A 56,252-nucleotide genomic window follows, 5' to 3' on the forward strand; every position below is an offset into this window, starting at 1 on the left:
ATACATGTTGTCGGCAGATTTACCGATCGGTTTGCTGACAAACTGGCGTGTGGCGTCGTGATCGGCTTTGAGCGTATCGACCAGTTTACTGTCTTCCGCCGCGAGGGATTTTTTATTGGCGATATCGTAGATTGGGCGAGCCTTCGCTTTCGCCTGCGTCACCTGCCATTTCCCGCTGTCATTATTGAGTTGCAGATCGACCACGCCCAGATGATCGCCCCACATGCCAGGCATTACCGCCGGAACGCCGTTCAGCGTACCTTTGGCAATATCCGCGCCTTTAATATCGGCAAAATCTTTACTCGGGAAGACGGCGTGAGCATGGCCAAACATAATGGCGTCAACGCCCGGAATTTCACTGAGATAATAAACTGAGTTTTCCGCCATCACTTTACACGGATCGGCAGACAAACCAGAATGCGCCAGGACGACAACAACATCGGCCCCTTTCTCGCGCATTTCTGGTACGAACTTGCGCACCGTTTCAGTAATATCGTTAACGGTGACTTTGCCGGATAAATTGGCTTTATCCCAGCTCATAATCTGCGGTGGCACGACGCCAATGTAGCCAATTTTCAGCGTCTGTTTTTTCCCGTCTTTATCGACCACTTCGGTGTCTTTAATTAAATACGGCGTAAACATCGGCTGTTTGGTCTTAGCGTCAATGACGTTGGCGTTTATATAAGGGAATTTCGCCCCTGCCAGCGCATTTTTCAGGTAATCCAGACCGTAGTTAAATTCATGATTGCCGAGTGTGCCGACCGTATAATCCAGCGTATTCAGCGCCTTATAAACCGGATGAACATCACCTGCTTTTAATCCTTTCGCCGACATGTAATCTGCCAGCGGACTCCCCTGAATCAAATCGCCGTTATCGACCAGCACGCTGTTTTTCACTTCATTACGCGCGCCATTAATCAGACTCGCAGTACGAACCAGTCCGAATTTTTCTGTGGCGGAGTCTTTGTAATAATCGAAATCCATCATATTGCTATGCAAATCAGAGGTTTCCATTATGCGGAGATCGACTGTTGCCGCATTCACACTGGCGGCAATCAGCGTAGCAAGGAGCGTTGCACTAAACTTAACCATCTGGGCATCCTTTTATGAATGAGTAGATGAAACGTCTTTCATACAGAGCGTTGAAGGATGCCATAAATAATAAATCAGGAAACGATGACGCCATCACAGTTGGCGGATTCTTTAACGATAGGGTATAAGTAAAACAACGAGTTAACACCACTGAAACAAAAGAGGTGGAGAATGTTAGAACAAGTATGTCAACTCGCACGGATTGCGGGCGATGCCATTATGCAGGTCTACGACGGGACGAAACCGATGGACGTCGTCAGCAAAGCGGATAACTCACCGGTGACAGCGGCGGACATTGCCGCGCATACCGTAATCATGGACGGTTTACGTACGCTGACGCCGGATATTCCGGTTCTGTCTGAAGAAGATCCTCCCGGCTGGGAAGTCCGTCAGCACTGGCAGCGTTACTGGCTGGTGGACCCGCTGGATGGCACTAAAGAGTTTATTAAACGTAACGGCGAATTCACCGTTAATATTGCGCTCATCGACCACGGAAAACCGATTTTAGGTGTGGTGTATGCGCCAGTAATGAACGTAATGTACAGTGCGGCAGAAGGCAAAGCCTGGAAAGAAGAGTGCGGCGTGCGCAAGCAGATTCAGGTACGCGATGCGCGGCCGCCGCTGGTGGTCATTAGCCGATCCCATGCGGATGCAGAGCTGAAAGAGTATCTGCAACAGCTTGGCGAACATCAGACGACGTCCATTGGCTCTTCGCTGAAATTCTGTCTGGTGGCGGAAGGGCAGGCGCAGCTCTACCCACGTTTCGGACCAACCAATATTTGGGACACTGCCGCCGGCCACGCTGTTGCTGCTGCAGCCGGAGCGCACGTACACGATTGGCAGGGTAAACCGCTGGATTATACCCCGCGTGAATCGTTCCTGAACCCAGGATTCAGAGTTTCTATTTATTGAGCAACTTATGCAGCAGGTCCATCACTTGCTGCACCTCTTCCTGGGTGAGCGCTCCGTCCTTCGCCCATTGCACACGGCCGTCTTTATCGAGCACGGCAATGGCAGAACTCTCTTCATCCAACTGCCAGGCGCCGCGCGCGACGCCGTTGCTATCGACAATAAACTGCGACCACGGATAAAGCTTTTTATTACTTTCCAGACTGCTGCGCACAAACATGCCGGAACCCGGAATTGCGTCATCTGTGTTGACAATGGTGGTGGTCTGGTAGCGATCGTGCGGCAACTTCGCCGATTTAATCGCTTCTATCAGCGTCGCGTTTTTCTCTTTGGCTGACGTACGACCAGCTATATGTTGTAGCACTCGCACTTTTCCCGCTAACTGCGCGCTGTTCCAGGTTTTGTAGCTAAACTGATCTTTATCAAGCACCAACTCGCCACGATCGGTAATGCCAATCGGCGGTACTCGCTGGCCGGTTTCGAACTGATGTGCGGAGGCCATCATCGGCAGCAGCAGGCAGGTGAGGGCCAGAATCTTGCGTAGAGTCATGGTGTTTCCTTCTTATGATATGCAGGTGATCCGACCACTTGGGTCTGACTTTTAATCATATGTGCTATTTATCGAAAATCCCGCAAGTGTGATGCCAGTTTGCGGACAAGCGCACAAATCATATGAAAAATGAATGCTTATACTAAAGATTCTGATTAGGCGAAAAGATAATTCTGAATAATTGTAACGTTACGGTAAAAAAAATCATACAGGCTGGAAACATTACCGCAGTAGTCTATAGTCATTAGGCATTAAAATTTGCGCCTCATAATAGTTGGACCGATTGTGGTACCGCAAAGGCGTAATACTCAGCAGGAGACAACAATGAAAATTTTCCAACGGTACAACCCACTGCAAGTGGCGAAGTACGTGAAGATCCTGTTTCGTGGACGGTTATACATCAAGGATGTTGGCGCTTTTGAATTTGATAAGGGTAAAATTCTTATCCCAAAAGTGAAGGATAAACTGCATTTATCAGTGATGTCCGAAGTAAACCGTCAGGTTATGCGTCTGCAAACAGAGATGGCTTAACCAAAGAGCTATGCAGTAATAAGACGGCTCCTGATTCAGGAGCCGTTGATGTTTCTGAGGTTATGCGACGTTTTCTTCTTTATCTTTGTCTTTATCTTTAGCGTCAGTCAGTTTTGGCGAAAGGACGGTGGCTTTGCTGTCGATCCGCGTTACCAGCAGCTGGTCGATGCGGTAGTTATCGATATCCACCACTTCAAATTTGTAGCCGGCGAATTTCACCGAATCAGTGCGTTTGGGGATCTTACGCAGCATAAACATCATAAAGCCGCCAATGGTTTCGTAATTGCCTGACTGCGGGAACTCGTCAATATCCAGTACACGCATCACGTCATCAATCGGTGTTCCACCATCGATTAGCCATGAGTTCTCATCACGCGCCACAATCTGCTCTTCCAGACCCTGACCAACCAGATCGCCCATCAGTGTGGTCATCACGTCGTTGAGGGTGATTATCCCCACAACCAGCGCGTATTCATTCATGATTACTGCAAAGTCTTCGCCCGCAGTTTTAAAACTTTCCAGCGCCTCAGAAAGGGTCAGCGTGTCTGGCACGATCAGCGTGTTGCGAATTTGTACGCCACTGTTCAGCGCCAGGCTTTGATTGGCCAGCACGCGGTTAAGCAGATCTTTCGAATCCACATAGCCGATGATGTGGTCGATATCTTCAGTACAGACGAGGAATTTTGAGTGCGGATGTTCCGCCACTTTATTCTTCAGACTTTGCTCGTCTTCGTGGAGATCGAACCAGATGACGTTCTCACGCGGAGTCATAGACGACGGGACAGTACGGGATTCAAGCTCGAACACGTTTTCAATCAGTTCATGCTCTTGTTTACGTAATACCCCCGCCAGCGCCCCCGCTTCTACTACCGCGTAAATATCATCGGAAGTGATGTCATCCTTGCGCACCATCGGCAGTTTAAAGATACGGAAGATCATGTTCGCCAGGCCGTTGAAGAACCACACCAGCGGGGTGCAGACGTACAGGCAGAAGCGCATCGGGTTGATGATACGCAAAGCCACAGCTTCTGGCGCAATCATACCGATGCGTTTCGGGGTTAAATCCGCAAACAGGATAAACATGCCAGTCACTAACGAGAAAGAGAGAATAAAGCTCAGTTGCTCAGAGAGCTCTGCCGACATATAGCGGGAGAACAGGCTGTTAAAAGCCGGGGAGAACGCTGCATCACCGACGATACCGCCGAGAATCGCCACTGCGTTCAGACCGATTTGTACCACGGTAAAGAACATGCCGGGATTTTCCTGCATATTCATAACGCGTTGGGCATTTATATTGCCTTCATCAGCCAGCAGTTTAAGTTTGATTTTGCGTGAGGCGGCAAGCGAGATCTCGGACATCGAGAAGAACGCACTTACGGCGATCAAGCAGAGTATGACTAAAATACTGTTTAACATATCTTATCTAACCGTTCAGGTCAGATCCTCGGAAGGGGAAGTTGATTAATTTGTGTGAAATACACATTGAAAGCCGATTCGAAGAGAGTGAACCGGCATTTTCAGAGGCTAGTATAGCGTAAGGTACTGTAAAGTCGCCAGAGGGTTAAATTTTTGTCTCATTTCACTTTGGGGCCACCTTTTAATACTACACTTCAGGCGGCAGACAAACGCCTATTCCACCAATTCCGCAATAGCCATAAGGGTTTTTATGTAGATACTGTTGGTGGTCATCTTCGGCATAATAGAACGGTGTGGCGTTAGCAATCTCGGTGGTTATCTGGCGATTGTCATCGGCGGTGAGCATTGCGGCCTGAAAACGTTCCAGACTGGCGCGGGCGGCGGCATCCTGTTCTGGTGTCAGCGGGTAAATCGCGGAACGGTACTGCGTGCCGTGATCATTACCTTGACGCATCCCTTGTGCAGGATCGTGGTTTTCCCAGAAAACCTGCAACAGTTGTTCATAGCTGATTACCGACGGATCGTAAACCACTCGCACCGCTTCGGCGTGGCCGGTCTCACCGGAACACACTTCCCGATAAGTCGGGTTTGGCGTGTAACCGCCAGTGTAGCCTGCGGCAGTACTGTAAACACCGGGAAGTTGCCAGAAAAGGCGTTCAACGCCCCAGAAACAGCCCATCGCAAAAATGGCGATCTCCATTCCGTCAGGCACATTTGTCATTGAGTGACCGTTGACCGCATGCAGCGTAGCTACGGGCATCGGGGTATTCCGTCCAGGAAGGGCATCGGTGGGGGAAACCAGATGCTTTTTATCAAATAAACTCATGGTGTCGTTCTCCCGAAAGTCGGTCATAGGGGTTTAGGTTGTAACAAGGGACGTATTTGCACACAATAACCCCCGTGAATGGGTCTAAAGTAAAACATAAGTAATATTTTGGGTTTAGTCTGCTTTTTAATCCATATTGCTGGATTATTGTTAAGCCGTTTAACGGAGTTCCAGGGGCAGGAATAAAGGATATTCAGGAGAAAATGTGCGCTATATCCGACAGTTATGCTGTGTAAGCTTACTCTGCTTTAGTGGTTCTGCCATCGCCGCGAATGTCCGTCTACAGGTGGAAGGGTTATCGGGACAGCTGGAAAAAAACGTTCGTGCACAGCTTTCTACGATTCAAAGTGATGAAGTGACGCCAGACCGGCGCTTTCGCGCACGTGTTGATGATGCCATTCGGGAAGGTCTAAAAGCACTGGGCTATTACCAGCCAACAATTGAATTTGATCTCCAGCCACCGCCAAAGAAAGGACGGCAGGTGCTGGTTGCTAAAGTTACACCGGGTGTACCCGTGTTGATTGGCGGCACCGATGTAGTCTTGCGCGGCGGTGCGCGAACCGATAAAGACTATTTGAAGTTGCTGGATACTCGCCCGGCTATAGGTACGGTGCTAAACCAGGGCGATTATGAAAATTTCAAAAAGTCCTTAACCAGTATTGCGCTGCGTAAAGGCTATTTCGATAGCGAATTTACCAAAGCTCAGTTAGGCATAGCGCTTGGCCTGCATAAAGCTTACTGGGATATTGATTACAACAGTGGCGAACGTTACCGCTTTGGGCATGTCACTTTTGAAGGTTCGCAAATTCGCGACGAGTACCTGCAAAACCTGGTACCGTTCAAAGAAGGCGATGAATACGAGTCAAAAGATCTGGCGGAACTGAACCGTCGCCTTTCCGCGACTGGCTGGTTTAATTCGGTGGTAGTGGCACCGCAATTTGATAAAGCGCGCGAAACGAAAGTATTACCATTGACGGGCGTGGTTTCGCCGCGAACAGAAAACACCATCGAAACTGGGGTCGGTTACTCTACGGACGTGGGACCGCGCGTGAAAGCGACGTGGAAAAAGCCGTGGATGAACTCATACGGTCACAGTCTGACTACCAGTACCAGTATTTCCGCGCCGGAACAGACCCTCGACTTCAGCTATAAAATGCCGCTGCTGAAGAATCCACTGGAACAATATTATTTGGTGCAGGGCGGTTTTAAGCGTACTGACCTGAATGACACCGAATCCGATTCCACTACGCTGGTGGCTTCTCGCTACTGGGATCTCTCCAGCGGCTGGCAGCGCGCCATTAACCTACGCTGGAGTCTCGACCACTTTACTCAGGGTGAAATTACTAACACCACAATGCTGTTTTATCCAGGGGTGATGATTAGCCGGACGCGATCACGCGGCGGCCTGATGCCGACCTGGGGCGACTCGCAACGCTACTCTATCGACTATTCCAACACAGCCTGGGGATCGGATGTCGATTTCTCCGTTTTCCAGGCACAGAACGTCTGGATCCGCACACTGTACGATCGCCATCGCTTTGTTACGCGCGGCACGTTGGGCTGGATTGAAACCGGTGACTTCGACAAAGTACCGCCGGATCTGCGTTTCTTCGCCGGGGGCGACCGCAGTATTCGCGGCTATAAATACAAATCTATTGCGCCGAAATATGACAATGGTGACCTGAAAGGGGCATCAAAGCTAATTACCGGATCACTGGAGTACCAGTACAACGTGACCGGAAAATGGTGGGGCGCGGTGTTTGTCGATAGCGGTGAAGCGGTGAGTGATATCCGCCGCAGCGACTTCAAAACCGGCACCGGGGTTGGCGTTCGCTGGGAATCGCCGGTCGGGCCGATCAAGCTCGATTTCGCCGTACCGGTCGCGGATAAAGACGAGCACGGGTTACAGTTTTACATCGGTCTGGGGCCAGAATTATGAGTTTATGGAAAAAAATCAGCCTCGGCGCGGTTATCGTCATCTTACTACTGCTGGGCTCGGTGGCATTTCTGGTTGGCACCACTAGCGGCCTGCATCTGGTATTTAAAGCGGCGGACCGCTGGGTGCCTGGGCTGGACATCGGCAAGGTCACTGGCGGCTGGCGCGACCTTACCCTGTCTGACGTTCGTTATGAGCAGCCAGGCGTGGCGGTAAAAGCGGGCAATCTGCACCTGGCCGTTGGGCTGGATTGTCTGTGGAACAGCAGCGTTTGTGTTAACGATCTGGCGCTGAAAGATATTCAGGTCAACATCGACAGCAAAAAAATGCCTCCTTCTGAGCAGGTTGAAGAAGAGGAAGATAGCGGGCCGCTGGATCTCTCCACGCCGTATCCCATCACCCTGACGCGCGTGGCGCTGGATAACGTCAACATCAAGATTGATGACACTACGGTGTCGGTGATGGACTTCACCTCCGGCCTGAACTGGCAGGAGAAAACCCTGACCCTGAAACCGACGTCGCTGAAAGGCTTGCTGATTGCCTTGCCGAAAGTGGCGGACGTGGCGCAGGAAGAAGTGGTCGAACCGAAAATTGAAAATCCGCAGCCGGAGGAAAAGCCGCTCGGCGAAACGCTGAAAGATCTCTTTTCTCGCCCGGTATTGCCGGAAATGACCGACGTGCATTTGCCGCTTAACCTGAACATTGAAGAGTTTAAAGGCGAGCAACTGCGCGTGACAGGCGACACGGATATCACCGTGAGCACCATGCTGCTGAAAGTGAGCAGCATTGACGGCAATACCAAACTGGACGCGCTGGATATTGACTCTAACCAGGGGATTGTCAATGCCAGCGGTACGGCACAATTGTCCAACAACTGGCCAGTAGATATCACCCTCAACAGCACTTTGAATGTGGAGCCGTTGAAAGGTGAAAAGGTGAAGCTAAAAGTGGGCGGCGCGCTGCGCGAACAGCTGGAGATAGGCGTTAACCTTTCCGGCCCGGTGGATATGGATTTGCGCGCCCAGACGCGGCTGGCGGAAGCTGGATTACCGCTCAACGTGGAAGTGAACAGCAAACAACTTTACTGGCCGTTCACTGGTGAGAAGCAATATCAGGCGGATGACCTGAAACTGAAACTCACCGGCAAAATGACCGATTACACGCTGTCTATGCGTACGGCGGTGAAAGGGCAGGAGATCCCGCCAGCGACCATTACCCTTGATGCGAAAGGGAATGAACAGCAGGTCAATCTCGACAAACTCACCGTTGCGGCGCTGGAAGGAAAAACCGAGCTGAAGGCGCTGCTCGACTGGCAGCAGGCCATTAGTTGGCGCGGCGAATTGACGTTCAACGGCATTAATACGGCGAAAGAGTTCCCGGACTGGCCATCGAAACTCAATGGTTTGATCAAAACGCGCGGTAGCCTGTACGGCGGCACCTGGCAGATGGACGTGCCGGAGTTGAAGCTGACCGGCAACGTCAAACATAACAAAGTGAACGTTGAGGGAACGCTGAAAGGCAACAGTTATATGCAGTGGATGATCCCAGGTCTGCATCTGGAACTGGGGCCAAACAGTGCCGAAGTGAAAGGCGAGCTGGGGGTGAAAGATCTCAATCTTGACGCCACCATCAACGCGCCTGGTCTGGATAACGCGCTGCCAGGACTTGGCGGTACAGCGAAAGGGCTGGTGAAAGTTCGCGGTACGGTGGAAGCGCCGCAGTTGCTGGCGGATATCACCGCGCGCGGCTTGCGCTGGCAGGAACTTTCTGTGTCGCAGGTTCGCGTGGAAGGCGACATCAAATCCACCGATCAGATTGCGGGTAAACTCGACGTGCGCGTTGAGCAAATCTCGCAGCCGGATGTGAATATCAACCTTGTTACTCTGAATGCGAAAGGCAGCGAAAAGCAGCACGAGTTACAACTGAGGATTCAGGGCGAGCCGGTTTCCGGGCAGCTTAATCTGGCAGGTAGCTTTGATCGCAAAGAAGAACGCTGGAAGGGAACACTTAGCAATACGCGCTTCCAGACGCCGGTCGGACCGTGGTCGCTGACGCGTGATATCGCGCTGGACTATCGCAATCAGGAGCAAAAAATCAGCATTGGGCCACACTGCTGGCTTAACCCGAATGCGGAACTGTGCGTGCCGCAAACTATTGATGCCGGGGCTGAAGGGCGTGCGGTTGTGAATCTCAACCGCTTCGACCTGGCAATGCTGAAACCGTTTATGCCGGAAACTACTCAGGCAAGCGGTATCTTCACGGGTAAAGCGGACGTTGCCTGGGACACCACCAAAGAGGGGCTGCCACAGGGCAGTATCACTCTTTCGGGGCGTAACGTGCAGGTGACGCAAACCGTCAACGATGCGGCGCTACCGGTGGCGTTTCAGACGCTGAACCTATCGGCAGAGCTGCGGAATAATCGCGCTGAGCTGGGCTGGACCATCCGTCTGACCAATAACGGCCAGTTTGATGGTCAGGTGCAGGTGACCGATCCACAAGGCCGCCGGAATCTTGGTGGCAACGTCAACATCCGCAATTTTAACCTCGCAATGGTGAACCCCATCTTTACGCGTGGTGAAAAAGCCGCGGGGATGGTGAGTGCTAACCTATGTCTGGGCGGTGATGTGCAAAGCCCGCAGCTGTTTGGTCAGCTACAGGTCACAGGCGTGGATATCGACGGCAACTTTATGCCATTTGATATGCAGCCGAGCCAGCTTGCGGTCAATTTTAACGGTATGCGCTCGACGCTTGCGGGGACCGTGAGGACTCAGCAGGGTGACATCTACCTGAACGGTGATGCTGACTGGAGCCAGATTGAAAACTGGCGGGCGCGGGTAACGGCGAAAGGCAGTAAGGTACGGATCACCGTACCACCGATGGTGCGGATGGATGTGTCGCCTGACATCGTATTCGAAGCGACACCAAGCCTGTTTACCCTTGATGGTCGCGTGGATGTACCGTGGGCGCGCATTGTGGTGCACGATCTGCCGGAAAGTGCGGTGGGTGTCTCAAGCGATGTGGTGATGCTCAACGATAACCTGCAACCGGAGGAGACGAAAACCGCGTCAATTCCGATCAACAGCAACCTGATTGTCCACGTCGGCAATAACGTGCGCATTGATGCCTTTGGCCTGAAGGCGCGACTGACGGGCGATCTCAACGTCGTACAGGACAAACAAGGTCTGGGCCTGAACGGGCAAATTAACATCCCTGAAGGGCGCTTCCATGCATATGGCCAGGATCTGATTGTGCGCAAAGGCGAGCTGCTGTTCTCTGGTCCACCGGATCAACCGTATCTCAATATCGAAGCCATTCGTAACCCGGATGCTACAGAAGATGACGTAATCGCTGGTGTTCGTGTCACCGGGCTGGCGGATGAGCCGAAAGCGGAGATCTTCTCTGACCCGGCGATGTCACAACAGGCTGCATTGTCTTACTTATTGCGTGGACAAGGGCTGGAGAGCGATCAGAGCGACAGCGCGGCGATGACTTCGATGCTGATTGGTCTGGGGGTTGCGCAAAGTGGTCAGATTGTGGGTAAAATCGGCGAGACATTTGGTGTAAGTAATTTAGCGCTCGACACCGAGGGGGTAGGTGATTCTTCCCAGGTAGTGGTCAGCGGCTATGTATTACCAGGCTTACAAGTGAAATACGGCGTGGGGATATTTGACTCTATAGCAACACTCACGTTACGTTATCGCCTGATGCCGAAGCTATATCTGGAAGCCGTGTCTGGTGTAGATCAGGCACTGGATTTGCTCTATCAGTTCGAGTTTTAGCTATGCGAATATTTGTCTACGGCAGTTTACGTCACAAACAAGGCAACAGCCACTGGATGACAAATGCCCAGTTGCTGGGCGATTTCAGTATCGATAACTACCAGTTGTATAGCCTGGGCCACTATCCAGGCGCAGTTCCGGGAAACGGAACGGTACATGGTGAAGTTTATCGTATTGACAACGCCACGCTGGCCGAACTTGATGCCTTGCGCACCAGGGGCGGTGAATACGCGCGCCAGTTGATTCAGACGCCGTACGGGAGTGCATGGATGTACGTTTATCAACGACCCGTCGATGGATTAACGCTGATTGAAAGCGGCGACTGGTTAGACAGGGATCAGTCATAATATAAACACGCCACCTTCGGGTGGCGTTGTTTTTTGCGATGTATCTCGCGATTTTTTTGTAACTTTCACATCTTTTGCTTTTCTCTCCGAGCCGCTTTCCATATCTGCAATCGCATAAAAAACTCTGCTGGCGTTCACAAATGTGCAGGGGTAAAACGGGGGCACGCTTTGAACGGTGAGTATGAGTGAGGTCGGCTAACTTCCAGCAAGTGGCTATGAACAGCAAAATGGTGGTCGAGTTTAGCTTGTTCTTACCGTTCAAGCCTTTCAACTGCTGAAAATAATAATAGTGGAGTAGATAGTTTATAAATTGCGGGCATAAAAAAACCCTTACTAACCGAAGCCCGGCGTTCAGGGTTATTGCGCTATACTCGTCATACTTCAAGTTGCATGTGCTGCGACTGCGTTCATTCACCCCAGTCACTTACTTCTGTAAGCTCCAGAGGATTCACTCACTTGTCGCGTTACTCGGCCTTAGGCCTCGCCCTTTCAGGGCCAACGCAAGCGTTGTTCAAAACGCCGCTGGCGTTTTGTCCTGCAAGTTGAATTATTTAGAGTATCTAAGAACTTATTTATTCTTTGCGCGCTCGAAGGAAGCAACGATTTCAGCTTTAGCGGCTTCAGCGTTTTCCCAACCTTCAACTTTCACCCACTTGCCTTTTTCGAGGTCTTTGTAGTGCTCGAAGAAGTGAGCGATCTGAGCTTTCAGCAGCTCCGGCAGATCGTTAACGTCTTTGATGTGATCGTATTCTTTGCTCAGTTTGCTGTGCGGAACAGCAACCAGTTTCGCATCTTCACCAGCTTCGTCGGTCATTTTCAGAACGCCAACCGGACGGCAACGGATCACAGAACCCGGCTGCAGCGGGTACGGAGTCGGGACCAGAACGTCAACCGGGTCACCGTCCAGAGACAGAGTGTGGTTGATATAGCCGTAGTTGCACGGGTAGAACATCGCGGTGGACATGAAGCGGTCAACGAACAGTGCGCCGCTCTCTTTGTCGATTTCGTATTTGATCGGATCAGCGTTAGCCGGGATTTCGATAACAACGTAGATGTCTTCCGGCAGATCTTTACCCGCAGGGACGTTGAGTAAGCTCATGTCTGTTTCCTTTAGAATATGTGGCAAACAAGTGCCGAGTATTATAGCCAACTCGCGCCGAATGTCTTCGCTTGTTTTCGCTCTCATTTTCCTTTTTCGCCAGTTTTAAGACGGTTCGCAGAGCTGGAAAATCCATAACCGTAGCCGCATTTTTCATAGTGATATGAAAGCGATTACAAACTTGTGATTAACGATGTATTTACTTTTTTGAAGTGTGATGTAACGCAATCTGTTACAGAACCAATTGTCTATAGTTTTTTCGCGAACATCTTTTCACCAATAATAATCACCCCGACGAGGACAACCCTATGTGGAAACGCTTACTTGTAGTCTCTGCAGTCTCGGCAGCCATGTCGTCTATGGCGTTGGCCGCTCCGTTAACCGTAGGATTTTCGCAGGTTGGATCCGAATCCGGCTGGCGCGCAGCAGAAACTAATGTGGCGAAAAGTGAGGCCGAAAAACGCGGTATCACACTGAAAATTGCCGATGGTCAGCAAAAGCAGGAAAACCAGATTAAAGCAGTGCGTTCCTTTGTCGCGCAGGGGGTAGATGCCATCTTTATCGCCCCGGTGGTTGCAACGGGTTGGGAACCTGTTTTGAAAGAAGCAAAGGAAGCCGAAATTCCGGTCTTTTTGCTTGACCGTTCCATCGACGTGAAAGACAAATCTCTCTATATGACCACCGTCACCGCCGACAACATCCTCGAAGGCAAGTTGATTGGTGACTGGCTGGTTAAAGAGGTCAATGGCAAACCGTGTAACGTGGTTGAGTTACAGGGCACCGTTGGGGCCAGCGTCGCCATTGACCGTAAGAAAGGCTTTGCCGAAGCCATTAAGAATGCGCCAAATATCAAAATCATCCGCTCGCAGTCCGGTGACTTCACCCGTAGTAAAGGCAAAGAAGTCATGGAGAGCTTTATCAAAGCAGAAAACAACGGCAAAAACATCTGCATGGTTTACGCCCATAACGACGACATGGTGATTGGCGCAATTCAGGCAATTAAAGAAGCGGGCCTGAAACCGGGCAAAGATATCCTGACAGGCTCTATCGACGGCGTGCCGGACATCTACAAAGCGATGATTGATGGCGAAGCGAACGCCAGCGTTGAACTGACGCCAAACATGGCGGGACCCGCCTTTGACGCGCTGGAGAAATATAAAAAAGACGGCACCATGCCTGAAAAGCTGACGCTGACCAAGTCCACCCTTTACCTGCCTGATACCGCAAAAGAAGAGTTAGAGAAGAAGAAAAACATGGGGTATTGAGACGTATCAGGCATTAATGCCTGATACCGACTCGTAGGCCGGATAAGGCGTTTACGCCGCATCCGGCAGTTGTGCGCTGGTGCCTGATGCGACGCTGGCGCGTCTTATCAGGCCTGGCGGGAGCACGCTTTACTTCGGGGGAAACCATGACGACCGACCAACACCAGGAAATCCTCCGCACCGAAGGATTAAGCAAATTTTTCCCTGGCGTCAAAGCGTTAGATAACGTTGATTTCAGCCTGCGCCGTGGTGAAATCATGGCGCTGCTCGGTGAAAACGGAGCCGGTAAATCAACGTTAATCAAAGCACTTACCGGCGTTTACCATGCCGATCGCGGCACCATCTGGCTGGAAGGTCAGGTTATTTCACCGAAAAACACCGCCCACGCACAGCAGCTCGGCATCGGCACTGTCTATCAGGAAGTTAACTTGCTACCCAATATGTCGGTCGCTGATAATCTATTCATAGGCCGCGAACCTAAGCGTTTCGGCCTGCTACGACGTAAAGAGATGGAAAAGCGCGCCACCGAACTGATGGCATCTTACGGTTTCTCCCTCGACGTGCGGGAACCGCTCAACCGCTTTTCAGTTGCGATGCAGCAAATCGTCGCCATCTGTCGGGCCATCGATCTCTCCGCCAAAGTGCTGATCCTCGATGAACCCACCGCCAGCCTCGACACTCAGGAAGTGGAGTTATTATTTGGCCTGATGCGCCAGTTGCGCGATCGCGGCGTCAGCCTGATCTTTGTCACTCACTTTCTCGATCAGGTCTATCAGGTCAGTGATCGGATCACTGTCTTACGCAACGGCAGCTTTGTTGGTTGTCGGGAAACCCGCGAGCTACCGCAGATCGAACTGGTGAAAATGATGCTGGGGCGTGAGCTGGATACTCATGCGCTACAGCGTGCCGGAAGAACATTGCTTAGTGACAATCCTGTTGCAGCGTTTAAAGATTACGGCAAGAAAGGAACGATCGCGCCGTTTGATCTGGAAGTACGCCCCGGCGAGATCGTCGGTCTGGCAGGCTTGCTGGGATCAGGACGTACCGAAACCGCTGAAGTGATCTTCGGCATCAAACCAGCCGATAGCGGCACGGCGCTGATCAAAGGCAAACAGCAAACCCTGCGATCGCCACATCAGGCTTCGGTACTGGGCATCGGCTTTTGCCCGGAAGACAGGAAAACCGATGGCATCATCGCCGCCGCCTCGGTGCGGGAAAATATCATCCTCGCTCTCCAGGCCCAGCGCGGCTGGCTACGGCCGATTTCCCGTAAAGAACAGCAAGAGATTGCCGAACGCTTTATCCGTCAGCTGGGCATTCGTACTCCTTCCAGCGAACAACCGATTGAATTTCTCTCCGGTGGCAATCAGCAAAAAGTGTTGCTCTCACGCTGGCTGCTGACTCGTCCGCAATTTCTGATCCTCGATGAGCCAACGCGTGGCATTGACGTTGGCGCCCATGCCGAGATCATTCGCCTGATAGAAACGCTGTGCGCTGACGGTCTGGCGCTGCTGGTGATCTCCTCCGAACTGGAAGAACTGGTGGGCTATGCCGATCGGGTGATTATCATGCGCGATCGCAAACAGGTGGCGGAGATCCCGCTGGCAGAGCTTTCCGTTCCGGCGATCATGAACGCCATTGCGGCGTAAGGAGAACAGTGTGATGCCTCAATCTCTCCCTGACACCGCGTCGTCGAAAAAGCGCTTTCGCTGGCCGACGGGGATGCCGCAGTTGGTGGCGCTATTGTTGGTGCTGGTGGTCGATAGCCTGGTGGCCCCGCATTTCTGGCAGGTGGTGCTTCAGGATGGGCGTTTGTTCGGTAGCCCTATCGACATTCTTAATCGCGCCGCTCCGGTTGCGCTACTGGCGATTGGTATGACGCTGGTGATTGCTACGGGTGGGATTGATCTCTCTGTGGGGGCGGTGATGGCTATCGCCGGAGCCACAACGGCTGCGATGACGGTCGCGGGGGTCAGCCTGCCAGTTGTTTTGTTAAGCGCCCTGGGTACCGGCATTCTGGCTGGATTGTGGAACGGCATACTGGTGGCGATCCTCAAAATTCAGCCGTTTGTTGCCACTTTGATCCTGATGGTCGCCGGACGTGGTGTTGCGCAATTGATTACCTCCGGGCAGATCGTCACGTTCAACTCGCCGGATCTCTCATGGTTCGGCAGCGGATCGCTATTGTTCCTGCCAACGCCGGTCATTATCGCTGTGCTGACGCTTCTCTTCTTCTGGCTGTTGACCCGCAAAACGGCGCTGGGGATGTTTATTGAAGCCGTTGGCATCAACATTCGGGCGGCAAAAAATGCCGGAGTCAACACACGAATCATCGTCATGCTCACTTATGTGTTGAGCGGGCTGTGTGCGGCGATCGCGGGCATTATCGTGGCGGCGGATATTCGCGGTGCCGATGCCAACAACGCCGGATTATGGCTGGAGTTGGACGCCATTCTCGCGGTGGTGATTGGCGGTGGATCGCTGATGGGTGGGCGCTTTAACCTGCTGCTCTCGGTGGTGGGGGCGCTGATTATTCAGGGGATGAACACCGGAATTTTACTCTCGGGCTTTCCGCCAGAGATGAACCAGGTGGTGAAAGCGGTGGTGGTGCTTTGCGTGCTGATTGTCCAGTCGCAACGCTTTATCAGTCTGATTAAAGGAGTGCGTAGCCGTGATAAAACGTAACCTGCCGCTTATGATCACCATCGGCGTCTTTGTGCTGGGCTATCTCTACTGTCTGACCCAGTTTCCCGGTTTTGCTTCCACGCGCGTGATCTGCAATATCCTGACCGATAATGCCTTTCTTGGGATCATTGCCGTTGGCATGACCTTTGTGATCCTCTCCGGTGGGATCGATCTCTCTGTCGGTTCGGTGATCGCCTTTACCGGCGTGTTTCTGGCAAAAGTGATTGGCGATTTCGGCCTCTCGCCGCTGCTGGCGTTTCCGCTGGTGCTGGCGATGGGTTGCGCCTTCGGCGCATTTATGGGGCTTCTGATCGACGCCCTGAAGATCCCTGCGTTCATCATTACCCTGGCAGGAATGTTCTTTTTGCGCGGCGTCAGCTATCTCGTTTCGGAAGAGTCGATCCCGATAAATCATCCCATTTATGACACGCTTTCAAGTCTTGCGTGGAAAATCCCCGGTGGTGGTCGCTTAAGCGCGATGGGGCTGCTGATGCTGGCGGTGGTGGTTATCGGCATATTCCTCGCGCATCGTACCCGTTTTGGTAATCAGGTATACGCCATTGGCGGCAACGCGACGTCGGCAAACCTGATGGGGATTTCCACTCGCAGCACCACTATTCGCATTTATATGCTCTCTACCGGACTGGCGACACTGGCAGGAATTGTCTTCTCGATTTATACCCAGGCCGGATATGCGCTGGCGGGCGTAGGTGTGGAACTGGACGCTATCGCGTCGGTGGTGATTGGCGGTACGTTGTTAAGTGGTGGGGTGGGAACGGTGCTGGGAACACTATTTGGTGTGGCGATTCAGGGACTGATCCAGACTTACATAAACTTTGACGGCACGCTGAGCTCATGGTGGACGAAAATCGCCATCGGCATTTTGTTATTCATTTTTATTGCCTTACAGCGTGGGTTAACGGTGTTGTGGGAGAATCGTCAGAGTTCGCCAGTGACAAGAGTCAACATTGCGCAGCGATAAAAACGCCTCTCCGTGTGGAGAGGCGCAGGAGATTACGCGTCCGGGAACTCACGGATAAAGCGTTCGACATCTTCAACCATATGGTCGTTGCCGACGAAGAACGAACGACGCTGGTGCAGGGTTTCCGGGATGATATCCAGAATACGCTCTTTGCCATCGCTCGCTTTACCGCCCGCTTGTTCCGCCAGGAATGCCATCGGGTTGCACTCATACAGCAAACGCAGTTTGCCGTCCGGATGGCTGGCGGTGCTTGGGTAGAGATAAATACCGCCTTTCAGCAGATTACGGTGGAAATCCGCGACCAGCGAGCCGATATAACGTGAGGTATACGGGCGGTTGGTAGATTTATCTTCTTCCTGGCAGAATTTAATGTACTTCTTCACCCCGTTCGGAAACTTAATGTAGTTCCCTTCGTTGATAGAGTAGGTTTTTCCTTTCTCCGGGAAGCGCATCCGTTCCTGGCACAGGCAGAAAACGCCGAGCGAAGGATCGTAAGTAAAGGCGTGAACACCGCATCCGGTGGTGTAAACCAGCATGGTAGAGGAGCCGTATACCACGTAACCTGCAGCAACCTGTTTGTTACCAGGCTGGAGGAAATCTTCTTCCGTTACCGGCGTGCCGACCGGTGTAACGCGGCGGTAAATGGAGAAAATGGTACCGACAGAGACGTTAACATCGATGTTGGACGAGCCATCCAGCGGATCCATCAGCACAACGTATTTTGCGTGTTCACAACCTTCAAAGACGACAATCTCATCTTCTTCTTCGGATGCAATGCCCGCAACAATATCGCGTGCTTTCAGTGCGGCTTTCAGTTTTTCATTAGCGAACAAGTCGAGTTTTTGTTGAACCTCGCCCTGCACGTTCTCAGCACCGCTGGCACCCAGGATATCAACCAGTCCAGCTTTGTTGATATCGCGATGAATAATCTTGGCGCCCAGTTTTATTGCCGATAGCAAAGCAGTGAGCTCACCGGTAGCATGAGAAAACTCGTGCTGCTTTTCGACAATAAATTCACCTAACGTTTTCATAAAACTTTCCCTGCAATGTTTATGGAGTAAAGCGACCGCAATAATCTTAACAAATAATCTCAATGTTGCGCTCAGGTGAATCGCGCCAGCAAATTACGGATTATCCTGAAATGCGTTTCTCTGTTGCCCGACATATGCGTAAAATGAACGGTAGATTAAAAAAGGATAGTGACGTATGCGCATTCATATATTAGGAATTTGTGGCACGTTTATGGGCGGTCTGGCGATTCTGGCGCGCCAGTTGGGCCATGAAGTAACGGGTTCGGACGCCAATGTGTATCCGCCGATGAGCACCTTACTTGAGAAGCAAGGCATTGAACTGATTCAGGGTTATGATGCCAGCCAGCTCGATCCTCAGCCGGATCTGGTGATTATTGGCAACGCCATGACCCGTGGAAATCCGTGTGTGGAAGCGGTACTGGAAAAAAACATTCCATATATGTCAGGTCCGCAGTGGTTGCACGATTTTGTGCTGCGTGACCGCTGGGTGCTGGCCGTTGCCGGTACACACGGTAAAACCACCACCGCGGGAATGGCGACCTGGATTCTGGAACAGTGCGGCTATAAACCAGGTTTTGTGATCGGTGGAGTACCGGGGAACTTTGACGTTTCTGCACGCCTGGGCGAAAGCGACTTCTTTGTTATCGAAGCAGACGAGTATGACTGCGCCTTCTTCGACAAACGCTCTAAGTTTGTTCATTACTGCCCGCGAACGCTGATCCTCAACAACCTTGAGTTCGACCACGCCGATATCTTCGACGACCTGAAAGCGATTCAGAAACAATTCCACCATCTGGTGCGTATTGTTCCTGGTCAGGGGCGTATTATCTGGCCGGAAAACGACATCAACCTGAAACAAACCCTGGCGATGGGCTGCTGGAGTGAACAGGAGCTGGTGGGCGAGCAAGGTCACTGGCAGGCGAAAAAGCTGACCACTGACGCTTCCGAATGGGAAGTCTTGCTGGATGGCGAAAAAGTGGGCGAAGTGAAATGGTCGCTGGTGGGCGAACATAATATGCACAATGGTTTGATGGCGATTGCTGCGGCCCGTCATGTTGGCATCGCACCGGCTGATGCTGCTAACGCGCTGGGATTGTTTATCAATGCCCGTCGCCGCTTGGAACTGCGTGGCGAAGCTAATGGCGTGACGGTGTATGACGATTTTGCCCATCACCCAACGGCAATTCTGGCAACGCTGGCGGCGCTGCGCGGCAAAGTTGGCGGTACGGCGCGTATTATTGCCGTGCTTGAGCCGCGTTCCAACACCATGAAGATGGGCGTCTGCAAAGATGATTTGGCACCGTCATTAGGTCGTGCCGATGAAGTCTTCCTGCTGCAACCGTCACATATTCCGTGGCAGGTAGCTGAAGTGGCAGAAGCATGTATTCAGCCTGCGCACTGGAGTGGAGATGTTGATGCGCTGGCAGAAATGGTGGTGAAAACCGCTCAGCCTGGCGACCATATTCTGGTGATGAGCAACGGCGGTTTTGGTGGGATCCATCAGAAACTGCTGGATGGTCTGGCGAAGAAAGCGGAAGCTGCGCAGTAATCCTGAGACGTTTTATCAGGCCTACAGGGGCAACGTGCTTTTGTAGGCCGGATAAGGCGTTGACGCCGCACCCGGCATTTGAGCATAGCGCCTGATGCGACGCTTGACGCGTCTTATCAGGCCTACAGATCTGACGGTGCACTGCATCCGGCAAACCATACTCACATCAACAACGAAAATTACCCTTCGTTCTCTGCCAGCTCGCGCAGATACTGGAAAATCTGGCGTGCGGATTTCGGCGGCTTATTCCCTTCTTTCTCTTTCTTCGCGTTGCGGATCAGAGCACGCAGTTGCTGACGATCGGCATCTGGCCACAGATTCAATACTTCAGCGATAGCATCATCCCCTTGATCGATCAGACGATCGCGCAGGTTTTCCAGTTTATGGAACAACACCACCTGCTGGTTGTGGCGGTTTTTCAGCTTATCCAGCGCCTGACGGATAGGCTCTACATCGCGTTGGCGCAGCATCTTACCAATGAGCTGCAACTGGCGGCGGCGACCTTCCATCTTAATACGCTGGGCTAACTCAATAGCCGCACGCAGATCCGCATCTAACGGGATCTTATCCAGCGCGTTTTTCCCCAGATCAACAATTTCTGCGCCCAGGCGTTTTAGCTCCTCGGCGTCACGTTTAATTTCACTTTTACTGACCCAGATAATTTCATCGTCTTCGTCTTCGATGTCATCACCGGGAACGTCGTCGAGCCAGTCTTCGGGCTGCTTAGTCATGTCAGGCTCCTTAAAAAAAAGAGGCTAATGTTACCAGTTAAGATGCGCACTGAAAAACGGTTCTCTGTTAGACTTCAGAGAAACTCTCTACATTATGGCACTTGCAATGAAAGTAATCTCTCAAGTTGAAGCGCAGCGCAAGATTCTGGAAGAAGCAGTTTCGACTGCGCTGGAGTTGGCCTCAGGCAAATCGGACGGTGCGGAAGTTGCCGTCAGCAAGACCACCGGCATTAGCGTTAGTACGCGCTATGGTGAAGTGGAGAATGTCGAATTCAATAGTGATGGCGCGCTGGGGATAACCGTTTATCACCAGAACCGCAAAGGTAGCGCATCATCCACCGATTTAAGCCCGCAGGCCATTGCACGCACCGTACAGGCGGCGCTGGATATTGCGCGTTACACTTCGCCAGATCCGTATGCAGGCGTGGCAGATAAAGAACTGCTGGCTTTCGACGCGCCGGATCTTGACTTGTTCCACCCCGCAGAAGTCTCTCCAGACGAAGCCATTGAACTGGCGGCCCGTGCTGAACAGGCGGCATTACAGGCGGATAAACGCATTACCAACACCGAAGGCGGCAGTTTTAACAGCCATTACGGCGTCAAAGTTTTCGGTAATAGCCACGGTATGTTGCAAGGCTACTGCTCAACGCGTCATTCGCTCTCCAGTTGCGTGATTGCCGAAGAAAATGGCGATATGGAGCGTGATTATGCCTACACCATTGGCCGCGCGATGAGCGATCTACAAACGCCAGAGTGGGTCGGGGCCGACTGCGCTCGCCGTACCTTATCGCGTCTGTCACCGCGTAAACTCTCCACCATGAAAGCGCCGGTCATTTTTGCCAATGAAGTGGCAACCGGGCTGTTCGGTCATCTGGTGGGGGCGATTGCTGGTGGTGCGGTCTACCGTAAATCCACCTTCCTACTGGATTCGCTGGGTAAACAAATTCTGCCGGACTGGCTGACCATTGAAGAGCATCCGCATCTGCTGAAAGGGCTGGCATCTACGCCATTCGACAGCGAAGGTGTTCGTACCGAACGTCGCGACATTATTAAAGATGGCATCTTGACTCAGTGGCTGCTGACCAGCTACTCGGCGCGCAAATTGGGGCTGAAAAGCACCGGACACGCGGGCGGTATTCACAACTGGCGCATTGCCGGACAAGGTCTAAGCTTCGAGCAGATGCTCAAAGAGATGGGCACTGGGCTGGTGGTGACGGAATTGATGGGCCAGGGCGTGAGTGCAATTACCGGTGATTATTCCCGTGGTGCGGCGGGCTTCTGGGTAGAAAACGGCGAAATTCAGTATCCGGTTAGCGAAATCACCATCGCAGGTAATTTAAAAGATATGTGGCGCAATATTGTCACCGTCGGTAACGATATTGAAACACGCAGTAATATACAGTGTGGTTCTGTGCTGTTGCCGGAGATGAAAATCGCCGGACAGTAAAAAAACTGGCGCGACCTGCCGCGCTATAAACTAAAAAATTACACAAAATCATTCGCACTGCATCGAGACGGAAAGTGAATGAGGGCCGGGGAGCGTACTCGTAGTACGTGACTCGGGCGAATGAGCTTAGCCGTCGATGAGGCAGTGTGAAGGATGAAGTGTAAATAAAAAAGGAAGTGAGCAATGCGTAAAAGCCTGTTAGCTATTCTTGCAGTCTCCTCGTTGGTATTCAGTTCGGTGTCGTTTGCCGCTGAGCTGGAAGACAATATGGAAACCCTCAACGACAATTTAAAAGTGGTCGAAAAAGCGGATAACGCGGCGCAAGTCAAAGACGCGTTAACCAAAATGCGTGCCGCGGCGCTGGATGCGCAAAAAGCAACGCCGCCGAAGCTGGAAGGAAAATCGCCAGACAGCCCGGAAATGAAAGACTTCCGCCACGGTTTCGACATTCTGGTTGGCCAGATTGACGACGCGCTGAAGCTGGCTAATGAAGGTAAAGTAAAAGAAGCGCAGGCCGCCGCAGAGCAACTGAAAACGACCCGCAATTCATATCACAAGAAGTATCGTTAATTCCTTATTTCCCTGTTGCCTGCACTCAGGTAACAGGGAGCTTATCAACGTAAATGGTGTACCACCTGGTTGCTGCTGCCGCGCCAGATCAGGGAAGGGTCTTTTAAATCCTGCATAAACTTGCCATCAACCAGCACGTTAATCAAATCAACAACCTGCATTTGTGCAGCGTTGAGTTCGTCGAGTTTATAGCCTGTCCACACCCAGATGTCTTTACCCGGACATTCGGCACGGATGCGTTGTACCAGTTTCAGAATATCCGGCACGTTTTGCGGATGCAGTGGGTCGCCGCCGGAGAGGGAAATGCCCTGGCGTTTGATGCGAGTGTCGTTCAGATCGTTGATGATCTGGTCTTCCATTTCTTTGGTAAATGGCTGACCGGAATTTACCCGCCAGGTGCTTTTGTTATAGCAACCGGGGCATTCATGAACACACCCGGAGACAAACAGGGTGCAACGAGTGCCGGGGCCGTTGACGATGTCGACAGGATAGTATTGATGGAAGTTCATATTTCGCCTGGCTTATCAGTCTGCGTGTAGGCCGGATAAGGTTTACGCCGCATCCGGCAATTAACGCCTGATGCGACGCCGTCGCGTCTTATCAGGCCTACAGCCGTTGCTACAGTCTGGAATTTGTAGGCCGGATAAGGCGTTTACGCCACATCCGGCAATCAATGCCTGATGCGACGCTGTCGCGTCTTATCAGGCCTACAGCCGTTGCTACAGTCTGGAATTTGTAGGTCGGATAAGGCGGTTTACGCCACATCCTGCAATCAACGCCGGATGCGACGCTTTCACATCACATCCGGCATTTGCTTAACGCAGCGTGGAGATCAACCGATCTGCCCATTTCCTAAATGTTTAACGCGGCGTTTAACTTCTTCCTGCTTGCCGGCGTTAAACGGACGCGCATCCGGACTACCTAAATATCCGCACACGCGGCGAGTTACCGACACACGGGAGGTGTCATGGTTACCACATTTCGGACAAGTGAAGCCTTTGCTGGTGCACTCAAACTCGCCGGTAAAGCCACATTCGTAGCATTCATCGATCGGTGTGTTGGTGCCGTAATACGGCACATGCTGATAGCTGTAATCCCAGACATCTTCCAGCGCCTTCAGGTTGTGCTGAATGTTTGGATACTCGCCGTAGCAAATGAAGCCACCGTTCGCCAGCGGCGGGTAAGGCGCTTCAAAGTCGATCTTGTCGTACGGGTTCACCTTCTTCTCCACATCAAGGTGGAAACTGTTGGTGTAGTAACCTTTATCGGTCACGCCCGGCACCACGCCAAACTCGGCGGTATCGAGACGGCAGAAGCGGTCGCACAGGTTCTCACTCGGCGTACTGTAGAGACTGAAACCGTAGCCGGTTTCTTCTTTCCACTGATCCACCGCCTGACGCAGACGTTCAACAATCGCGATGCCTTTCGCGCGCAGCTGCTCGTTGTCGTAAACATGCTCGCCGCCGAACAGCGCGTTAATGGTTTCGTGGATGCCGATGTAACCCAGCGAAATAGATGCACGACCGTTTTTGAAGATTTCAGACACGTCGTCGTCTGCATTCAGACGCACGCCACAAGCACCTTCCATATAGAGGATCGGGGCTACGCGCGCTTTCACGCCTTCCAGACGAGCGATACGGGTCATCAGCGCCTTACGTGCCAGCACCAGACGTTCATCCAGCAGCTTCCAGAAGGTGGCTTCATCGCCTTTTGCTTCCAGAGCAATACGCGGCAGGTTCAGGCTGATCACGCCGAGGTTGTTACGACCATCGTGGATCTGCTCACCGTTTTCGTCTTCCCACACGCCGAGGAAGCTGCGGCAGCCCATCGGGGTTTTAAACGAACCGGTGACTTTCACTACCTGATCGTAGTTCAGGATATCCGGATACATGCGCTTGCTCGCGCACTCCAGCGCCAGCTGTTTGATGTCGTAGTTCGGATCGCCCACTTTATGGTTCAGGCCATCGCGAATTGCGAACACCAGTTTCGGGAACACGGCGGTTTTACGGTTTTTACCCAGGCCCGCGATACGGTTACGCAGGATAGATTCCTGAATCAGGCGCGATTCCCAGCTGGTACCCAGACCAAAGCCAAAGGTCACAAACGGCGTCTGACCGTTGGCGGTGTGCAGGGTATTTACTTCATATTCCAGCGACTGGAATGCGTCGTAGCACTCTTTGATGGTACGAGAGTTAGCGTAACCTTCGACGTCAGGAATGCTCCACTCTTCCGCAGTTTTACGGTGCTTGTTGTAGCTGGCGGTGACAAACGGCGCCAGAACTTCGTCGATACGGTTAATGGTGGTGCCACCATAAATATGGCTGGCGACCTGAGCAATAATTTGCGCAGTTACTGCGGTAGCTGTAGAGATCGACTTCGGCGGTTCAATCTCGGCATTCCCCATCTTAAAGCCTTGCGTCAGCATGCCTTTCAGGTCGATCAACATGCAGTTGAACATTGGGAAGAACGGCGAGTAATCGAGATCGTGGTAGTGGATATCACCACGTTCATGTGCCTGCACCACGTCACGCGGCAGCAGGTGCTGACGTGCATAGTGTTTAGCAACAATCCCGGCCAGCAGGTCACGCTGGGTCGGAATGACTTTACTGTCTTTATTCGCGTTTTCATTGAGCAGCGAGGAATTAGTCTGCTCGACCAGACCACGGATCTCCTGGTTCAGACGACCGCGTTTTTCACGTTCAATGTCGCGATCGTGACGGTACTCAATATATGCACGGGCCAGTTGTTTGTACGGGCCAGACATCAGTTGGTTTTCAACAGCGGTCTGGATTTCGTTGATATCTACCTGGTTACGCCCCTGCATTTGCTCGCTGACGATAGCGGCAACAGTGGCACAATAATCTGCATCATCGACTTCCGCTGCTTTAGCTGCACGCAGAATAGCTTCTTTGATGCGCTCTGATTTAAACGGCACTTTGCAGCCGTCTCGTTTCATCACATGCGGTGTCATGATCGCTCCATATTTTTAAGAACAGGTTATCCACAGAAAGTTGGGAAGTGCGCCCCGGTTTATTCAGCTCTTGTTACGGGGATTTACTGCAATCCCAATTCGCTTTATCCACAATTGTGTCGGCTTCGTTGATGTGTATCTTGTTGCAAGTTTAGACGATGGATACAACATATTGGGTTTAGATGCATTTTAAAGTCTATATATAGTGCTTTGCATTAAGGATGTTTGCGTTTTTTTTGATTTAGCTCAAAGTAAAAAGCAGAGAGTACGGATGGCGGGCGCTAGAGCGATGTGTAAATTTTTTGATGATTTTCTGGTTATAAAATCAACAAAAACAATATACTACCCGGTAAGTCCCCGGAAATACTCGCTTTAGCATGGTCTGGAGAAGGATTATCTCTGAAACCACCTGACAGCCTCAAAAGACTGTAATGTCGTGGCACAGAGTTTCTTCAAAGCTATACATCAGAAGCTGTCAGTAGTGTTCTGAACACTCTTTGGATAAATCTGGTAGAAGGTAACTCTCAGGAAAGGGCTGCTGGGATGACGATTTGTTGAGGTTCGCTGCGTCCGGTTACCTGTTCGATCAACTGGCTGGCAGCCTGACGTCCGGCTTCGGCGTAGCCTGGATCAACGGTGACGATCTCCGGATGGAGAAACTTCATTAACGGCGTATTACCGACGCTCGCCAGTTGCAGTGTGTCGATGTGTTGCTCTTGCAGGTACTTACATGCCCCGAGCGCCAGCGTGTCGGTTGCGCACAGCAACGCAGTGGTTTCTGGCGTAATCACTTTTGCCACGTTCTCGTAACCTTGCTTCATGGCCAGGCCGGGCAGGGCGGCGACGGGATGTAGTTTATGTGCTTTGCAAAATGCCAGATAAGCCTCATGACGCCGCTTACCAGTGGTAATGTCGCTGTGCGGTACGCCAAGATAACTGATATTGCGATGCCCCCGATCGTAGAGGCATTGCATCAGAATCTTAATCGCCCCTTCGTCGTCATAACAGACCGAAGCAAAACCTTTTGCGTCATGCGCCAGCAGTACCAGAGATGATTGCCAGTGAGCTAACATTTCTTCCGTTATGCCGGTAAAACCGAACAGCACCACTCCGTCAATATTGCGACGTTTCAGAACGCCTAAATGTTCAGTAACCAGCTGTGGCGAAAACTGGCTTTCCATCATGATCGGATCGTAACCCTGTTCATAGAATGCCGGCAGCATCGTCTGAACGGCGAGATTTTCTGATAACGAATCCAGACGGGTGACGATAATAGCAACCACTTTATCGCTTTGCCCACGCATAGCACGCGCGGATCGGGAAGGGGAAAATCTATGCTGATTCATCACTGCTTCCACGCGCTCGCGCGTGTGCTGACTCACGCCACTTTCGTTATTCAGCACTCGGGAAACCGTGGATTTCCCCACGCCGCTTAAACGAGCAATGTCTTTGATGGTCAGCCGATTTTGCATCCTGTTGTCCCGTAATTTGCGTTTAATTATTTGAGCCTAACTTTACCCACGCATTCAGCAATGGGTAAAGTCTGGTTTATCGTTGGTTTAGTTGCTTGCAGATATTATATCGGCATAAATGCTACGAATATTATTGGATTCTCCTTATTATTTGCGGCGCTTTTTTCACTTACCGGAGGTTATATGGAACCTGATCCCACGCCTCTCCCTCGACGGAGATTAAAACTTTTCCGGTAAGCCTGTCTTTTTACGGCATTACCGGATGTGTAAGGCCGTGACGTTTTAACGTCCCAGCTCATGTTTATTACCTTCAGGTAAGGCTTTGCGACGCCTGAAGATATTTTCTGCACCATGCTTACAGGGTGCGGAGGGACTTCCTATGTTTAAAGAAATTTTTACCCGGCTCATTCGCCATTTACCTTCTCGTCTGGTCCATCGCGATCCGTTGCCTGGTGCGCAACAGACAGCGAATATTCCGATCCCGCCTTCCTTAAACGCGCATTGCCTGAAAATGGCGGTGATGCCAGAAAAGGAATTATGGAAAACCTTCGGCACGCATCCAGAAGGGTTAAATCAGGCGGAAGTGGAATTAGCCCGCGAACAACACGGTGAAAATAAACTACCCGCGCAACAACCGTCGCCGTGGTGGGTACATTTGTGGGTCTGTTATCGCAACCCCTTTAATATTTTGCTCACGATCCTCGGCGGCATTTCTTACGCCACGGAAGATTTATTTGCCGCGGGCGTTATTGCGTTAATGGTAGCTATTTCTACGTTGCTGAACTTTATTCAGGAAGCGCGCTCCACCAAAGCAGCAGATGCCCTGAAAGCGATGGTCAGTAATACTGCGACGGTGCTGCGCGTAATTAACGATAAAGGCGAAAATGGCTGGCTGGAGATCCCGATCGACCAGCTGGTGCCTGGCGATATTATTAAACTGGCGGCGGGAGATATGATCCCGGCAGATTTACGTATTTTGCAGGCGCGGGATCTGTTCGTCGCCCAGGCATCGTTAACCGGTGAGTCTCTGCCCGTGGAAAAAGCCGCAACCACTCGCCAGCCAGAGCACAGCAATCCGCTGGAGTGCGATACCCTGTGTTTTATGGGCACCACCGTGGTGAGCGGTACGGCACAAGCAATGGTGATTGCCACAGGTGCCAACACCTGGTTTGGTCAACTGGCGGGGCGTGTCAGCGAGCAGGAAAGCGAGCCGAATGCCTTTCAGCAAGGGATCAGCCGCGTCAGTATGCTGCTGATTCGCTTTATGCTGGTGATGGCGCCCGTAGTGCTGTTGATCAACGGTTACACCAAAGGCGACTGGTGGGAAGCTGCGCTATTCGCGCTTTCGGTAGCGGTGGGCTTAACGCCGGAAATGTTGCCGATGATTGTCACCTCGACGCTGGCGCGTGGTGCGGTAAAACTGTCGAAACAGAAAGTGATCGTCAAACATCTGGATGCGATTCAGAACTTTGGTGCAATGGATATTCTGTGCACTGATAAAACAGGCACCCTGACGCAAGATAAAATTGTGCTGGAGAATCATACCGATATCTCCGGTAAAACCAGTGAGCGCGTGCTGCATAGCGCGTGGTTGAACAGTCATTACCAGACCGGACTTAAAAACTTGCTTGATACGGCGGTGCTGGAAGGTATAGATGAAAAGTCAGCACGCTCGCTGGCCAGTCGTTGGCAAAAAATTGATGAGATTCCGTTTGATTTTGAGCGTCGCCGGATGTCGGTGGTAGTGGCAGAAAATGCCGAACACCATCAACTGGTGTGCAAAGGCGCATTGCAGGAAATCCTCAATGTGTGTTCTCAGGTACGTCACAATGGCGCGATTGTTCCGCTCGATGACACCATGCTGCGTAAGATTAAGCGGGTAACCGATACGCTGAATCGTCAGGGGCTGCGCGTGGTTGCGGTGGCGACGAAATACCTGCCAGCGCGTGAAGGGGATTACCAGCGGATTGATGAATCTGACCTGATCCTTGAAGGGTATATCGCTTTCCTTGATCCGCCAAAAGAGACAACCGCTCCGGCACTGAAGGCATTAAAAGCGAGTGGAATTACCGTCAAAATCCTTACTGGCGACAGTGAGTTAGTGGCGGCGAAAGTGTGCCATGAAGTGGGACTAGATGCGGGAGAGGTGGTAATTGGTAGTGATATTGAAACGCTAAATGACGATGAACTGGCAAGCCTGGCGCAACGTACCACTCTGTTTGCCCGCCTGACGCCGATGCATAAAGAACGCATCGTGACCTTGCTAAAGCGCGAAGGGCATGTGGTTGGCTTTATGGGCGATGGTATTAATGATGCGCCCGCCTTACGCGCTGCGGATATCGGCATTTCTGTGGACGGTGCGGTAGATATTGCCCGTGAAGCGGCTGATATCATTCTGCTGGAAAAAAGCCTGATGGTACTGGAAGAGGGGGTTATTGAAGGACGCCGAACTTTTGCCAACATGTTGAAATACATCAAAATGACGGCGAGTTCGAACTTCGGTAATGTGTTCAGCGTGCTGGTGGCGAGTGCTTTCTTGCCCTTCCTGCCTATGTTGCCGTTACACTTGCTTATTCAAAACCTGCTGTACGATGTGTCACAGGTGGCGATTCCGTTTGATAACGTTGATGACGAGCAAATTCAAAAGCCGCAGCGTTGGAATCCGGCGGATTTGGGGCGTTTTATGATCTTCTTCGGACCGATCAGTTCGATCTTCGATATTCTGACGTTTTGCCTGATGTGGTGGGTATTTCATGCCAATACGCCGGAAACGCAAACGCTGTTTCAGTCGGGCTGGTTTGTGGTGGGATTACTGTCGCAAACGCTGGTTGTGCATATGATCCGCACCCGCCGTGTGCCGTTTATTCAGAGTTGTGCGTCGTGGCCATTAATGGCGATGACCGCGATCGTGATAGTCGTGGGGATCGCGTTGCCGTTTTCACCGCTGGCGGGTTATCTGCAACTGCAGGCACTGCCGTTAAGTTACTTCCCGTGGCTGATTGCGATTCTGGCAGGGTATATGGTGTTAACGCAGTTGGTTAAAGGGATTTATAGTCGTCGTTACGGCTGGCAGTAAAGAATTAACTGGGCATGGTGGCCCGGATTCAGATTGCAGACAAAGTGAGCTTTGTTCATGCCGGATGCGGCGTAAACGCCTTATCCGGCCTACAAATTCAATAAATTGCAGGAATCACGTAGGCCTGATAAGCGTAGCGCATCAGGCGATTTTGCTTTTGTCATCAGACTTAATCCGGGCATGATAGCCCGGATTTCCATCAAGATTAGCGACGAACAGCGATCGCTTCGATCTCAATCTTCACGTCTTTCGGCAGACGTGCAACTTCAACGCAAGAACGTGCCGGGAAGGTGGCATTGTGCTCGGTGAAGAACGCTTCGTAAGTGGCGTTTACGGTTGCGAAGTCGTTCAGATCTTTCACAAACACGGTGGTTTTAACGATGTCGCCCACTTTCAGGCCAGCGGCTTCCACGATCGCTTTTACGTTATCCAGCGACTGACGCGCCTGTGCAGCGACGTCTGCCGGTACTTCGCCAGTTTTCGGGTTTACCGGGATCTGACCGGAAGTGATGATCATACTGCCCAGATCAACGCCCTGAACATACGGACCGATAGCTGCGGGTGCATTTTCCGTCGCGATAGTTTTGCTCATGATTTCTCCTTTATTACAGCGGTAAAAAGTCTGGCTCATTATAGGGAGCCTGACATTTATTACCAACCGCAATTAATTGGCCAGCACCACATTATGCGAAAACTCTTTTTCACAATATTTGCATTTGAGCGCAATATCATTGGCGCGTTTTCTCACGGCAAAGCTGGAAGAAACCGGTTCTGCATGGCTGATACAGTTGCTGTTCGGGCAGACCAGCACATTATCAATACGTTCCGGCAGACTGGGGCGTGATTTGCCGACCACTTCATAGTTGTCGATACGGTTTACCGTGGCTTGCGGTGCATACAGTGCCAGTTGGTCTACTTGATCTTCACTTAAAAAGGTATTTTCGATTTTGATCAGATCCTTGCGGCCCATCTCGCCGGAAGGTAGGTTCAGACCGATGGTGATGCGCTGATCGGTTTCGGTTAACTTGAACAAGCTCAACAGCTTAAATCCGATCTGGGCGGGGATATGGTCAATTACCGTGCCGCGTTTAATAGCTTCAACCTGCAATTTATTATCGTGTGTCATCTCTATTTCCCCTTACAGTACCAGATCGCGATTCAGAACCAGTGCCAGTAACGCCTGGCGAGCGAAAATCCCATTGCCTGCTTGCTGGAAGTACCAGGCGTGCGGCGTTTTATCGACATCCGTCGCAATTTCATCAATACGCGGCAGCGGATGCAGCACTTTCATATTGGCTTTGGCGTTGTGGAGATCGCTGGCGCGCAGGACAAACTGTGCTTTTACGTTGGCGTATTCGGACGGGTCCAGACGCTCTTTTTGCACGCGAGTCATATACAGAATGTCCACTTCCGCCATCACTTCTTCAATGGAATTATGCAGACTCCAGGCGATCCCTTTTTCATCGAGCATATCCAGAATGTATTGCGGCATTGCCAGCGCGTCCGGCGCGATGAAGTAAAAACGGTTGCCGTCGAACTTTGCCAGCGCCTGAGTCAGGGAGTGAACGGTACGACCATATTTCAGGTCGCCGACCATTGCGACGCGAAGATTGTCGAGACGTCCCTGGGTTTCCTGAATGGTGAACAGATCCAGCAAGGTTTGCGTCGGATGTTGGTTGGAGCCATCACCGGCATTCAGTACTGGTACATTGCCGGAAAATTCGGTTGCCAGGCGTGCCGCACCTTCCTGTGGATGGCGCATCACAATCGCATCGACGTAAGTGCTGATAACCGAGATGGTATCAGCCAGCGTTTCCCCTTTTTTTCCCAGTGAGGTGTTTGCGCTGTCAGAGAATCCCACCACACTAGCGCCCAGGCGGTGCATCGAGGTTTCGAAAGAGAGGCGGGTGCGGGTTGATGCTTCGAAGAAGCAACTGGCAATCACTTTATGTTTCAACAGTTCTGGTTGCGGGTTCGCTTTCAGTTTCGCCGCTGTCGCCAGCACCAGATTAAGGTCATCGCGACTAAGGTCGTTTATGGAAATGATATGTTTTTGATATAGCGGATTAGCCATCTTTTATCTCCTGACGCCTGGGCAAAAAAAAGCCCCTCGATTGAGGGGCTGGGAATAGGTGAACAACGGGAAGAAAAACGGCAGGCCAGCGTCTTTTTTCAGACGCGGTAAGACAAAATGTCGAACACACTGAACCATACATCCTCCCGGCAAATTGTCCGGCATTATACTCAGCCAGAAAGTGGGATCAAGCAATCAATGCAAAAAATTACCCAGGTAAACGATTGTAGTGAATTTATATGCTTTAAAATTGAGTTTTTAACAATATTTTTTTTGTGGCAAGCGGGCAGAAAAACATGCTTTGGCGCAATCGGACGGCAAAAAATGCTGGTATGGCAGTAAGGAATTACGTATAACGAGAGAAATGAAACGTTGTTTTAATTGAGGAATGAAAAAGATGATCATCGGAAATATTCATAATCTCCAGCCGTGGTTGCCAGAAGAGTTACGCCAGGCCATTGAACATATCAAAATGCACGTTACGGCAGAAACGCCAAAAGGTAAGCATGATATCGAAGGCAACCGTCTGTTTTATCTTATCTCTGAAGATATGACTGAGCCGTATGAAGCGCGTCGCGCGGAGTATCATGCCCGCTATCTCGACATCCAGATTGTGTTAAAAGGGCAGGAAGGAATGACTTTTAGCACACAGCCTGCGGGTACGCCGGATACTGACTGGTTAGCTGATAAAGACATCGCCTTTTTGCCTGAAGGTATTGAAGAGAAAACAGTTATCCTTAATGAAGGCGATTTTGTTGTGTTTTATCCGGGTGAAGTGCACAAACCGCTGTGCGCAGTGGGTGAGCCTGCTCAGGTTCGCAAAGCGGTTGTTAAGATGCTGATGGCTTAAGCGAGTACCTGCCGGTGGCGACGTGAAGCCGCCTCCGGTACTGAAATTATTTGGCAAGCGTCGCAACCATTACCGCTTTGATAGTATGCATACGGTTTTCCGCCTGATCAAAAACAATGCTGGCGGGAGATTCGAAAACCTCGTCCGTTACTTCCATCCCACCATGTAGGCCAAATTCTTCAGCCATCTTTTTGCCAAGCGTTGTTTGGTCATCATGAAACGCGGGCAGGCAGTGGAGGAATTTGACCTCCGGGTTACCAGTTAACTGCATCATCTTGCTATTCACCTGATAATCACGCAGCAATGCAATCCGTTCAGCCCATTTCTCTTTTGCTTCACCCATTGATACCCACACATCGGTATAGATAAAGTCAGCACCTTTAACGCCAGTCGCGACATCTTCTGTCAGGGTAATATTCCCGCCATTTTGTTGTGCCAGGGCGCGGCATTCCGTAACCAGCGAAGATTCTGGCCAGCATGCCTGTGGCGCCACCAGACGCAAATCCAGACCGGTCAGCGCGGCCGCTTCCAGCATCGAGTTCCCCATGTTATTGCGGGCATCTCCGGCGTAGACCAGCGTCATCTCATTAAACGCTTTACCCGGTAAATGTTCTTGCATGGTCAGCAGATCTGCCAGCAGTTGCGTGGGGTGGAACTCATTGGTCAGCCCATTCCATACTGGGACGCCAGCGTATTCCGCCAGTGTTTCGACAATCTCCTGACCATAGCCACGATACTGAATACCGTCATACATGCGGCCAAGCACGCGGGCGGTATCTTTAATTGACTCTTTATGGCCAATCTGGCTGCCGCTTGGGCCGAGATAAGTAACGCGAGCGCCCTGGTCATATGCGGCAACTTCGAAAGAGCATCGGGTACGGGTTGAGTCTTTTTCGAAGATGAGCGCGATGTTTTTACCGGTGAGTCTGGCTTCTTCTTTACCGCTTTTTTTATCTGCTTTCAGTTTAGCGGCTAGCTGGAGCAAGGTGTTGAGTTCAGCTGGCGTGAAATCAAGTAATTTCAGGAAATGCTTATGATAAAACCCGGACATAGATCCCTCCTGTGGCTTACGCCATAATGAATTAAAATTCAATTTATATGTATGAATATTCATTTGCAAGCCTAAAGCATAAAACTTTGTCACAAAGGTGGAGGCAATGTCAGTGGTGTGTGACAATAAGAGTATCAGCAGGACATTAAGAGGAATAAGTCATGGCAAACCCGGAACAACTCGAAGAACAGCGTGAAGAAACACGTTTGATTATTGAAGAATTACTGGAAGATGGCAGCGATCCGGACGCGCTGTACACCATCGAACATCACCTTTCCGCAGACGATCTGGAAACCCTGGAAAAAGCAGCGGTTGAAGCGTTTAAACTCGGTTACGAAGTGACCGATCCGGAAGAGCTGGAAGTGGAAGATGGCGATATCGTAATTTGCTGTGACATCGTCAGCGAATGCGCGTTGAATGCCGATCTGATCGATGCCCAGGTTGAGCAATTGATGAACCTGGCAGAGAAATTCGACGTTGAATACGACGGTTGGGGCACTTACTTTGAAGATCCTAACGGCGAAGATGGCGACGATGAAGATTATGTCGACGAAGACGATGACGGTGTTCGCCATTAATTAATTGATTAAAATGCCCGATAGCACACACTAGCGGGCATTTTTTTAGAGTTCGCGCAACATCCGCACTTCACAATCAACATGGCCCGTGCAGCCAAGTGCATAGTCGATATGTTGAAAACCTAAATGTTCATACAAACCAATCGCTTCTTTCAAAAAAGCGGTCGTTTCCAGATAGCAGCGTTTGAAGCCCATTTCTCGTGCCTGCTCCATCGCCATTAAGGCCAGTTTCTTCGCCAGCCCTTTGCCGCGAATGGCGGGAAGAAAATACATTTTCTGCAGTTCGCAAATGTCCGATTCACTACCTGCTAATGGCGCAATCCCGCCGCCGCCCACCACTTCGCCATTGTGCTCAACTACCCAATAGGCATGACCGGGCTGACTATACACTTGATACAATTCGTCGAGATTGGGATCGGCGACGGTATAGCCTTTATCAGCGGTAAGACCGTACTCTGCGGACACCTGGCGGATGACGCTGGCAATAGCAGCATTATCGGCGGCGGTAAGTTTGCGCAAACGGAGCGCGGGCGAAACGACAACATTCATAGCATAGCTCAATTTCAAATGTATGATTTATAGCTCCCTTTAATACCACCCTCGCTTATGTGGTGCAAGAAGAAGATAAATCAGAAAATATTAAGCATATATCGCTTAGATAAAGCGTATTCTAGGTGGTCCAGTATCAATTGACTGGAATTATTATCTATATGAATGGAATTTATTTTAGGGATATAGTTCATGAATGGTGTAAACGTCGGGAAAGATAATCCTCGTCACGCATTTGTTTTTACAGGAAAAGGTGGTGAGTATTTTCTTATTTGTCTTGTGAATTTTTTACTGACAATTATTACTCTGGGAATATATGGGCCGTGGGCATTGATAAAATGCCGTCGTTATATTTATCAACATGTGACACTCAAGGGGCAACCATTTAGTTATAAGGGAACAGGTGGTGCCATTTTTGTTAGCATGTTACTTATTATGATCGTTTATTTTTTCAGTATTTCTTGTTTTGCAGGCCAACACTTTGTTCTTGCTTTTCTCCTGTTTGCTCTCTTGATCTGCGGTATTCCTTGCATGGCAGTGAAGAGTCTGCAGTATCAGGCGAACATGACCTCACTGAATGGTATTCGCTTTGGCTTTAACTGCTCAATGCTTCGTGCATGGTGGGTTATGTTAGGTCTGCCTGTTCTGTTGGCATTAGCTTTTTGGCTCGCACTGTACCTTATTGCGCAAGTGACGACATCGATAGGTGGGTTATTCTTTAACTTAGTGGTCTTAAGTTTGCTTTCCGTCATCGGACTGGGTGTTATCAACGGTATTACCTATAGCAAGTGGATGCCATTACTGGGTAATAACGCGACTTTTGGTGTCCATCAATTTTCCATTAAGGTCAACGTAAAAGAATGCATTAAAGGCTGTATGCTCGCAATATTAACCATGGTTCCTTTCATCATTGTGATTGGTATTATGATTGCGCCAGTATTTCAGCAGTTAATGATGATGACCATGTTGGGTAGGTCTGATGCGGGCAGGGAGCTAGTATTGCAATATTACCCGCAGATTACGGCTTCTTATTTCCTGTATTTTGTCGCGATTCTTGTTTTTGCCAGTTATCTCTATGTCACGTTACGCAATCTGTTTTTGAATAATCTGACACTGGCAAATGGCACTATTCGTTTTCATTCATCTGTTACCGCGATCGGTATGCTTTTGCGCATGTTGGCGGTATTAATGGGGTCCTCAATTACCTGTGGTCTGGCTTATCCCTGGCTGAAAATGTGGATGGTTAGCTGGATTGCTAACAATACCCATGTCCAGGGCGACCTTGATTCGCTGGAGTTAACCAATGATGACAAACCGCAGGATAGCGGTCCGTTAATGTGGATATCTCGCGGTATTATGCCGTATGTTCCGTTTATCTAAATAAAAAGGCCGGAGCATGCTCCGGCCTTCGTTTTCTTCACAGTGTTGATTACAGCGCGGCGATAACTGCCTGCTGTTCAATCAGCTTCGCTTTCGCTTCCGCATAACCTTCCAGCTTTTCACGCTCTTTCGCGATGACCGCTTCCGGTGCGCGCGCTACAAAGCCTTCGTTCGCCAGCTTGTTCTCGATGCGGCTGATTTCACCTTCAATCTTCGCCACTTCTTTCGCCAGACGCGCCAGCTCATCTTCTTTGTTAATGAGGCCTGCCATCGGGATCAGCAGCTCTGCGCCGTCGACGATCTTAGTAACGGAAACCGGGCCTTTGTCATCCGCAGGCAGTACGGTGATGCTTTCCAGACGCGCCAGCGTTTGCAGGAAGCCACGGTTTTCGTTCACGCGACGTTCTGCATCTGCACTGCAACCACGCAGCAGCAGCTCCAGCGGTTTGCCCGGCGCGATGTTCATTTCCGCGCGGATATTACGTACAGCAACGATCGCCTGCTTCAGCCACTCGGTGTCGGCCAGCGCCGCTTCATCGACCTGAGACGCATCGTACTGCGGGAACGGCTGCAGCATGATGGTGTCGGCAGTGATGCCACAAAGCACTTTCACACGCTGCCAGATGGTTTCGGTAATGAACGGAATGATCGGATGCGCGAGGCGCAGCAGACCTTCCAGCACGGTCACCAGCGTATGGCGAGTACCGCGCAGTTCGGCTTCGGTGCCACCGTTCATTACCGGCTTGGTCAGCTCCAGATACCAGTCGCAGAACTGGTTCCAGGTGAATTCATACAGAATCCCTGCGGCAATATCGAAGCGGAAGCTGTCCAGCGCTTCGCGGTACGCTTTGATGGTCTGGTTGAACTCAGCCAGAATCCAGCGGTCCGCCAGTGACAGTGTCATTTCGCCGCCGTTGAAGCCGCAATCCTGACCTTCCGTGTTCATCAGCACAAAGCGGCTGGCGTTCCACAGCTTGTTACAGAAGTTACGGTAGCCTTCCAGACGCTTCATATCCCAGTTGATGTCACGACCGGTAGAAGCCAGCGCCGCCAGGGTGAAGCGCAGCGCGTCAGTACCGTGCGGCTCAATGCCGTTCGGGAACTGCTTCTCGGTGCGCTTACGGATTTTATCCGCCAGCTGTGGCTGCATCATATTGCCGGTACGTTTTTCCAGCAGTTCTGGCAGCGAAATACCGTCAACCATATCCAGCGGGTCGATAACGTTACCCTTGGATTTAGACATCTTCTGGCCTTCGTCATCACGAATCAGACCGGTCATGTAAACGGTGTGGAACGGCACCTGCGGTTTGCCATTTTCATCTTTGATGAAGTGCATGGTCATCATGATCATGCGGGCAATCCAGAAGAAGATGATGTCGAAACCAGACACCATTACGCTGGTTGGGTGGAACTGACGCAGGGCGTCGGTGTTTTCCGGCCAGCCAAGGGTAGAGAATGTCCACAGTGCAGAAGAGAACCAGGTGTCGAGAACGTCTTCGTCCTGACGCAGGGCAACATCAGCACCGAGGTTATTTTCTTTACGCACTTCGTCTTCGTTGCGGCCAACATAAACGTTACCCGCTTCGTCATACCATGCAGGGATACGGTGACCCCACCACAGCTGACGAGAGATACACCAGTCCTGAATATCGCGCATCCAGGAGAAGTACATGTTTTCGTACTGCTTCGGTACGAACTGAATGTCGCCGTTCTCAACCGCTTCAACCGCCGGTTTCGCCAGTACATCGGCACGCACGTACCACTGGTCGGTCAGCATCGGTTCGATAACTACGCCGCCACGGTCGCCGTAAGGAACGGTCAGGTCGTGCGGTTTAATTTCTTCCAGCAGGCCAAGCGCGTCAACCGCAGCAACGATGGCTTTACGCGCAGCAAAACGCTCCAGTTTCTGGAACTCTGCCGGGATCTCGCTGGAATAAACATCAGATTCGTTACCTTTGGTATCGAACACTTGAGCGCTTTCACGGATATCACCGTCAAAGGTCAGGATGTTGATCATCGGCAGGGCGTGACGTTTACCGACTTCATAGTCGTTAAAGTCGTGCGCCGGAGTGATCTTCACGCAGCCGGTGCCTTTTTCCATATCGGCGTGTTCGTCGCCCACGATCGGAATACGACGGTTAACCAGCGGCAGAATGACATATTTGCCAATCAGATCTTTGTAACGCGGGTCTTCCGGGTTAACGGCCACGCCGGTGTCGCCCAGCAAGGTTTCCGGACGGGTAGTCGCAACCACCAGATAATCTTTACCGTCTGCGGTTTTCGCGCCATCAGCCAGCGGATAGCGGATGTGCCACATCGAACCTTTCGATTCGCGGTTTTCTACTTCCAGGTCAGAGATAGCGGTACGCAGTTTCGGGTCCCAGTTTACCAGGCGTTTGCCACGGTAAATCAGGTCTTCTTTATACAGACGGACGAAAACTTCTTTCACCGCATTGGACAGGCCTTCGTCCATGGTGAAGCGTTCACGCTCCCAGTCGACGGAGTTGCCGAGACGGCGCATCTGACGGGTAATGGTGCCGCCGGATTCCGCTTTCCATTCCCAGATTTTGTCGATGAAAGCTTCGCGGCCGTAATCGTGACGGGTTTTACCTTCTTCTGCGGCAATCTTGCGCTCAACGACCATCTGGGTAGCGATCCCGGCGTGGTCAGTACCGACCTGCCACAGGGTGTTTTTGCCCTGCATGCGCTGATAGCGGATCATGGTATCCATGATGGTTTGCTGGAAGGCGTGACCCATATGCAAACTGCCGGTGACGTTCGGCGGCGGGATCATGATGCAGAAACTTTCCTGGCTTTCATCGCCATTAGGCTTAAAGTAGCCCTGCTTTTCCCAGTGCTCGTAAAGCGGCTGTTCGATATCTTGTGGGTTATATGTCTTTTCCATTATTTCCAGGTTGCCGTATTCAGGTTGAAACCAGCCACGCGGTAGGCTTTATAGCGTTCGCGCGCCAGTTGTTTCAGAGAATCTTCATAAGGAACGAAGTCTACCACTTCTGTGAAAGCGGTGGCAAAATCTGCAAAGCTTGTTCGCAGACTAATCAATATATCGCGCGGGCTGCTGCTACGCTTTTGCGGCCAGGCGATCTCCACCGGCGCACCGCCGCGCGGTCCTTCTCCCGCTAAATTATGCGGAACAAAGCTTTCTGCCGGACGTGCCCACAGGGCTTCATCCAGCCGGTAAGCCTGCTTTTCATCTTCACAGGCGATGAGCACGCGCTTACCACTGCGCCAACGTTCTGCGGCAATTTCACACACCAGCTGCTCAACGGCGCTTAAGCCATCGACGGTGGTGTCATTGTCCAGAAGGTAGAACGTTGCGTTTTTCATATATGGGGCTTCTTGTGGTGGATTTAAATATGCATCTGGTAATACACAGCATTGCCTGATGCGACGCTGCCACGTCTTATCAGGCCTACTAGTTCAGTGCTGTGTGTCGGTCGGATAAGGCGTTCACGCCGCATCCGACAATAACAGCGTTGCCTGATGCGACGCTGCCGCGTCTTATCAGGCCTGCGAGTTCAGTGCTGTGTAGGTCGGATAAGGCGTTCACACCGCATCCGACAATAACAGCATTGCCTGATGCGACGCTGCCGCGTCTTATCAGGCCTACGAGTTCAGTGCTGTGTATCGGTCGGATAAGGAGTTCACACCGCATCCGACAATAACAACTTTGCCTGATGCGACGCTGCCACGTCTTATCAGGCCTACGAGTTCAGTGCTGTGTAGGTCGGATAAGGCGTTCACGCCGCATCCGACAATAACAACTTTGCCTGATGCAATTACTCTTCGCCGTTAAACCCGGCGCGATTCAACAGGAACTGTGCCAGCAACGCCACCGGACGACCGGTTGCGCCTTTTGCTTTACCAGAACGCCAGGCTGTTCCTGCAATATCCAGGTGCGCCCAGTTGTACTTGCGGGTAAAGCGCGACAGGAAGCAACCTGCGGTAATTGCCCCGCCAGGACGACCGCCAATGTTCGCCATATCGGCAAAATTGGACTCCAGTTGTTCCTGGTACTCGTCACCCAGCGGTAAACGCCATGCGCGGTCACCGGATTGTTCAGATGCAGCAATCAGCTCATGGGCCAGCGGGTTATGGTTCGCCATCAGACCGGTAATGTGATGACCCAGCGCGATAACGCAAGCACCGGTCAGCGTCGCCACGTCAATCACCGCTTCCGGCTCAAAACGCTCAACGTAAGTTAACACGTCGCACAGTACCAGGCGGCCTTCGGCGTCGGTATTCAGCACTTCTACGGTTTGACCGGACATGGTGGTTAACACATCGCCCGGACGATAGGCACGCCCGCCAGGCATGTTTTCGCAGCCTGCCAGCACGCCGATAACGTTAATCGGCAGTTGCAGTTCCGCGACCATCCTCATCACGCCATAAACCGCCGCCGCACCGCACATATCGTACTTCATCTCATCCATGCCTTCTGAAGGCTTGATGGAGATACCGCCGGAGTCGAAGGTTAAACCTTTACCGACCAGCACGATAGGGCGTGCATCTTCCGACGCGTTGCCTTTGTACTCAATCACCGACATCAGCGATTCGTTTTGCGAACCCTGACCGACTGCCAGATAGGAATGCATCCCCAGCTCTTTCATCTGCTGTTCGCCGATAACGCGGGTAATAACATTCTTGCTGTAGCTGTCAGCCAGCTGGCGCGCCTGAGAGGCGAGGTAAGCGGCGTTACAGATATTCGGCGGCATATTGCCGAGATCTTTCGCAGCTTTAATCCCGGCAGCAATCGCCAGACCGTGCTGGATCGCGCGCTCCCCGCTGGTCAGTTCACGGCGGGTCGGCACGTTGAACACCATTTTACGCAGTGGACGACGCGGTTCGCTCTTGTTCGTTTTCAGCTGATCAAAACTGTAGAGTGTCTCTTTTGCCGTCTCGACAGCCTGGCGCACTTTCCAGTAGTTGTTACGGCCTTTAACGTGCAGTTCAGTCAGGAAGCAGACCGCTTCCATCGAGCCAGTATCATTCAGCGTATTAATGGTTTTCTGAATCACCTGCTTGTACTGGCGCTCATCCAGCTCACGTTCTTTACCGCAACCAATAAGGAGAATGCGCTCAGAAAGCACGTTCGGCACATGGTGCAGCAACAGCGTCTGCCCCGGTTTTCCTTCCAGTTCGCCTCGGCGCAGCAGGGCGCTGATGTACCCATCGCTGATTTTATCGAGCTGTTCTGCAATCGGAGAAAGGCGACGTGGTTCGAAGACGCCCACGACGATGCAGGCACTCCGCTGTTTCTCCGGGCTACCGCTTTTTACACTAAACTCCATGCACTACGCTCCTGAATCTTAAAGACAACGGCGGTGGCTACAGATAGAATTGCAAGCTTTCGTAACTCATGTCCGCTGTTGCGATGACTTCGTGTTAATCTTAACGTTATTACGGCATTGGCACGTCAGAACAAAATCTGAGAGGTGAATCCGTTGAGTATAATTATCTTAGCGACGATTTCGACGACTCAAGAGAATAAATGACGTTTAAGCCATGAAACAAGCTAAAATCCTGCAAAAGACGAGTTTTTACGGGCGTATTTAAAGTGATAATCATAAGATATCTGGTGCGGGAGACGCTCAAAAGCCAGCTGGCGATACTCTTCATCTTGCTTTTGATCTTCTTCTGTCAAAAGTTAGTGAGGATCCTCGGCGCAGCGGTTGACGGCGATATTCCGGCGAATCTGGTGCTCTCCCTGTTGGGGCTGGGCGTGCCGGAAATGGCGCAGCTTATCCTGCCATTAAGCCTGTTCCTCGGGCTGCTGATGACGCTGGGCAAACTGTATACCGAAAGTGAAATTACGGTAATGCATGCCTGCGGCCTGAGCAAAGCGGTGCTGGTGAAAGCGGCGATGGTTCTCGCGGTGTTCACGGCGATTGTCGCGGCGGTTAACGTTATGTGGGCGGGGCCGTGGTCATCGCGCCATCAGGATGAAGTGCTGGCAGAAGCGAAAGCTAACCCAGGCATGGCGGCGCTGGCGCAAGGACAATTCCAGCAAGCGACTAATGGCAGCTCAGTGCTGTTCATCGAAAGCGTTGACGGCAGCGATTTCAAAGATGTGTTCCTCGCGCAAATTCGACCAAAAGGTAACGCGCGTCCTTCTGTGGTGGTGGCCGATTCCGGACATTTAACGCAACTGCGCGACGGATCCCAGGTCGTCAGCCTCAACCAGGGAACGCGCTTCGAAGGCACTGCACTGTTACGTGATTTCCGCATTACGGACTTCCAGGATTATCAGGCGATCATTGGTCACCAGGCGGTGGCGCTCGACCCGAACGATACCGACCAGATGGACATGCGCACATTGTGGAACACCGACACCGATCGTGCCCGCGCAGAACTGAACTGGCGTATCACGCTGGTATTCACTGTATTTATGATGGCGCTTATGGTCGTACCTCTGAGTGTGGTTAACCCGCGTCAGGGACGTGTCCTGTCGATGCTGCCAGCCATGCTGCTATATCTGCTTTTCTTCCTGATCCAGACCTCCCTTAAATCTAACGGCGGTAAAGGTAAGCTGGACCCGACGCTGTGGATGTGGACCGTTAACCTGATTTATCTGGCTTTGGCGATTGTTCTCAACCTTTGGGACACAGTACCGGTCCGCCGACTGCGCGCCAGTTTTTCGCGTAAAGGAGCGGTGTGATGCAACCTTTTGGTGTTCTTGACCGCTATATCGGTAAAACCATTTTCACCACCATCATGATGACGCTGTTCATGCTGGTGTCGCTCTCCGGCATTATCAAGTTTGTCGATCAGCTGAAAAAAGCCGGGCAGGGGAGTTACGACGCGGTAGGCGCGGGAATGTATACCCTGTTGAGCGTGCCGAAAGATGTGCAAATCTTCTTCCCGATGGCGGCCCTGCTGGGCGCGTTGCTCGGGCTAGGGATGCTGGCGCAGCGCAGCGAACTGGTGGTGATGCAGGCTTCTGGTTTTACCCGCATGCAAGTCGCGTTGTCAGTAATGAAAACCGCCATTCCACTGGTTTTGCTGACGATGGCGATTGGCGAATGGGTCGCGCCGCAGGGCGAACAGATGGCGCGTAATTACCGCGCGCAGGCGATGTACGGTGGTTCGCTGCTCTCTACTCAGCAAGGTTTATGGGCTAAAGATGGTGACAACTTTGTCTATATTGAGCGAGTAAAAGGTGATGAAGAGTTAGGTGGTATCAGTATTTATGCCTTTAACGAGAATCGTCGTCTGCAATCCGTTCGCTATGCCGCTTCCGCGAAGTTTGACCCTGAACATAAAGTCTGGCGTCTGTCGCAGGTTGATGAATCTGACCTGACCAATCCAAAACAGATAACCGGTTCGCAGACGGTGAGCGGCACCTGGAAAACCAACCTCACGCCGGACAAACTGGGCGTGGTGGCGCTGGATCCGGATGCGCTCTCCATCAGTGGTTTGCACAACTACGTGAAGTATCTGAAGTCTAGCGGTCAGGATGCCGGACGTTATCAGCTCAACATGTGGAGCAAAATCTTCCAGCCGCTATCCGTGGCGGTGATGATGCTGATGGCGCTGTCGTTCATCTTTGGCCCACTGCGTAGCGTACCGATGGGCGTGCGTGTGGTCACCGGTATTAGCTTCGGTTTTGTGTTCTACGTACTGGACCAGATCTTCGGCCCGCTGACGTTGGTTTACGGCATCCCGCCGATTATCGGCGCACTGTTGCCAAGCGCCAGCTTCTTCTTAATCAGTCTGTGGCTGTTAATGAGAAAATCGTAACTTGATGAATGAATAAAGGGAGCTAAAGCTCCCTTTATTATTGTTAGCAAAGTGGCGTAGGCCTGATAAGTGTAGTGCATCAGGCAAAGGCAAGCTGGTGTGAGAGAACACAAACAGCGCCTGACTTACCTTTTTCTCCCCCCAAGCAAACTCCCCAGCACACCGCGTACAATCTGATTCGTCACCTGGCGGGCGGCGCTTTTCGCCATTGTTTGCACCACGCCATCTTTCTTCCCGCCGCGTGGTCCGGTAGTGCCAAACAAAATATCCTTCAACCCACCCAGAATACCGTCATCTTCACTTATCTCTTTCCCTTTGGCCGGAGGGGTATTTTGCTGCTCGGTACTTGCCTGTACGCCTTTTTGCAACATCTCATAGGCGGATTCCCGGTCCACGTCATCTTCATACTTGCCATACACCGGGGAGTGATTAATCAAGCCATTACGCTCATCTTCTGTCACCGGCCCCATCCGTGAACAAGGCGCGATCACCATCGCACGCCCTACCACAGAAGGGCTTCCTTTCGCATCCAGAAAAGAGATCAACGCTTCGCCGGTTCCTAGTTCCTGAATCGCCTTTTCCGTATCAAATGCAGGATTAGGTCGCATGGTTTGCGCTGCCGTCTTCACCGCTTTCTGGTCTTTCGGTGTAAAGGCGCGCAGAGCGTGCTGAACACGATTTCCCAACTGCCCAAGCACGTTGTCCGGAATATCAGAAGGGTTTTGCGAAACAAACCAGACGCCCACGCCTTTTGAACGGATAAGCCTTATTACCTGTTCAATCTTATCCAGCAGCACCTGCGGCGCATCGTTAAACAACAGATGCGCTTCGTCGAAGAAAAACACCAGTTTCGGTTTATCCAGATCGCCTGCTTCCGGCAATTGTTCATACAACTCTGAAAGCATCCACAACAGGCTGGCGGCGTACAGTTTAGGCATCTGGTAGAGTTTTTCGGCGCTAAGGATATTGATAACACCCTTACCGTTGGCATCGGTACGCATCCAGTCTTTGATATCCAGCATCGGCTCACCAAAGAAATGCGTTGCCCCTTGCTGTTCCAGCGTCAGTAATCCGCGCTGGATGGCACCAACCGATGCGCTACTGATATTACCGTACTGATTCTGGAATGATTTGGCGTTATCACCGATGTATTGGGTAATCGCCCGCAAATCTTTAAAGTCGAGAAGCAACAATCCCTGATCGTCAGCAATACGGAAAATGATATTCAGGACGCCAGATTGCACATCGTTGAGATTCAACAAACGCGCCAGCAACAACGGCCCGAGATCCGATACCGTTGCCCGCACTGGATGACCTTTCTCACCAAAAATATCCCATACCACCACTGGATTCGCATGTGGTTGCCAGTCGTTGACGCCGATATTTTTCAACCGAGCGAGCAGTTTTTCCGAGGTCGTACCTTCTGCCGCAACTCCGGTCAAATCACCTTTTACATCGGCCATAAACACCGGTACGCCGATTTCTGACAGAGATTCCGCCAGTTTTTGCAGCGTGACAGTTTTACCTGTCCCCGTTGCGCCAGTAATCAGTCCGTGACGGTTAGCCATAGCGGGTAGTAAAAACAGTTCTGTGTCCGGCGTGCGGGCAATTAAACGTGGTTCGCTCATGAGATTTCCTCCAGTTCCCTGTCTGGAGTATAGGCACGGTTAAAAAGTTTTCACCACTAAATTCAGCCGATTGCGAGATATCTTAAAGGCCTGGCAGAAGCGACCCAACAAAGTCTCCGCAATTCATAATTGTAGGCACCGCACCTTGCCAGAAGTTGGTCTGATTATCGCGAATACAGGCGCCGCAGTGACCACTGCTGTGTGCAGTCCATTGACCTACCTGCGAACCTTTATTCTGCGCGGGCTACCCAAGGCAAGTAGCGAATATTGCGAGAATCCCTATTCGTTATCGACCATCGACATGCTTTTGTCGTTCTTTGGTGTTGCCCGAGAAGTGTAGAGCACGGCTGAGCGGGGCCTGGAGTGTGACAAAGGTTACATATCTCTGAAGACAACGCTGAAATTTTCAGCAATTAGCGAGGCAGGCACAAGCTGGCGCTTGCATGGTGGCGCGTGACAGGTATAATCCACAACGTTTTCCGCATACCTCTTCAGTGCCGAAGTGGCGAAATCGGTAGACGCAGTTGATTCAAAATCAACCGTAGAAATACGTGCCGGTTCGAGTCCGGCCTTCGGCACCATCAGCACTAATCAATAACGATTTTTCCGCAAATCAAGTGGTTAGGGATCTTACCCCAGCTAACTTTGTATGTGAAAAATACTAATCCCTTATCAAGTACAAAAGCCACTGTGCTTGTTAATGGCTTTGGTATGTTATCACACAGTGGCGAGTAGTTTACAGGCTCAACCTCGTAACAAGTTCCTTTGAAGCCGGAAGACGCGCCGCCGTCTATAAATCGTATACCAAAACTCTTAGCAAGATGTTCCACACCTGGCGCGGTGTCCAATGATGCTACACGTCGAGATGACGTCGCAGAGGATAAACAGGCTAAATGATGGGAAGAGTTTTAAGTGCAATAGTGGATCAAAGCCCACCTCTTCAAAACCTAACTTGATCGGGAAAGAATCAAGCTCTAGCACGGTTTCGTCCACCGGAGTACAACGGGTGCCTGATAAGAGAAGAACTGCTAAGACTTCATAGCTTTTGTGAAAAAGCCCTTTTTAGTGGATACGCCTACGGCGCTTATTTTTTGGGGTAGCCCATCAAAGGCGCTTTATGGCTCCTATTGCATTCAATAATCTCACAATCGCCAATTATTTCAGCATACCTTTATTGAGTGACTGATTTATCATACTGGTCACGATAGCAATCACTTCTAAAATGCAATGAATTTCTTGAAGAGTGGAGTTGGCATACCAAGCTGATAAGCTCCAGAAGATGATTTTGAGTAGGTTGATGTTAAAAATGTGTTTGATGGTCTTGGATAAGAGGTAAAGGAATTTACGCACAGTTAAACACTCCATTTATTTTGGAGTGATTATACTCTTTATTTTTGTGGTGTAGATTTACCCAATTTTCATTGTTTCACTTAATTGAATCTACGTCAAGAGAATGGTGTAGATTCAATGTCTTTAAAAAACAAATGATTAAAATTTTAGCGTGCGTCTTGAGGTTGTTTATTGACCGTTTTTTGCTAAGTGTAAAAAAATGTCAGCTTTCCCCGCTAGCTTAGTTACTGTCTTTTTCTCTGAAATCGGCGCATACGTGATCATCGCTCAACGCGAAAATTTGCGCCGTCAGGTCTACGCAGCGACAATTCTGAAATATCAGGAGGCATTACGCTTCCTGCTCTTTCTTAATACGTTGCACCGTCTGTGTGCTGACACTGAAATCTTTTGCTACGCTCCGAATTGATCCACCATTCGCGAGAGCGGCAACAATTCCCGTTCGATCAATTGCTTTTCCATTACCACGTTTTGCTATACGTCCAGCGGCCTTAGCTGCGGCGATCCCCTCACGCTGGCGCTCAAGCATCATTTCACGTTCCATTTGTGCCACTGCTGCAAGCACTGTGAGCATCATATTCCCTGCGGGAGAGTTCTTCCCTGTCTTAAAGTCTTCTTTATGGAAATGCACAGACACGCCGCGCTCTGTTAATTGCTCAACCGTTGCCAGTAGGTCGGCTGTATTACGGCAAAGTCGATCAATGCTGTGAACATGCAAAACATCACCTTCACGCACATAGTTCATCATTGCCTCAAACTGTGGGCGCTGGGTATTCTTGCCTGACGCTTTATCTTCAAAGACTTTATCAAGAGTTACTCCAGCTAATTGACGGTCTGTGTTTTGTTGGACAGTCGATACCCTAATGTATCCAATATTAGCCATTTTCATTTTCCTTCTGTGTTGATTTGTGTGTAGTGATTATTGATCGTGTTGATTAGGTGTGTAAAGAACTTTTTTCACTACGAAATTCGAAGGTTTTTAGTGTGGTGATTTAGCCTGCTTTATCACTACACGTCTTGCATGAGAATCATGTAGTTACGTTTTGGTAAAATTAGCAAGCTATTAAATAGTGTGTTTATTTTGAAAAAATAATTTTTTGTTGCATTAAAGAAAACTTGTTCGACAAATAATAGATTGATTTTAATCAACAATTTCTGATAGTGCTCTGTAAGCCGTATTACACAAGGCTTTGCTGATGGTGATGTAAAAGTGAAGAAAGTAAGAATTGCACTTTTAAGCTACTTTTCATTGAATTTTTTAGTATGGAATTACACAGGGATTAATCATCAATTACATTGAATTTAAGCCTGTTTTAGATGTTTAATTTTGGTAGCAAGAAACACTTTTAGAAGATCATTGCACAGATGTTATGTGATAAATGGATGTAACGGTAGGTCACTGTGAACTACCCCCACAGAATTCTGTTATCCTTAACTTTTAAAGAAATATGCACCCTAACAGAAAACTGTTACCCCAACCCTAACAGAATTATGTTAGACACCCCCACAGAATTCTGTTAGCCACCCCTACAGAATTTTGTTACCTATTAGATCAACTATCAAACTACAATTAAATTATCTTTTATAAATTCTTTTATCTTTAAAGAATAATTATAGGGATACCCGTTAGGGGAGTCTTCGACTATCCCTTAATCTATTGGCATTCGCCAGAACCTTGCACAAGTTAGAGTGTTAGTCGTTAGACTGCTTGTCATAACACATAGTTTTTGTTTGTTGATGTTAGTTAGTAGATCTATGTTCGCTAATGCCGCTCACAACGAATATGTAATCTACTATGTGCAAATAGCCTACGGCTTGCGTAAGGCTAAATAGTCTTGCGCTGTGCGCAGAACGATAATTAACTAACTACCAATCTAACGATTGAAATTTACTTGTGCAATAACCTGAGCGTAAGCGAATGGTTGTTAGTGTCTATGCGCTGTGCGCTTCAATAGTTCCATTGATGAGGCTTACGCCAATCTAACGATCATCAATCTATTTAAGAGAAAATCTATTGTGTAATACTCTGACGAGTGCAATAACCTTGTGTGCTACGCGTTAGCGATGTTAGCACATAGACACAGACAACAACCAACAACAAACAAAAAAGAAAGAATGGTTTTAGTAGTTGAAGGTTAAATAAGTTTCTACCGCTTAAATCAAGCCGTAGGCGAGCTAAACGTATATAAAGCAGGGAAACACTTAGCGGTAATAGATTAGCTCGTTATAGAGCTTCTGAGGAGCTTTACAGGTATTTTATAAGGTGTCTGAAATTAGAGTTTATCTATCATCTCCTTTTCATATACCTAACAAAGACAAAATAAGCCCCTTAAATAAGCCTCTGGCGAGCTAAACAGCCTCTACATAAGGGAATGTATTGTATTTATCAAAACCTCGTCAGAGAGCGTTTTAGAGAATAAGGAAGAATAGGAGTACTCGTAAGGGCACGAATTGCTAAGAAAAATTTTAAGCTGCTGAAAAAGATCGTATTTTTGCGAAAAGGGTATTGACAAATGTTTCTTTATATGTAATAATAGGTATTAGAGGGACAGAAAAACATTCTTCTCTAAATAATCAAAATCAATGCACTTTGAAGCCGTCAGGCTTGCAAGGTGTTTTTTTCTTTTAACTGAATAAGGAGTTTTTATGAAATGGTTTACACCGGAACACGTCGCAGAGGCATTTAAAAAAGGTGAGCTAACACGACATCAAATAGTAATGAATCGTAATATGGCAAGGAGTAGAGGTTATCCAGAGCGTGAAAAATGCTTTGACGATGCACTAAAAATTATTGATGAACTGCGTAAGGCAGGAGCAGAGAAAGAATAATAACAGGAGAAGGAGAAAACTATGAGCGAAACTACAGAAAAGAAAAGACAACCACGCACTTGCTTTCATATTCCTGATGAAGTATTTCAGGTGTTGTTTAAAGAAGCCAGAAGTAAACGTATCACTGTTACAGATTACATTCTTGATATGTTGAAAAGAGAGGCTGAAACACTCTCAAACAAAAGCAAGTGATTTTTATCACCATAGTAGCGCCGTAGAGCGTGATTACATCAAGGAGATTTTTAATGATTAATGAAGAACAATTTGTAAAAGTTCCTATGTGGATTCTAAAAATAAGCCAAGTAAACGGGCATAAATTTACAGATAGTGCTAAAAACCTTTACTGCTATCTGAGAGGGTTTGATCGTGCATTTCCCTCTTACGCTAAGATAGGCGATGTTTTTGGCATAACACCAAGAGCAGCAGAAGAAAGGGTTAAGAAATTGCTCGAAATGGGATTAATTATAAAAGATGCACGACCAGGAAGCTCTAACCTTTATCGAGTGCTTGATATTCCAAAAGGAGAATCATCACTACCTGATCCTTCTGAGAAAGAAGACGAATCTAATGAAATATTGAATGTTTCCGAAATCATCCTTGAAGAAGAAACACAAGAGCCAGAGTTCCCTGAGCGGCCCGAAATTTTTACTTGGCTTCTTTCCCTTGATAAGAAGAAACCACCGCACGAAGAAACAGAAGATTTTGTAAAACGTGCATTAGATTCAAAGAATATCTATCTTGAGAAACAGGTTTTTTACGATCTGATAATATCTCTAAGAGAAAAAAGTGAAATATACGATTCAATACCATTCTAAGGAGAATAAATGACTTATAACATCACTATAGGAAACAAAACTATTGAAATAACTGAGAGCGGATACCACATTTTAAAAGCTGTCTTGGACATAGAGTTCTCACCCCCGACAGTGGTTAGCTTTTGTAGTTTAGGCGGCTACAGCGCACAACATGTGAATCATTGGTTAAACCATTTTACATCGTTCGGTGTGCTGGATTATGAAGGGATTAACAGCACTACATTTCGTCTTTTGAAATTAAACAAAGATTTTGAATTGTTTATCACAAACAATCAATAACAACAGATTGGGCAATACATATGGCAAATGCATTTATGGCGATATTCATCGTAACAATGGCGTCCAGTTTTTATAATCCACATAAAAAGAGGGAAAAATGGGAAGAAAGAAAAAGAACAACTTAAAACGTATTGAAAAAAACAGTAACTTCAATTCAACAAGACAACGTCCACCGACACACACCAATAACGAAATTCCAGGGGAAGAGATAATATTTATTCTTGAAGCAGAATCCCCTGAATTAAGCGATGAAGAATTAGAAATAATCCAGTCAATGCCAGGCGTTTACTTTCGCCCAAGAACAAGAAAACAAACTATCATTTCTGATGGCACTCTGAAACGTTGGCAGCTTTTAGGGTTTAGCTCCTATCATCATTTTTTGGGATTTAACGCTTTCAATAATTGTGTAGGTGGTGCATCGGAAGTCGATCTGATGGCTCATTTAGAAGATACATTAGCTTCTAACAAACGTTCTAACTAATAAAATGATGGGTGTATGTATAAGCGCCCAATGAAAATATTCGAAAAAGGAAAAATAATGATTGGCTATATTCAAGAAACACAATTATTTCAGATGATCCTGTCTGATGCAAAAAACTATGCTGAGTTAATCCGACTGGCAAAAGAAACAGAAGACTACGAAGCATTAGAGCGTTATCGTGATGAAGTGCTGACGCTCAAGACACCTTTTAACATCGTATTGAATATGATTAATGATGCATTACAAGGAGAAGCCGCATAATGGAAGAAGATATTAGCAATGCAATGGAACAACTTTTAGATCTGACTATCTCACTACAAACAAGAATAAATCAAGCCTATTCAGATTTATGCGATTACACGCTCTCTCAATGCGTTATTAGCTTAATGAAGGTGAATGTAAGCCTTGACGATTTTATCTCTCTGGTGAGCGATTTAGAGCTATCAGAGGACGATGCCAGGCTGTGCACTCAAATCATCACATACACCGCCAGCACGTTAAAGGCTGCAAGTGAAGAGATTCAGCAATTAGTAGATGATTTAGCAAAAAGTGCTATTTCTTCTAAGTGATAATGAAAATCATTTGCATTTATAACGATATCATTATATAATGATATTAGGGGTAGATAAAAAGGTTTTGACTGGTGTTAATCCTTCTACTGTCATAAATCCCTGCATATGGAAGGTGATAGCCTCAAAGGTTGAGTGGCATTAACCTCTAACAAATATTACCTTCCATCTCTCAAGAAGTTTTAGAATAATCATAACTCCCTCTTTGATTGTTGATTGTTTCTACGTTGTGTTGATGAATGTTGTTAGGCATTGTGCTTAATTTTGATAAAAGCGGGTAGGTGTTATCTCCTTGCCCTTCCCGCTCTTATTTTTCATCTATGCTTATCCTAAAGCTCCTTATTTTGTCAGAAAACATTAAAGAGCCTTACACTGATAGTTATATTTTATAACTATTTACTAACATCATTAAACTATTATTTAATGACAGAAGTTAGTAACAGAATAATCTATTAAGTTGTTGTCAAAAACAATCATCTGCATAGCGTTAGCCGCAAGCAGAGAGAGTTTAGCTAAGAATGGTGCAATAAACTTTGGAAATATTGATAGCAAAACGGGTTTTATAGAATGCGGATCTATAAGCTTTGGTTGTAAAAACGATTTTCTGAAACGGTAGATTACTGTTGGTGTAGTTAATCATTATTAAAAATTTAATCTGTGAGTAGATTGGAATAGTGATTCCTTAAAATCTGACTGGTGCATCCACACCATGAAAGATAGCGGTTGGCCACCGCGCCCCGAATAGATATTCCTGATTGATTCCGCATGTTTTCCTAAGAGCATGTTTTCAGGAGTATCTATTCACCCTTTAAGCATATCATCAAGTATATTTAAAAAGTGTATTTGCTGATATGTTTAATCCTCTTATAGTTTAACTTATCAATTATGTAATTGCCCGCACGTTAAAGCCCCTTTGCTGGTCAGAATTAACCTCTTACGGCATTGGGGCTTTTTATTTGTCTGGCACTAACAGGAACGTTATTTATGAAACAAGAAATGATTATCAGCAAAGACGGGGAAACGATGATTGTTAGTGATGAAAACCTCATTAAGGTTGCCGCACTGTTGGGAGTTACTCCCGAAAGTCTTCGTTCTACCACTGCTCAATTATTTAAATCGGCTGATGCGGTTAGTCTTGCTGATGCCCTTAAATCTAAAATTAAACAACTGAAAGGAAAATAATCTTATGGCTAACCCATATGGAAAATTAAAAGCAGTGAATGCGGATAACTCCCGTTCACGCTGTAAGGTAGTAGCTTACGCTGCTGATCCAGTGCTGCAAGATCGCCTCGTCAAACTGGCTTCACCTCTCACTGACGATCTTATTGTCGGGGCTTTGCTGAAAGCCGATGGCACCAAAGCAACAACCGCTTCTGATATAGCTCACGTAGCAGTTGAACCGGCTTATGAAGGACAGGAAAGCATAGTGGTTGCACATCCTACTTTCGTTATTCTGGCTGAAGATGGGATTGAATTTAACAGTATGGAAAAGGCAAGTGTTATTGCAAAACTGCAATCTCTCGGCTTTGTAATTGCTGGTTATGAAGAACTTGCGATCCCTACGACTTAACAAGGAAAATAATAATGAATGATTTATCAACATATTTTGGCGTTAATACTGCGGTAGTAACTCCTTTTGCTTATGAGAATGCACTTAATACCCTGATTACTAATCTCGATCTGTTCGATGTGCAATATCATACAGAAAACAGCATTCTTCTTACCGACCTGATTGATCAGTTTGTGCAGGTAGCTGGGGAAACCTCGCCTTACGCTCAAAGCGACTGGAACGCCTCTAAACGTCAGGAATGGTCAAACAAACTTTTCCAGATGAAACACGTCGGCAGTATTAACGCTGTTACTTCTCGTGACCTGGAACAATACAGCCGCCAATATCCAAACCGTTCTGATGCTATGCTGGTAGCGGTTAATGATTTCTCTGAGGCTCATTACCGTTCACACGCAAACCGTGTTGAAGTGGATCTGATTACCGCGCTGCTGGGCCTGAAAGTTGAATCTGAATATGCCGGACAAGGTGATCTCGACTTCCTCGACGGTCAGGCTAAAACCACGGTACCCGCTATCGACTTTGCATCGACTACTGTTAACCCGTTCCTTGCTATTCGTAAAGCGGTGCGCTTACAGAGTGAAAAGCTGGGGTCTGGTCTTGCTGCAAAGCGAACTGGTGTAATTATCTTTGCTGCTGGCGCTGCTGCTGATGGTTTGTCATCTAACCCGCTGATCAGTGACATGGTGAAATATGCAGGCGATGCGAGTGCTACGGCCCTGTTTACCCGTATGGTTGATTCTAACCCAGCCTATGACTCTTTCCAGATTGGTGGGATCACTGTTATTGATGTGTCAATGTTTCCTGAGATTGTTGCTCACATCGGAGAGAACGGTTTCGCAATTGTTCCGGTAATGGATAAAGCGGCACAGTGTTACCAGCTTCATAGCGGCGTTGGTGTGCGTCATGCTGAGTTAGGTCAAGATGCCGTGTTGCATCACCAATATCTAATCAAGGATGAATTCCAATTCCCATCTGTGGTTACTGAGACATCTTATCTGCCAGTAAACAACATTCCGCAAGCTATCATCTTCGGATCTGCTGCGTAATAAAGCGTTAATAGACGATTCCCCATCGGGGCAATAAGGGTAAAGGGATTAACTAACCTGTAGGCGCAAATACAGTAACGAATCTCTTTGCCCTTTTTGTTTTTCTACTGTCTACAAACCCAAATAAAAATATGTATGTGAGAGAAAACCAATGAATACAGAAAACCCACAATCCTTTATTCTTAAGGCTGTAAAAGAACTGGCAGCTATTAGCGAGGAATCAGTTATAAACACATCGGCGCTTTGCCGCCTTTTAGAAATTGATGCAAATAATGTGCGCCAGCGTGTCTTTCAGACTGGGTGCAGCACTTTCGAAGCAATTCAATACTATTGCTCTAAAAAACAATAATAAACAACAATCATAATACAGGGAAACAATTAGCATGTTAGAACTTAACGTCAGCCGCTTATCAAACGTTGTCACCTTCCAGGTTGATCGACCATCATTAGAGAAAGCAAAAGCAGAAGTAGAAAAACTTCGTAAACAAATGGCGGCGGTGAAAGATATAGAATTGCGTGTTAAGACACATAAACAATCAACCGCTAAAGCAAAAAAAGACGTAGACGATATTGCTAAAAAGCAAGAACAGGCTGATAAAGCTAATGCTAAAGCACAATTAGCCGCTCAACGTGTAGTTGCAAGAGAACAAAAAGCCCTGGCAGCACGCAAAGAGAAGGCAGAATTAAAGCTTTTAGACGTTGGATCAAGCATTAGTGCATTGCACCGCCTTTCTGTAGCGGAACAATATAAAGCTATTGCACAGGCTAGAGAAATTGCCCTCCAATATGAAAGAGGAGCTATTAGTCTGGCACGTATGAATAGCCAAATGAAACGCCTACAACAGCAACAACGTAAGATTAATGGCAATCGTAACGCTCACGCTAAAGCCTATGCACCTGTTAAGGGTAGCGGGAGTATTGGCGGCGGTGCTGCGGCTGTTATGCTGGGTGGCTTAGGCGCTGGCGCTACGTATATGGCTATGAGCAAAGCCTCTGAATTTGTTACTAACAGCTTTGCGAATGCTGAAACGCTGGGTGAATTGTATAGCCGTGCGAAGCTGGGCGGTGTAGACGTTAACCAGATGAACAACATTACAGAATGGGCCTATAGAAGCGGCGTCGATTCGATGATGGGTGATCAAGGTCGTAGGAAGTATCTCTGTAGTGGCATAGTAAATTTG

At 49.4% G+C, this 56,252-nt stretch carries 52 protein-coding genes, 1 tRNA gene and 2 pseudogenes (1 of these 55 running past the window's edge); 33 read left to right on the forward strand and 22 right to left on the reverse strand.

Annotated elements, in window-relative coordinates; translation table 11 throughout:
* A protein-coding gene (cpdB, locus tag FEK46_RS12995) for a 2',3'-cyclic-nucleotide 2'-phosphodiesterase (protein WP_135560190.1) crosses the window boundary here: on the reverse strand, nt 1-1,092 show its 5' portion. 852 nt of this gene lie to the left of the window's left edge; 1,092 of the gene's 1,944 nt are visible here — the first part of the coding sequence; the start codon lies at nt 1,090-1,092; its stop codon lies off the left edge, out of view.
* A 171-nt stretch (nt 1,093-1,263) separates the two neighbouring features.
* Here cpdB and cysQ point away from each other — a divergent pair, with 171 nt between their 5' ends.
* Nucleotides 1,264-2,004, forward strand: a complete 741-nt coding sequence (gene cysQ, locus FEK46_RS13000; RefSeq protein ID WP_130206045.1) for a 3'(2'),5'-bisphosphate nucleotidase CysQ — start codon at nt 1,264-1,266, stop codon at nt 2,002-2,004.
* On the opposite strand, the gene FEK46_RS13005 is transcribed toward cysQ, so the two are convergent.
* Complete coding sequence (locus FEK46_RS13005) at nt 1,994-2,551, reverse strand: YtfJ family protein (protein ID WP_064525852.1); 558 nt, start codon at nt 2,549-2,551, stop codon at nt 1,994-1,996. The two genes, cysQ and FEK46_RS13005, sit on opposite strands and share 11 nt — an antisense overlap.
* A gap of 324 nt (nt 2,552-2,875) precedes the next feature.
* Here FEK46_RS13005 and FEK46_RS13010 point away from each other — a divergent pair, with 324 nt between their 5' ends.
* Nucleotides 2,876-3,082: a DUF1107 domain-containing protein gene (locus tag FEK46_RS13010; protein ID WP_000689228.1), complete on the forward strand. Its 207-nt coding sequence runs from the start codon at nt 2,876-2,878 to the stop codon at nt 3,080-3,082.
* Nucleotides 3,083-3,142: 60 nt separating this feature from the next.
* Here FEK46_RS13010 and FEK46_RS13015 read toward each other — a convergent pair whose 3' ends face one another.
* Together FEK46_RS13015 and msrA are read right to left on the reverse strand one after the other, a co-directional pair.
* On the reverse strand, nt 3,143-4,498 hold the full coding sequence (locus FEK46_RS13015) for a hemolysin family protein (RefSeq protein ID WP_130206047.1): 1,356 nt from the start codon (nt 4,496-4,498) through the stop codon (nt 3,143-3,145).
* A 187-nt stretch (nt 4,499-4,685) separates the two neighbouring features.
* Nucleotides 4,686-5,324, reverse strand: coding sequence for a peptide-methionine (S)-S-oxide reductase MsrA (msrA, locus tag FEK46_RS13020; protein ID WP_131161328.1), 639 nt, complete (start codon nt 5,322-5,324; stop codon nt 4,686-4,688).
* A gap of 205 nt (nt 5,325-5,529) precedes the next feature.
* Here msrA and tamA point away from each other — a divergent pair, with 205 nt between their 5' ends.
* Genes tamA through FEK46_RS13035 form a run of 3 tightly spaced genes read left to right on the forward strand, consistent with a single transcriptional unit; the run spans nt 5,530 to nt 11,386 of the window.
* Nucleotides 5,530-7,263: an autotransporter assembly complex protein TamA gene (gene tamA, locus FEK46_RS13025; RefSeq protein ID WP_130206051.1), complete on the forward strand. Its 1,734-nt coding sequence runs from the start codon at nt 5,530-5,532 to the stop codon at nt 7,261-7,263.
* Nucleotides 7,260-11,039, forward strand: a complete 3,780-nt coding sequence (gene tamB, locus FEK46_RS13030) for an autotransporter assembly complex protein TamB (protein WP_135560189.1) — start codon at nt 7,260-7,262, stop codon at nt 11,037-11,039. The genes tamA and tamB overlap by 4 nt, the downstream gene beginning before the upstream one ends.
* Nucleotides 11,040-11,041: 2 nt before the next feature.
* Complete coding sequence (locus tag FEK46_RS13035; protein ID WP_130206055.1) at nt 11,042-11,386, forward strand: gamma-glutamylcyclotransferase; 345 nt, start codon at nt 11,042-11,044, stop codon at nt 11,384-11,386.
* 568 nt (nt 11,387-11,954) lie between these two features.
* On the opposite strand, the gene ppa is transcribed toward FEK46_RS13035, so the two are convergent.
* Nucleotides 11,955-12,485: an inorganic diphosphatase gene (ppa, locus tag FEK46_RS13040; protein WP_000055075.1), complete on the reverse strand. Its 531-nt coding sequence runs from the start codon at nt 12,483-12,485 to the stop codon at nt 11,955-11,957.
* A gap of 308 nt (nt 12,486-12,793) precedes the next feature.
* Between ppa and ytfQ the strand changes: the two genes are divergently transcribed.
* From ytfQ to yjfF, 4 genes are all read left to right on the forward strand, one after another.
* Nucleotides 12,794-13,750, forward strand: a complete 957-nt coding sequence (gene ytfQ / locus FEK46_RS13045; RefSeq protein ID WP_064525873.1) for a galactofuranose ABC transporter substrate-binding protein YtfQ — start codon at nt 12,794-12,796, stop codon at nt 13,748-13,750.
* Nucleotides 13,751-13,896: 146 nt separating this feature from the next.
* On the forward strand, nt 13,897-15,399 hold the full coding sequence (gene ytfR, locus FEK46_RS13050; protein WP_130206059.1) for a galactofuranose ABC transporter, ATP-binding protein YtfR: 1,503 nt from the start codon (nt 13,897-13,899) through the stop codon (nt 15,397-15,399).
* A gap of 13 nt (nt 15,400-15,412) precedes the next feature.
* Nucleotides 15,413-16,435 carry a galactofuranose ABC transporter, ATP-binding protein YtfT gene (gene ytfT / locus FEK46_RS13055; RefSeq protein ID WP_135493313.1) on the forward strand — a complete coding sequence of 341 codons (1,023 nt, stop codon included), beginning with the start codon at nt 15,413-15,415 and terminating at the stop codon, nt 16,433-16,435.
* Nucleotides 16,422-17,417, forward strand: coding sequence for a galactofuranose ABC transporter, permease protein YjfF (gene yjfF / locus FEK46_RS13060; RefSeq protein ID WP_135560188.1), 996 nt, complete (start codon nt 16,422-16,424; stop codon nt 17,415-17,417). Before ytfT ends, yjfF begins: the two co-directional genes overlap by 14 nt.
* Nucleotides 17,418-17,449: 32 nt before the next feature.
* On the opposite strand, the gene fbp is transcribed toward yjfF, so the two are convergent.
* Nucleotides 17,450-18,448: a class 1 fructose-bisphosphatase gene (gene fbp, locus FEK46_RS13065; RefSeq protein ID WP_000853753.1), complete on the reverse strand. Its 999-nt coding sequence runs from the start codon at nt 18,446-18,448 to the stop codon at nt 17,450-17,452.
* Nucleotides 18,449-18,623: 175 nt separating this feature from the next.
* Here fbp and mpl point away from each other — a divergent pair, with 175 nt between their 5' ends.
* Entirely contained in the window at nt 18,624-19,997 is a 1,374-nt protein-coding gene (gene mpl / locus FEK46_RS13070) for a UDP-N-acetylmuramate:L-alanyl-gamma-D-glutamyl-meso-diaminopimelate ligase (RefSeq protein ID WP_130206063.1), read from the forward strand.
* Nucleotides 19,998-20,176: 179 nt separating this feature from the next.
* Here the strand turns inward: mpl and yjgA are convergent, their stop codons facing one another.
* The gene (yjgA, locus tag FEK46_RS13075) at nt 20,177-20,728 is read right to left on the reverse strand and encodes a ribosome biogenesis factor YjgA (RefSeq protein WP_130259537.1); all 552 of its coding nucleotides are present in this window, start codon (nt 20,726-20,728) and stop codon (nt 20,177-20,179) included.
* A gap of 94 nt (nt 20,729-20,822) precedes the next feature.
* Between yjgA and pmbA the strand changes: the two genes are divergently transcribed.
* On the forward strand, nt 20,823-22,175 hold the full coding sequence (pmbA, locus tag FEK46_RS13080; RefSeq protein WP_001162191.1) for a metalloprotease PmbA: 1,353 nt from the start codon (nt 20,823-20,825) through the stop codon (nt 22,173-22,175).
* 183 nt (nt 22,176-22,358) lie between these two features.
* On the forward strand, nt 22,359-22,745 hold the full coding sequence (gene cybC / locus FEK46_RS13085) for a cytochrome b562 (protein ID WP_130206066.1): 387 nt from the start codon (nt 22,359-22,361) through the stop codon (nt 22,743-22,745).
* Between the two features lie 44 nt (nt 22,746-22,789).
* Here cybC and nrdG read toward each other — a convergent pair whose 3' ends face one another.
* The 3 genes from nrdG to treR form a co-directional block, all read right to left on the reverse strand.
* On the reverse strand, nt 22,790-23,254 hold the full coding sequence (nrdG, locus tag FEK46_RS13090; protein ID WP_064530204.1) for an anaerobic ribonucleoside-triphosphate reductase-activating protein: 465 nt from the start codon (nt 23,252-23,254) through the stop codon (nt 22,790-22,792).
* A gap of 323 nt (nt 23,255-23,577) precedes the next feature.
* Entirely contained in the window at nt 23,578-25,716 is a 2,139-nt protein-coding gene (gene nrdD / locus FEK46_RS13095; RefSeq protein WP_130206068.1) for an anaerobic ribonucleoside-triphosphate reductase, read from the reverse strand.
* Between the two features lie 524 nt (nt 25,717-26,240).
* Nucleotides 26,241-27,215, reverse strand: coding sequence for a trehalose operon repressor TreR (gene treR, locus FEK46_RS13100; RefSeq protein WP_276320292.1), 975 nt, complete (start codon nt 27,213-27,215; stop codon nt 26,241-26,243).
* A gap of 156 nt (nt 27,216-27,371) precedes the next feature.
* Here treR and mgtL point away from each other — a divergent pair, with 156 nt between their 5' ends.
* Together mgtL and mgtA are read left to right on the forward strand one after the other, a co-directional pair.
* A complete protein-coding gene (gene mgtL / locus FEK46_RS13105; protein ID WP_001387276.1) occupies nt 27,372-27,425 on the forward strand; it encodes a mgtA regulatory leader peptide MgtL in 54 nt (17 codons plus the stop codon).
* A 142-nt stretch (nt 27,426-27,567) separates the two neighbouring features.
* Nucleotides 27,568-30,264 carry a magnesium-translocating P-type ATPase gene (gene mgtA / locus FEK46_RS13110; RefSeq protein ID WP_135560187.1) on the forward strand — a complete coding sequence of 899 codons (2,697 nt, stop codon included), beginning with the start codon at nt 27,568-27,570 and terminating at the stop codon, nt 30,262-30,264.
* A 205-nt stretch (nt 30,265-30,469) separates the two neighbouring features.
* Here mgtA and FEK46_RS13115 read toward each other — a convergent pair whose 3' ends face one another.
* The 4 genes from FEK46_RS13115 to pyrL form a co-directional block, all read right to left on the reverse strand.
* Nucleotides 30,470-30,856: an enamine/imine deaminase gene (locus FEK46_RS13115; protein WP_000047542.1), complete on the reverse strand. Its 387-nt coding sequence runs from the start codon at nt 30,854-30,856 to the stop codon at nt 30,470-30,472.
* A 72-nt stretch (nt 30,857-30,928) separates the two neighbouring features.
* Nucleotides 30,929-31,390, reverse strand: a complete 462-nt coding sequence (pyrI, locus tag FEK46_RS13120; RefSeq protein WP_000148581.1) for an aspartate carbamoyltransferase regulatory subunit — start codon at nt 31,388-31,390, stop codon at nt 30,929-30,931.
* Nucleotides 31,391-31,402: 12 nt separating this feature from the next.
* Nucleotides 31,403-32,338: an aspartate carbamoyltransferase gene (pyrB, locus tag FEK46_RS13125; RefSeq protein WP_135560186.1), complete on the reverse strand. Its 936-nt coding sequence runs from the start codon at nt 32,336-32,338 to the stop codon at nt 31,403-31,405.
* A gap of 3 nt (nt 32,339-32,341) precedes the next feature.
* On the reverse strand, nt 32,342-32,476 hold the full coding sequence (pyrL, locus tag FEK46_RS13130) for a pyr operon leader peptide (RefSeq protein WP_032341226.1): 135 nt from the start codon (nt 32,474-32,476) through the stop codon (nt 32,342-32,344).
* Between the two features lie 259 nt (nt 32,477-32,735).
* Here pyrL and tabA point away from each other — a divergent pair, with 259 nt between their 5' ends.
* Nucleotides 32,736-33,188, forward strand: coding sequence for a toxin-antitoxin biofilm protein TabA (gene tabA, locus FEK46_RS13140; protein WP_130216649.1), 453 nt, complete (start codon nt 32,736-32,738; stop codon nt 33,186-33,188).
* Nucleotides 33,189-33,234: 46 nt separating this feature from the next.
* Here the strand turns inward: tabA and argF are convergent, their stop codons facing one another.
* The gene (argF, locus tag FEK46_RS13145) at nt 33,235-34,239 is read right to left on the reverse strand and encodes an ornithine carbamoyltransferase (protein WP_130257925.1); all 1,005 of its coding nucleotides are present in this window, start codon (nt 34,237-34,239) and stop codon (nt 33,235-33,237) included.
* A gap of 161 nt (nt 34,240-34,400) precedes the next feature.
* Between argF and rraB the strand changes: the two genes are divergently transcribed.
* Nucleotides 34,401-34,817, forward strand: coding sequence for a ribonuclease E inhibitor RraB (gene rraB / locus FEK46_RS13150; protein ID WP_130206080.1), 417 nt, complete (start codon nt 34,401-34,403; stop codon nt 34,815-34,817).
* 45 nt (nt 34,818-34,862) lie between these two features.
* Here the strand turns inward: rraB and FEK46_RS13155 are convergent, their stop codons facing one another.
* Nucleotides 34,863-35,366 (reverse strand): GNAT family N-acetyltransferase, encoded by a 504-nt coding sequence (locus FEK46_RS13155; RefSeq protein WP_135408771.1) that lies wholly within the window; start codon nt 35,364-35,366, stop codon nt 34,863-34,865.
* 192 nt (nt 35,367-35,558) lie between these two features.
* Here FEK46_RS13155 and FEK46_RS13160 point away from each other — a divergent pair, with 192 nt between their 5' ends.
* Nucleotides 35,559-36,746 carry a DUF898 family protein gene (locus FEK46_RS13160; protein ID WP_135560184.1) on the forward strand — a complete coding sequence of 396 codons (1,188 nt, stop codon included), beginning with the start codon at nt 35,559-35,561 and terminating at the stop codon, nt 36,744-36,746.
* Between the two features lie 49 nt (nt 36,747-36,795).
* On the opposite strand, the gene valS is transcribed toward FEK46_RS13160, so the two are convergent.
* From valS to pepA, 3 genes are all read right to left on the reverse strand, one after another.
* Nucleotides 36,796-39,651 (reverse strand): valine--tRNA ligase, encoded by a 2,856-nt coding sequence (valS, locus tag FEK46_RS13165; protein WP_130259542.1) that lies wholly within the window; start codon nt 39,649-39,651, stop codon nt 36,796-36,798.
* On the reverse strand, nt 39,651-40,094 hold the full coding sequence (gene holC / locus FEK46_RS13170) for a DNA polymerase III subunit chi (RefSeq protein WP_000786399.1): 444 nt from the start codon (nt 40,092-40,094) through the stop codon (nt 39,651-39,653). The genes valS and holC overlap by 1 nt, the downstream gene beginning before the upstream one ends.
* 452 nt (nt 40,095-40,546) lie before the next feature.
* On the reverse strand, nt 40,547-42,058 hold the full coding sequence (gene pepA / locus FEK46_RS13175; protein WP_000397144.1) for a leucyl aminopeptidase: 1,512 nt from the start codon (nt 42,056-42,058) through the stop codon (nt 40,547-40,549).
* Between the two features lie 153 nt (nt 42,059-42,211).
* On the opposite strand from pepA, the gene ytgA reads away from it, so the two are divergent.
* From ytgA to lptG, 3 genes are all read left to right on the forward strand, one after another.
* Nucleotides 42,212-42,262, forward strand: coding sequence for a protein YtgA (ytgA, locus tag FEK46_RS23710; protein WP_211180521.1), 51 nt, complete (start codon nt 42,212-42,214; stop codon nt 42,260-42,262).
* Between the two features lie 62 nt (nt 42,263-42,324).
* Nucleotides 42,325-43,425, forward strand: coding sequence for an LPS export ABC transporter permease LptF (lptF, locus tag FEK46_RS13180; protein ID WP_105290081.1), 1,101 nt, complete (start codon nt 42,325-42,327; stop codon nt 43,423-43,425).
* Nucleotides 43,425-44,507 carry an LPS export ABC transporter permease LptG gene (gene lptG, locus FEK46_RS13185; RefSeq protein WP_105290080.1) on the forward strand — a complete coding sequence of 361 codons (1,083 nt, stop codon included), beginning with the start codon at nt 43,425-43,427 and terminating at the stop codon, nt 44,505-44,507. The genes lptF and lptG overlap by 1 nt, the downstream gene beginning before the upstream one ends.
* 125 nt (nt 44,508-44,632) lie before the next feature.
* On the opposite strand, the gene FEK46_RS13190 is transcribed toward lptG, so the two are convergent.
* Entirely contained in the window at nt 44,633-46,135 is a 1,503-nt protein-coding gene (locus tag FEK46_RS13190) for a helicase HerA-like C-terminal domain-containing protein (protein WP_135560183.1), read from the reverse strand.
* Nucleotides 46,136-46,244: 109 nt separating this feature from the next.
* Nucleotides 46,245-46,438: pseudogene (locus FEK46_RS13195) on the reverse strand (alcohol dehydrogenase); the annotation flags it as partial.
* A 193-nt stretch (nt 46,439-46,631) separates the two neighbouring features.
* Between FEK46_RS13195 and FEK46_RS13200 the strand changes: the two are divergent.
* Nucleotides 46,632-46,716 (forward strand) — tRNA-Leu (locus FEK46_RS13200).
* Nucleotides 46,717-47,813: 1,097 nt separating this feature from the next.
* Here FEK46_RS13200 and FEK46_RS13215 read toward each other — a convergent pair.
* Nucleotides 47,814-48,365 (reverse strand): recombinase family protein, encoded by a 552-nt coding sequence (locus FEK46_RS13215; RefSeq protein WP_135560182.1) that lies wholly within the window; start codon nt 48,363-48,365, stop codon nt 47,814-47,816.
* 1,763 nt (nt 48,366-50,128) lie between these two features.
* Here FEK46_RS13215 and FEK46_RS13220 point away from each other — a divergent pair.
* The 12 genes and pseudogenes from FEK46_RS13220 to FEK46_RS13270 form a co-directional block, all read left to right on the forward strand.
* Nucleotides 50,129-50,311, forward strand: coding sequence for a hypothetical protein (locus FEK46_RS13220; RefSeq protein ID WP_135560181.1), 183 nt, complete (start codon nt 50,129-50,131; stop codon nt 50,309-50,311).
* Nucleotides 50,312-50,332: 21 nt separating this feature from the next.
* Entirely contained in the window at nt 50,333-50,503 is a 171-nt protein-coding gene (locus tag FEK46_RS23395; protein ID WP_000005468.1) for a hypothetical protein, read from the forward strand.
* 53 nt (nt 50,504-50,556) lie between these two features.
* Nucleotides 50,557-51,126: a transcriptional regulator gene (locus tag FEK46_RS13225; RefSeq protein ID WP_135560180.1), complete on the forward strand. Its 570-nt coding sequence runs from the start codon at nt 50,557-50,559 to the stop codon at nt 51,124-51,126.
* Between the two features lie 9 nt (nt 51,127-51,135).
* Nucleotides 51,136-51,405 (forward strand): hypothetical protein, encoded by a 270-nt coding sequence (locus tag FEK46_RS13230; RefSeq protein WP_135560179.1) that lies wholly within the window; start codon nt 51,136-51,138, stop codon nt 51,403-51,405.
* Nucleotides 51,406-51,502: 97 nt separating this feature from the next.
* Nucleotides 51,503-51,886 carry a hypothetical protein gene (locus tag FEK46_RS13235; RefSeq protein WP_135560178.1) on the forward strand — a complete coding sequence of 128 codons (384 nt, stop codon included), beginning with the start codon at nt 51,503-51,505 and terminating at the stop codon, nt 51,884-51,886.
* A 57-nt stretch (nt 51,887-51,943) separates the two neighbouring features.
* Nucleotides 51,944-52,147 (forward strand): hypothetical protein, encoded by a 204-nt coding sequence (locus tag FEK46_RS13240; protein ID WP_000580785.1) that lies wholly within the window; start codon nt 51,944-51,946, stop codon nt 52,145-52,147.
* On the forward strand, nt 52,147-52,455 hold the full coding sequence (locus tag FEK46_RS13245) for a transporter (RefSeq protein WP_135560177.1): 309 nt from the start codon (nt 52,147-52,149) through the stop codon (nt 52,453-52,455). Before FEK46_RS13240 ends, FEK46_RS13245 begins: the two co-directional genes overlap by 1 nt.
* A gap of 984 nt (nt 52,456-53,439) precedes the next feature.
* The gene (locus FEK46_RS13250; RefSeq protein WP_000807036.1) at nt 53,440-53,637 is read left to right on the forward strand and encodes a hypothetical protein; all 198 of its coding nucleotides are present in this window, start codon (nt 53,440-53,442) and stop codon (nt 53,635-53,637) included.
* A gap of 4 nt (nt 53,638-53,641) precedes the next feature.
* Entirely contained in the window at nt 53,642-54,025 is a 384-nt protein-coding gene (locus FEK46_RS13255; protein ID WP_021529916.1) for a hypothetical protein, read from the forward strand.
* Nucleotides 54,026-54,039: 14 nt separating this feature from the next.
* Complete coding sequence (locus tag FEK46_RS13260; protein WP_000999103.1) at nt 54,040-55,071, forward strand: hypothetical protein; 1,032 nt, start codon at nt 54,040-54,042, stop codon at nt 55,069-55,071.
* 151 nt (nt 55,072-55,222) lie between these two features.
* On the forward strand, nt 55,223-55,420 hold the full coding sequence (locus FEK46_RS13265; RefSeq protein ID WP_001387927.1) for a hypothetical protein: 198 nt from the start codon (nt 55,223-55,225) through the stop codon (nt 55,418-55,420).
* A gap of 34 nt (nt 55,421-55,454) precedes the next feature.
* A pseudogene (locus tag FEK46_RS13270) lies at nt 55,455-56,252 on the forward strand (hypothetical protein); the annotation flags it as partial.

This window comes from Escherichia sp. E4736 (genome assembly GCF_005781225.1).
Classification (GTDB): domain Bacteria; phylum Pseudomonadota; class Gammaproteobacteria; order Enterobacterales; family Enterobacteriaceae; genus Escherichia.

Bases quoted from the DNA above. Each gene is read 5' to 3' on its own strand.
- FEK46_RS13005 (WP_064525852.1), bottom strand. From the start codon at position 2,551: ATGACTCTACGCAAGATTCTGGCCCTCACCTGCCTGCTGCTGCCGATG.
- mgtA (WP_135560187.1), top strand. From the start codon at position 27,568: ATGTTTAAAGAAATTTTTACCCGGCTCATTCGCCATTTACCTTCTCGT.
- mpl (WP_130206063.1), top strand. From the start codon at position 18,624: ATGCGCATTCATATATTAGGAATTTGTGGCACGTTTATGGGCGGTCTG.
- pmbA (WP_001162191.1), top strand. From the start codon at position 20,823: ATGGCACTTGCAATGAAAGTAATCTCTCAAGTTGAAGCGCAGCGCAAG.
- msrA (WP_131161328.1), bottom strand. From the start codon at position 5,324: ATGAGTTTATTTGATAAAAAGCATCTGGTTTCCCCCACCGATGCCCTT.
- FEK46_RS13035 (WP_130206055.1), top strand. From the start codon at position 11,042: ATGCGAATATTTGTCTACGGCAGTTTACGTCACAAACAAGGCAACAGC.
- FEK46_RS13160 (WP_135560184.1), top strand. From the start codon at position 35,559: ATGAATGGTGTAAACGTCGGGAAAGATAATCCTCGTCACGCATTTGTT.
- FEK46_RS13220 (WP_135560181.1), top strand. From the start codon at position 50,129: ATGAAATGGTTTACACCGGAACACGTCGCAGAGGCATTTAAAAAAGGT.
- ytfQ (WP_064525873.1), top strand. From the start codon at position 12,794: ATGTGGAAACGCTTACTTGTAGTCTCTGCAGTCTCGGCAGCCATGTCG.
- FEK46_RS23395 (WP_000005468.1), top strand. From the start codon at position 50,333: ATGAGCGAAACTACAGAAAAGAAAAGACAACCACGCACTTGCTTTCAT.
- FEK46_RS13230 (WP_135560179.1), top strand. From the start codon at position 51,136: ATGACTTATAACATCACTATAGGAAACAAAACTATTGAAATAACTGAG.
- FEK46_RS13015 (WP_130206047.1), bottom strand. From the start codon at position 4,498: ATGTTAAACAGTATTTTAGTCATACTCTGCTTGATCGCCGTAAGTGCG.
- fbp (WP_000853753.1), bottom strand. From the start codon at position 18,448: ATGAAAACGTTAGGTGAATTTATTGTCGAAAAGCAGCACGAGTTTTCT.
- pyrL (WP_032341226.1), bottom strand. From the start codon at position 32,476: ATGGTTCAGTGTGTTCGACATTTTGTCTTACCGCGTCTGAAAAAAGAC.
- lptG (WP_105290080.1), top strand. From the start codon at position 43,425: ATGCAACCTTTTGGTGTTCTTGACCGCTATATCGGTAAAACCATTTTC.
- tabA (WP_130216649.1), top strand. From the start codon at position 32,736: ATGATCATCGGAAATATTCATAATCTCCAGCCGTGGTTGCCAGAAGAG.
- FEK46_RS13010 (WP_000689228.1), top strand. From the start codon at position 2,876: ATGAAAATTTTCCAACGGTACAACCCACTGCAAGTGGCGAAGTACGTG.
- FEK46_RS13260 (WP_000999103.1), top strand. From the start codon at position 54,040: ATGAATGATTTATCAACATATTTTGGCGTTAATACTGCGGTAGTAACT.
- FEK46_RS13225 (WP_135560180.1), top strand. From the start codon at position 50,557: ATGATTAATGAAGAACAATTTGTAAAAGTTCCTATGTGGATTCTAAAA.
- pepA (WP_000397144.1), bottom strand. From the start codon at position 42,058: ATGGAGTTTAGTGTAAAAAGCGGTAGCCCGGAGAAACAGCGGAGTGCC.
- FEK46_RS13265 (WP_001387927.1), top strand. From the start codon at position 55,223: ATGAATACAGAAAACCCACAATCCTTTATTCTTAAGGCTGTAAAAGAA.
- ytfR (WP_130206059.1), top strand. From the start codon at position 13,897: ATGACGACCGACCAACACCAGGAAATCCTCCGCACCGAAGGATTAAGC.
- ppa (WP_000055075.1), bottom strand. From the start codon at position 12,485: ATGAGCTTACTCAACGTCCCTGCGGGTAAAGATCTGCCGGAAGACATC.
- pyrB (WP_135560186.1), bottom strand. From the start codon at position 32,338: ATGGCTAATCCGCTATATCAAAAACATATCATTTCCATAAACGACCTT.
- nrdD (WP_130206068.1), bottom strand. From the start codon at position 25,716: ATGACACCGCATGTGATGAAACGAGACGGCTGCAAAGTGCCGTTTAAA.
- nrdG (WP_064530204.1), bottom strand. From the start codon at position 23,254: ATGAACTTCCATCAATACTATCCTGTCGACATCGTCAACGGCCCCGGC.
- FEK46_RS13240 (WP_000580785.1), top strand. From the start codon at position 51,944: ATGATTGGCTATATTCAAGAAACACAATTATTTCAGATGATCCTGTCT.
- FEK46_RS13235 (WP_135560178.1), top strand. From the start codon at position 51,503: ATGGGAAGAAAGAAAAAGAACAACTTAAAACGTATTGAAAAAAACAGT.
- argF (WP_130257925.1), bottom strand. From the start codon at position 34,239: ATGTCCGGGTTTTATCATAAGCATTTCCTGAAATTACTTGATTTCACG.
- cybC (WP_130206066.1), top strand. From the start codon at position 22,359: ATGCGTAAAAGCCTGTTAGCTATTCTTGCAGTCTCCTCGTTGGTATTC.
- FEK46_RS13255 (WP_021529916.1), top strand. From the start codon at position 53,642: ATGGCTAACCCATATGGAAAATTAAAAGCAGTGAATGCGGATAACTCC.
- cysQ (WP_130206045.1), top strand. From the start codon at position 1,264: ATGTTAGAACAAGTATGTCAACTCGCACGGATTGCGGGCGATGCCATT.
- yjgA (WP_130259537.1), bottom strand. From the start codon at position 20,728: ATGACTAAGCAGCCCGAAGACTGGCTCGACGACGTTCCCGGTGATGAC.
- FEK46_RS13115 (WP_000047542.1), bottom strand. From the start codon at position 30,856: ATGAGCAAAACTATCGCGACGGAAAATGCACCCGCAGCTATCGGTCCG.
- rraB (WP_130206080.1), top strand. From the start codon at position 34,401: ATGGCAAACCCGGAACAACTCGAAGAACAGCGTGAAGAAACACGTTTG.
- FEK46_RS13250 (WP_000807036.1), top strand. From the start codon at position 53,440: ATGAAACAAGAAATGATTATCAGCAAAGACGGGGAAACGATGATTGTT.
- holC (WP_000786399.1), bottom strand. From the start codon at position 40,094: ATGAAAAACGCAACGTTCTACCTTCTGGACAATGACACCACCGTCGAT.
- ytfT (WP_135493313.1), top strand. From the start codon at position 15,413: ATGCCTCAATCTCTCCCTGACACCGCGTCGTCGAAAAAGCGCTTTCGC.
- FEK46_RS13190 (WP_135560183.1), bottom strand. From the start codon at position 46,135: ATGAGCGAACCACGTTTAATTGCCCGCACGCCGGACACAGAACTGTTT.
- FEK46_RS13215 (WP_135560182.1), bottom strand. From the start codon at position 48,365: ATGGCTAATATTGGATACATTAGGGTATCGACTGTCCAACAAAACACA.
- tamB (WP_135560189.1), top strand. From the start codon at position 7,260: ATGAGTTTATGGAAAAAAATCAGCCTCGGCGCGGTTATCGTCATCTTA.
- FEK46_RS13245 (WP_135560177.1), top strand. From the start codon at position 52,147: ATGGAAGAAGATATTAGCAATGCAATGGAACAACTTTTAGATCTGACT.
- FEK46_RS13155 (WP_135408771.1), bottom strand. From the start codon at position 35,366: ATGAATGTTGTCGTTTCGCCCGCGCTCCGTTTGCGCAAACTTACCGCC.
- valS (WP_130259542.1), bottom strand. From the start codon at position 39,651: ATGGAAAAGACATATAACCCACAAGATATCGAACAGCCGCTTTACGAG.
- pyrI (WP_000148581.1), bottom strand. From the start codon at position 31,390: ATGACACACGATAATAAATTGCAGGTTGAAGCTATTAAACGCGGCACG.